Origin of the sequence: Sporichthya brevicatena, assembly GCF_039525035.1 — a bacterium.
Classification (GTDB): domain Bacteria; phylum Actinomycetota; class Actinomycetes; order Sporichthyales; family Sporichthyaceae; genus Sporichthya; species Sporichthya brevicatena.
In genome coordinates this window covers 56,553-106,397 of sequence record NZ_BAAAHE010000038.1, presented here as the reverse complement: position 1 = coordinate 106,397, position 49,845 = coordinate 56,553, and the positions used below count along the sequence as shown (strand labels likewise).

At 70.9% G+C, this 49,845-nt stretch carries 44 protein-coding genes (1 of these 44 cut by a window edge); 11 read left to right on the top strand and 33 right to left on the bottom strand.

Going from position 1 to position 49,845, the window contains the following annotated elements; translation table 11 throughout:
* Positions 1 to 31 precede the first annotated feature (31 nt).
* The 16 genes from ABD401_RS19345 to ABD401_RS19270 all read right to left on the bottom strand — a co-directional run bounded on the left by ABD401_RS19345 (position 32) and on the right by ABD401_RS19270 (position 17,969).
* The gene (locus ABD401_RS19345) at positions 32 to 961 is read right to left on the bottom strand and encodes a polyprenyl synthetase family protein (RefSeq protein WP_344607769.1); all 930 of its coding nucleotides are present in this window, start codon (positions 959 to 961) and stop codon (positions 32 to 34) included.
* Positions 962 to 1,066: 105 nt separating this feature from the next.
* Entirely contained in the window at positions 1,067 to 2,641 is a 1,575-nt protein-coding gene (gene nuoN / locus ABD401_RS19340) for an NADH-quinone oxidoreductase subunit NuoN (RefSeq protein ID WP_344607760.1), read from the bottom strand.
* The gene (locus ABD401_RS19335) at positions 2,638 to 4,227 is read right to left on the bottom strand and encodes an NADH-quinone oxidoreductase subunit M (protein WP_344607758.1); all 1,590 of its coding nucleotides are present in this window, start codon (positions 4,225 to 4,227) and stop codon (positions 2,638 to 2,640) included. The genes nuoN and ABD401_RS19335 overlap by 4 nt, the downstream gene beginning before the upstream one ends.
* Positions 4,227 to 6,155 carry an NADH-quinone oxidoreductase subunit L gene (nuoL, locus tag ABD401_RS19330; RefSeq protein WP_344607756.1) on the bottom strand — a complete coding sequence of 643 codons (1,929 nt, stop codon included), beginning with the start codon at positions 6,153 to 6,155 and terminating at the stop codon, positions 4,227 to 4,229. The genes ABD401_RS19335 and nuoL overlap by 1 nt, the downstream gene beginning before the upstream one ends.
* A 10-nt stretch (positions 6,156 to 6,165) precedes the next feature.
* Positions 6,166 to 6,465: an NADH-quinone oxidoreductase subunit NuoK gene (gene nuoK / locus ABD401_RS19325; protein WP_019875360.1), complete on the bottom strand. Its 300-nt coding sequence runs from the start codon at positions 6,463 to 6,465 to the stop codon at positions 6,166 to 6,168.
* Positions 6,462 to 7,271, bottom strand: a complete 810-nt coding sequence (locus ABD401_RS19320; RefSeq protein ID WP_344607753.1) for an NADH-quinone oxidoreductase subunit J — start codon at positions 7,269 to 7,271, stop codon at positions 6,462 to 6,464. The genes nuoK and ABD401_RS19320 overlap by 4 nt, the downstream gene beginning before the upstream one ends.
* Positions 7,268 to 7,843, bottom strand: coding sequence for an NADH-quinone oxidoreductase subunit NuoI (gene nuoI / locus ABD401_RS19315; protein ID WP_344607751.1), 576 nt, complete (start codon positions 7,841 to 7,843; stop codon positions 7,268 to 7,270). Before nuoI ends, ABD401_RS19320 begins: the two co-directional genes overlap by 4 nt.
* Positions 7,836 to 9,149 (bottom strand): NADH-quinone oxidoreductase subunit NuoH, encoded by a 1,314-nt coding sequence (gene nuoH / locus ABD401_RS19310; protein WP_344607767.1) that lies wholly within the window; start codon positions 9,147 to 9,149, stop codon positions 7,836 to 7,838. Before nuoH ends, nuoI begins: the two co-directional genes overlap by 8 nt.
* A 29-nt stretch (positions 9,150 to 9,178) precedes the next feature.
* A complete protein-coding gene (locus ABD401_RS19305; protein ID WP_344607749.1) occupies positions 9,179 to 11,620 on the bottom strand; it encodes an NADH-quinone oxidoreductase subunit G in 2,442 nt (813 codons plus the stop codon).
* Positions 11,617 to 12,915 carry an NADH-quinone oxidoreductase subunit NuoF gene (gene nuoF, locus ABD401_RS19300; protein ID WP_344607765.1) on the bottom strand — a complete coding sequence of 433 codons (1,299 nt, stop codon included), beginning with the start codon at positions 12,913 to 12,915 and terminating at the stop codon, positions 11,617 to 11,619. Before nuoF ends, ABD401_RS19305 begins: the two co-directional genes overlap by 4 nt.
* The gene (gene nuoE, locus ABD401_RS19295) at positions 12,912 to 13,541 is read right to left on the bottom strand and encodes an NADH-quinone oxidoreductase subunit NuoE (RefSeq protein WP_344607763.1); all 630 of its coding nucleotides are present in this window, start codon (positions 13,539 to 13,541) and stop codon (positions 12,912 to 12,914) included. The genes nuoF and nuoE overlap by 4 nt, the downstream gene beginning before the upstream one ends.
* Before the next feature lie 26 nt (positions 13,542 to 13,567).
* Entirely contained in the window at positions 13,568 to 14,920 is a 1,353-nt protein-coding gene (locus ABD401_RS19290; RefSeq protein ID WP_344607747.1) for an NADH-quinone oxidoreductase subunit D, read from the bottom strand.
* Complete coding sequence (locus ABD401_RS19285; RefSeq protein ID WP_344607745.1) at positions 14,920 to 15,651, bottom strand: NADH-quinone oxidoreductase subunit C; 732 nt, start codon at positions 15,649 to 15,651, stop codon at positions 14,920 to 14,922. Before ABD401_RS19285 ends, ABD401_RS19290 begins: the two co-directional genes overlap by 1 nt.
* Positions 15,648 to 16,202 (bottom strand): NuoB/complex I 20 kDa subunit family protein, encoded by a 555-nt coding sequence (locus tag ABD401_RS19280; RefSeq protein ID WP_344607743.1) that lies wholly within the window; start codon positions 16,200 to 16,202, stop codon positions 15,648 to 15,650. The genes ABD401_RS19285 and ABD401_RS19280 overlap by 4 nt, the downstream gene beginning before the upstream one ends.
* Before the next feature lie 70 nt (positions 16,203 to 16,272).
* On the bottom strand, positions 16,273 to 16,641 hold the full coding sequence (locus ABD401_RS19275; protein ID WP_344607741.1) for an NADH-quinone oxidoreductase subunit A: 369 nt from the start codon (positions 16,639 to 16,641) through the stop codon (positions 16,273 to 16,275).
* Between the two features lie 53 nt (positions 16,642 to 16,694).
* Complete coding sequence (locus ABD401_RS19270; protein ID WP_344607739.1) at positions 16,695 to 17,969, bottom strand: geranylgeranyl reductase family protein; 1,275 nt, start codon at positions 17,967 to 17,969, stop codon at positions 16,695 to 16,697.
* Between the two features lie 167 nt (positions 17,970 to 18,136).
* On the opposite strand from ABD401_RS19270, the gene ABD401_RS19265 reads away from it, so the two are divergent.
* Positions 18,137 to 18,793 carry a dihydrofolate reductase family protein gene (locus tag ABD401_RS19265; protein WP_344607737.1) on the top strand — a complete coding sequence of 219 codons (657 nt, stop codon included), beginning with the start codon at positions 18,137 to 18,139 and terminating at the stop codon, positions 18,791 to 18,793.
* Positions 18,794 to 18,876: 83 nt separating this feature from the next.
* On the opposite strand, the gene ABD401_RS19260 is transcribed toward ABD401_RS19265, so the two are convergent.
* The 3 genes from ABD401_RS19260 to ABD401_RS19250 all read right to left on the bottom strand — a co-directional run bounded on the left by ABD401_RS19260 (position 18,877) and on the right by ABD401_RS19250 (position 22,856).
* Entirely contained in the window at positions 18,877 to 20,721 is a 1,845-nt protein-coding gene (locus ABD401_RS19260; RefSeq protein ID WP_344607735.1) for a fatty acid desaturase, read from the bottom strand.
* A gap of 181 nt (positions 20,722 to 20,902) precedes the next feature.
* Positions 20,903 to 22,126: a PucR family transcriptional regulator gene (locus ABD401_RS19255; RefSeq protein ID WP_344607733.1), complete on the bottom strand. Its 1,224-nt coding sequence runs from the start codon at positions 22,124 to 22,126 to the stop codon at positions 20,903 to 20,905.
* A gap of 34 nt (positions 22,127 to 22,160) precedes the next feature.
* Positions 22,161 to 22,856: a demethylmenaquinone methyltransferase gene (locus tag ABD401_RS19250; protein WP_344607731.1), complete on the bottom strand. Its 696-nt coding sequence runs from the start codon at positions 22,854 to 22,856 to the stop codon at positions 22,161 to 22,163.
* Positions 22,857 to 22,997: 141 nt separating this feature from the next.
* Between ABD401_RS19250 and ABD401_RS19245 the strand changes: the two genes are divergently transcribed.
* From ABD401_RS19245 to ABD401_RS19230, 4 genes are read left to right on the top strand one after another with little or no spacing between them, the layout of a single operon-like run.
* Positions 22,998 to 24,245, top strand: coding sequence for an isochorismate synthase (locus ABD401_RS19245; protein WP_344607729.1), 1,248 nt, complete (start codon positions 22,998 to 23,000; stop codon positions 24,243 to 24,245).
* A complete protein-coding gene (locus ABD401_RS19240) occupies positions 24,242 to 24,898 on the top strand; it encodes a TetR/AcrR family transcriptional regulator (RefSeq protein WP_344607727.1) in 657 nt (218 codons plus the stop codon). Before ABD401_RS19245 ends, ABD401_RS19240 begins: the two co-directional genes overlap by 4 nt.
* Complete coding sequence (locus ABD401_RS19235; protein WP_344607725.1) at positions 24,895 to 25,515, top strand: TetR/AcrR family transcriptional regulator; 621 nt, start codon at positions 24,895 to 24,897, stop codon at positions 25,513 to 25,515. Before ABD401_RS19240 ends, ABD401_RS19235 begins: the two co-directional genes overlap by 4 nt.
* A 9-nt stretch (positions 25,516 to 25,524) precedes the next feature.
* Positions 25,525 to 26,841: an FAD-dependent oxidoreductase gene (locus tag ABD401_RS19230; RefSeq protein WP_344607723.1), complete on the top strand. Its 1,317-nt coding sequence runs from the start codon at positions 25,525 to 25,527 to the stop codon at positions 26,839 to 26,841.
* 167 nt (positions 26,842 to 27,008) lie between these two features.
* Here the strand turns inward: ABD401_RS19230 and ABD401_RS19225 are convergent, their stop codons facing one another.
* From ABD401_RS19225 to ABD401_RS19195, 7 genes are all read right to left on the bottom strand, one after another.
* Positions 27,009 to 27,509, bottom strand: a complete 501-nt coding sequence (locus tag ABD401_RS19225) for a hypothetical protein (RefSeq protein WP_344607721.1) — start codon at positions 27,507 to 27,509, stop codon at positions 27,009 to 27,011.
* A gap of 122 nt (positions 27,510 to 27,631) precedes the next feature.
* On the bottom strand, positions 27,632 to 29,293 hold the full coding sequence (locus ABD401_RS19220; protein ID WP_344607719.1) for a PEP-utilizing enzyme: 1,662 nt from the start codon (positions 29,291 to 29,293) through the stop codon (positions 27,632 to 27,634).
* A 10-nt stretch (positions 29,294 to 29,303) separates the two neighbouring features.
* Entirely contained in the window at positions 29,304 to 29,558 is a 255-nt protein-coding gene (locus tag ABD401_RS19215; protein WP_344607717.1) for a cytochrome C oxidase subunit IV family protein, read from the bottom strand.
* Positions 29,559 to 29,629: 71 nt separating this feature from the next.
* Positions 29,630 to 30,223: a cytochrome c oxidase subunit 3 gene (locus tag ABD401_RS19210; protein WP_344607715.1), complete on the bottom strand. Its 594-nt coding sequence runs from the start codon at positions 30,221 to 30,223 to the stop codon at positions 29,630 to 29,632.
* Positions 30,220 to 30,969: a hypothetical protein gene (locus tag ABD401_RS19205; protein WP_344607713.1), complete on the bottom strand. Its 750-nt coding sequence runs from the start codon at positions 30,967 to 30,969 to the stop codon at positions 30,220 to 30,222. Before ABD401_RS19205 ends, ABD401_RS19210 begins: the two co-directional genes overlap by 4 nt.
* 131 nt (positions 30,970 to 31,100) lie before the next feature.
* The gene (locus ABD401_RS19200; protein WP_344607711.1) at positions 31,101 to 32,630 is read right to left on the bottom strand and encodes an acyl-CoA synthetase; all 1,530 of its coding nucleotides are present in this window, start codon (positions 32,628 to 32,630) and stop codon (positions 31,101 to 31,103) included.
* 9 nt (positions 32,631 to 32,639) lie between these two features.
* Complete coding sequence (locus ABD401_RS19195) at positions 32,640 to 33,311, bottom strand: hypothetical protein (protein WP_344607709.1); 672 nt, start codon at positions 33,309 to 33,311, stop codon at positions 32,640 to 32,642.
* Between the two features lie 179 nt (positions 33,312 to 33,490).
* Between ABD401_RS19195 and ABD401_RS19190 the strand changes: the two genes are divergently transcribed.
* Positions 33,491 to 34,411 carry a hypothetical protein gene (locus ABD401_RS19190; RefSeq protein WP_344607707.1) on the top strand — a complete coding sequence of 307 codons (921 nt, stop codon included), beginning with the start codon at positions 33,491 to 33,493 and terminating at the stop codon, positions 34,409 to 34,411.
* 7 nt (positions 34,412 to 34,418) lie between these two features.
* On the top strand, positions 34,419 to 36,197 hold the full coding sequence (locus ABD401_RS19185; RefSeq protein ID WP_344607705.1) for a GMC family oxidoreductase N-terminal domain-containing protein: 1,779 nt from the start codon (positions 34,419 to 34,421) through the stop codon (positions 36,195 to 36,197).
* On the opposite strand, the gene ABD401_RS19180 is transcribed toward ABD401_RS19185, so the two are convergent.
* Complete coding sequence (locus ABD401_RS19180) at positions 36,163 to 37,278, bottom strand: hypothetical protein (RefSeq protein ID WP_344607703.1); 1,116 nt, start codon at positions 37,276 to 37,278, stop codon at positions 36,163 to 36,165. The genes ABD401_RS19185 and ABD401_RS19180 overlap by 35 nt on opposite strands.
* The gene (locus ABD401_RS19175; RefSeq protein ID WP_344607702.1) at positions 37,275 to 39,380 is read right to left on the bottom strand and encodes a galactose oxidase early set domain-containing protein; all 2,106 of its coding nucleotides are present in this window, start codon (positions 39,378 to 39,380) and stop codon (positions 37,275 to 37,277) included. The genes ABD401_RS19180 and ABD401_RS19175 overlap by 4 nt, the downstream gene beginning before the upstream one ends.
* 189 nt (positions 39,381 to 39,569) lie before the next feature.
* Between ABD401_RS19175 and ABD401_RS19170 the strand changes: the two genes are divergently transcribed.
* Positions 39,570 to 40,415, top strand: a complete 846-nt coding sequence (locus ABD401_RS19170; RefSeq protein ID WP_344607699.1) for a LuxR C-terminal-related transcriptional regulator — start codon at positions 39,570 to 39,572, stop codon at positions 40,413 to 40,415.
* 139 nt (positions 40,416 to 40,554) lie between these two features.
* Here ABD401_RS19170 and ABD401_RS19165 read toward each other — a convergent pair whose 3' ends face one another.
* The 3 genes from ABD401_RS19165 to ABD401_RS19155 all read right to left on the bottom strand — a co-directional run bounded on the left by ABD401_RS19165 (position 40,555) and on the right by ABD401_RS19155 (position 43,113).
* A complete protein-coding gene (locus tag ABD401_RS19165) occupies positions 40,555 to 41,199 on the bottom strand; it encodes a TetR/AcrR family transcriptional regulator (RefSeq protein WP_344607697.1) in 645 nt (214 codons plus the stop codon).
* A 98-nt stretch (positions 41,200 to 41,297) separates the two neighbouring features.
* The gene (locus ABD401_RS19160; RefSeq protein WP_344607695.1) at positions 41,298 to 42,143 is read right to left on the bottom strand and encodes a mycofactocin-coupled SDR family oxidoreductase; all 846 of its coding nucleotides are present in this window, start codon (positions 42,141 to 42,143) and stop codon (positions 41,298 to 41,300) included.
* A gap of 43 nt (positions 42,144 to 42,186) precedes the next feature.
* Positions 42,187 to 43,113: a TIGR03621 family F420-dependent LLM class oxidoreductase gene (locus ABD401_RS19155; RefSeq protein ID WP_344607693.1), complete on the bottom strand. Its 927-nt coding sequence runs from the start codon at positions 43,111 to 43,113 to the stop codon at positions 42,187 to 42,189.
* A 30-nt stretch (positions 43,114 to 43,143) separates the two neighbouring features.
* On the opposite strand from ABD401_RS19155, the gene ABD401_RS19150 reads away from it, so the two are divergent.
* The 3 genes from ABD401_RS19150 to ABD401_RS19140 are packed head-to-tail and all read left to right on the top strand — an operon-like array spanning position 43,144 to position 46,941.
* A complete protein-coding gene (locus ABD401_RS19150; protein WP_344607691.1) occupies positions 43,144 to 44,145 on the top strand; it encodes a DUF2889 domain-containing protein in 1,002 nt (333 codons plus the stop codon).
* On the top strand, positions 44,142 to 45,671 hold the full coding sequence (locus ABD401_RS19145; RefSeq protein WP_344607689.1) for an aldehyde dehydrogenase family protein: 1,530 nt from the start codon (positions 44,142 to 44,144) through the stop codon (positions 45,669 to 45,671). Before ABD401_RS19150 ends, ABD401_RS19145 begins: the two co-directional genes overlap by 4 nt.
* Before the next feature lie 37 nt (positions 45,672 to 45,708).
* Entirely contained in the window at positions 45,709 to 46,941 is a 1,233-nt protein-coding gene (locus ABD401_RS19140) for an acetyl-CoA hydrolase/transferase family protein (protein ID WP_344607687.1), read from the top strand.
* A 16-nt stretch (positions 46,942 to 46,957) separates the two neighbouring features.
* Here the strand turns inward: ABD401_RS19140 and ABD401_RS19135 are convergent, their stop codons facing one another.
* Both ABD401_RS19135 and ABD401_RS19130 read right to left on the bottom strand, forming a co-directional pair.
* Positions 46,958 to 48,052, bottom strand: a complete 1,095-nt coding sequence (locus tag ABD401_RS19135) for an acetate/propionate family kinase (RefSeq protein WP_344607685.1) — start codon at positions 48,050 to 48,052, stop codon at positions 46,958 to 46,960.
* A protein-coding gene (locus tag ABD401_RS19130; protein WP_344607683.1) for a phosphoketolase family protein crosses the window boundary here: on the bottom strand, positions 48,049 to 49,845 show its 3' portion. It continues 582 nt past the right edge of the window; only the last 1,797 of its 2,379 coding nucleotides appear in the window; its start codon lies off the right edge, out of view; the stop codon is at positions 48,049 to 48,051. Before ABD401_RS19130 ends, ABD401_RS19135 begins: the two co-directional genes overlap by 4 nt.

The following is a 49,845-nucleotide window of genomic DNA, read 5'->3' as shown; positions in this document are numbered from 1 at the left end:
CGGGGCGGGTGGGGGCGGGCGGGGCGGGGCGTCAGCCGGTGCGGGAGACGACGACGTCGCAGAGGTACTCGAGGAGCTCCCGGGCGGGGCCGGGGGGCAGGGGGGCGAGGGTGGCGCGGGCGTCGTCGGCCCAGCGCTGGAGGTCCTGGCGGGCGCGGTCCATCGCGGGGTTGGCGCGGAGCAACGTCAGAGCCTCGGCGTGGAGGGCGTCGTCGGTGAGGTCCGAGCGGAGGAGCTCCTGCAGCCGGGCGTCGGCGGGGTCGTCGGACGCGAGGACGTGGAGCATCGGCAGGGTCGGGACGCCCTCGCGGAGGTCGGTGCCCGGAGTCTTGCCGGACTCCTCGGACTCCGAGGTGATGTCGAGCAGGTCGTCGGAGAGCTGGAACGCGACACCGATGCGCTCGCCGAAGCGGGTGAGCTCGTCGACGATGTGCTCCGGGGCCCCCGCCAACAGCGAGCCGAACCGGGCGCAGGTGGCGATCAGGGACGCCGTCTTGTCCGCGACGACCGAGAGGTAGTGCTGCATCGGGTCGTCGTTCTCGCCCGGGCCGACGGTCTCACGGATCTGCCCGGTGCACAGGCGCTCGAAGCACCGCGCCTGGATCCGGACGCACTCGGGACCGAGGTCCGCCAGCAGGTCGGAGGCGCGGGCGAACAGGAAGTCGCCGGTGAGGATCGCGACCGTGTTCCCCCAGCGGGAGTTCGCGCTCTCGGCCCCGCGCCGCATGGACGCCTCGTCCATGACGTCGTCGTGGTACAGCGTCCCGAGGTGGGTCAGCTCGCAGACGACGGCCGACGGGACGATCCCCGCCGCGTGCGGGTCGCCGAACTGGGCGGCCAGCAGCACGACCAGGGGCCGGAACCGCTTGCCGCCCGCGTCGACGAGGTGCCGCGAGGTCTCGGTGACGAAGGGGTAGTCCCCCTTCACCGCGTCCCGGAGGGCGGCCTCGACGGCGTCCATGCCGGCACGGAGGTCCTCGACCAGGTCAGGGGCGACCCGGTCGAGATCCAGCCCCAGGCTGTTGGACACGCCGGCCTTCTTCCGCGAGCTACGGCAACGAGGAAACTAGCTGATCAGGAACGACGCGCTGTCCGCGAGGTCCAGGACCGGCTGCGGCGCCACGCCGAGGAACACCGTAACCGCCACGCCGATCCAGACCGCCAGCGCGGTCGTCGTGGAGGGCACGACGACCCGCGGACCGTCCGTCACCGGTGCGGAGAAGAACATCAGCACGATGACCCGGATGTAGAAGAACGCGGCGATCGCGGAGGACAGCACACCGACGACGACCAGCGGGGTCGCCCCGGCCGAGACCGACGCCGAGAACACCGCGAACTTGGCCGTGAAGCCGCTGGTGAGCGGGATCCCGGCGAAGGCCAGCAGCAGCAGGGCGAACAGGCCACCGACCACCGGCGAGCGCCGGCCCAGGCCGGCCCACTGCGAGAGGTGAGTCGCCTCGCCGGTCCCGTCCCGGACCAGGGAGACGATGGCGAAGGCCGCGATCGTCGAGAAGCCGTAGGCGAGCAGGTAGAACATCGTCGCCGACAGGCCCTCGGCGTTGGTCGCGACCAGGCCGACGAGGATGAAGCCGGCGTGGGCGATCGACGAGTACGCCAGCATGCGCTTGACGTCGGTCTGGACGAGCGCGACCAGCGAACCGAAGAGCATCGTGGCGATCGCGACGCCCCAGAACATCGGGTGCCAGTCCCACTTCGCACCACCGAGGCCGACGTAGAACACGCGGAGCAGGGCGCCGAACGCGGCAACCTTGGTCGCGGCGGCCATGAAGGCCGTGATCGGCGTCGGGGCGCCCTGGTAGACGTCCGGGGTCCACGCGTGGAACGGGACGGCGCCGACCTTGAACAGCAGACCGACGGCGAGCAGCGCCATACCGATCAGCAGCAGGGCGTCGTTCGACTCGCTGCCGGACACCGCGGCGTTGATCTCCGACAGGCGGACGCTGCCGGCGTAGCCGTAGAGCATCGCGATGCCGTAGAGGAAGAACGCGGAGGAGAACGCACCGAGCAGGAAGTACTTGAGCGCAGCCTCCTGCGAGAGCAGGCGACGGCGACGGGCCAGACCGCAGAGCAGGTACAGCGGCAGCGAGAGGACCTCGAGCGCGACGAACATGATCAGCAGGTCGTTGGCCGCCGGGAAGATCAGCATGCCGCCGATCGAGAACATCATCAGCGGGTAGATCTCGGTCTGCGCCCATCCGCGGCGCGTGACCTCCTTCTCCGCCGCCGAGCCCGGCACGGTCGCGGCCGACGCGGCGAACTCGCCACCGAGGCGACGCTCGGCCAGCAGCAACACCGCGATGACGCCGAGCAGCAGGATCGTGCCCTGCAGGAACAGCGTCATGCCGTCGACGGCCAACGAGCCCTCGGCGGAGACGCTCTGCGGGACGGCGCGAGCGTTCTCCTGCGCCTCGTCGGTGAGCGTGCACACCACGACGAACGCGGCGATCAGACCGGTGAGGGAGAGACCGATCTGGAGAATCCGGCGGTACGCGCGCGGCACGAACGCCTCGACGACGACCGCGAGCACACCGGCTGCGAAGACGATCAGGATCGGCGACAGCTCGTAGTACTCGATCTTCGGCGCGGGGATGAGCGGCTCCGCCGCCGCCAGGCTGATCACTTGGACTCCTCTGCGCTACCGGCCGCCGTCTGCGCGACCGAGGCCGGCGTGCCGGCCGGGTGTTCCGGAGCGGGGTCGACCCGTTCGACTTGGGCGAGCTTGCGGTCGACGGCCGGGTCGATGACGTCGAGCAGCGGCTTCGGGAAGAACCCGAGCGCGAGGATGACGACGATCACCGGGGTGACGACGACCAGCTCACGGGTCTTCAGATCCGGAGTCTCCTCGTTGCCCTCGGTGAGCTCACCGGCCATCGTCCGCTGGTAGGCGATGAGGACGTACAGCGCGGCGAGCAGGACGCCCAGGACCGCGAAGTACCCCGCGATCGGGTATCGCGTGAACGTGCCGAGCAACACCATGAACTCGCTGACGAACGGCGCGAGACCGGGCAGCGACAGGTTCGCGAGACCCGCGAACAGGAAGGTGCCGGCGAGGACCGGCGCCACCTTCTGCACACCGCCGTAGGACGAGATCAGGCGCGAGCCGCGGCGGGACATCAGGAAGCCGGCGACCAGGAGCAGGCCGGCGGTCGCGAAGCCGTGGTTGACCATGTACAGCGTCGCGCCGGTCTGGCCCTGACTGGTCATCACGAAGATGCCCAGGACGATGAAGCCGAAGTGCGAGACCGACGCGTAGGCGATCAGGCGCTTCAGGTCGACCTGGCCGATCGCGACGACCGCGCCGTACAGGATGCTGATCAGCGCGAGCACGACGATCGTCGGCGCGAACCAGCGCGCGGCCTCCGGGAACAGCGGCAGGCACAGGTGCAGCATCGCGAAGACGCCGACCTTGTCGAGGATGCCCGAGAGCAGGACGCCGTTGGACGGGGTCGCCTCGGCCATCGCGTCCGGCAACCAGGTGTGGAACGGCCACAGCGGCGCCTTGATCGCGAAGGCGACGAAGAAGCCCAGGAACATCCAGCGGGCGGTCTCGGTGCCGAAGTCGTAGCCGATCAGGTTCGGCAGGTAGTAGGCCTTCTCCCCACCCGGGCCGGCGAAGTTGATCCACACGACCGCGACCAGCATGAGCAGGCCGCCGAGCAGGTTGTAGAGCAGGAACTTGACCGCCGCGTACTGCCGCTGCGGGCCGCCGAAACGCCCGATCAGGATGTACATCGGGATCAGCATCGCCTCGAACAGGACGTAGAAGAGGAACACGTCCAGCGCGGCGAACTGACCGATGGCCATCGCCTCGAGCACGAGCATCATCGACACGTACAGCTGCGGGGTGCCGCCGCCGGGGCCGGTCTGCGCGTGCTCGCCCTCGTCCAGGTCACGCCACGAGGCGAGCAGCAGGATCGGCATGAGCGCCGCGGTGAGCAGCACCATCGTGAAGCCGATGCCGTCGACGCCGAGCGCGTAGCTGACGCCGAACTCGGGGATCCAGTCGTGGTTCTCGACCATCTGGAAGCGCGAACCGTTCGGTTCGAACTGGAAGGCCGCGACGATGACGACGCCGAGCGTCACGAGCGACGCGATCAGCGCGACGCGCCGCGCGAGCTCGCCCTGCGAACGGGGCGTCAGGCCGGCGAGAGCCGCACCCACGAGGGGTACGGCCATCGCGACCGTCATGAAGGGGAAGTCGTCCATCAGAGCCTCACCACCAGAACGCCGAGGACGACGAGGCCCGCGCCTCCGAAGATCGTCAAGGCGTAGGAGCGCACGTAGCCGGCCTGCATCCGGCGAACCCGTCCGGCCGTTCCGCCGAGCAGGGCCGCGATGCCGTTGACGACGTTGTCGAGGCCGCGGTTGTCGAGCCAGACCAGGAACCGGGTGACCCACTGGCCGGGTCGCATCAGGACGGTCTCGTTGATCGCGTCCTGGTACAGGTCCGACCGGGCCGCGTTGACGAGCACACCGCCGACCGGCTGCGTCTTGGGCACCTCGCGCACCGCGTACATCTGGTACGCGAGCGCGAACCCGAGGATCACCGCGGTCAGCGTCATGCCCGTGTAGGCGAGGACCGGCAGCGGCAGGTCGTGGTGCTCCTCGCCGACGACCGGCGCGAGCCAGGTGACGATGCCGTCGTTGATCAGCAGCAGACCACCGAGCACGGCGCCGCCGGCCAGCACGATCAGCGGCACGGTCATCAGCTTCGGCGACTCGTGCGGGTGCACGTCGTCGTCCCAGCGCTTGTCGCCGAAGAACGTCATCAGCATGACGCGGGACATGTAGAACGCGGTGATCGCGGCGCCGAGCAGCGCGCAGATCCCGAGCACGACGTTGTCCGCGAACGCGGCCTCGATGATCTTGTCCTTCGACCAGAACCCGGCGAACGGCGGGACGCCGATGATCGCCAGGAAGCCCAGGCCGAAGCACGCATAGGTGATCGGCATCGCCGCTCTGAGCGCGCCGTACCTGCGCATGTCGGTGTCGTCGTGCATCCCGTGCATGACCGACCCGGCCGAGAGGAAGAGCCCGGCCTTGAAGAAGCCGTGGGTCAGCAGGTGGAAGATCGCGAACGCGTAACCCGCCGGGCCGAGGCCCGCGGCGAGGACCATGTACCCGATCTGCGACATCGTCGAGGCGGCGAGCGCCTTCTTGATGTCGTCCTTCGCGGTACCGATGATCGCGCCCATCAGCAGCGTGACCGCGCCGACGATGGCCACCACGAGCTGGGCGGTGTCCGAGAGGTTGTAGATCGGCGCCGACCGCACGATGAGGTACACGCCGGCGGTGACCATGGTCGCGGCGTGGATCAGTGCGGAGACCGGCGTCGGACCGGCCATGGCGTCGAGCAGCCAGGCCTGCAGGGGGAACTGCGCCGACTTGCCGACCGCGCCGAGCAGCAGCATCAGGCCGATCGCGGTGACCCAGCCGTCGCTCGCGCCCGGCACCGCCTCGAAGACCTCACCGAAGGCCAGGGAGCCGAACTGGTCGAACATGAGAAACATCGCGACGAGCAGACCGATGTCACCGACGCGGTTCATGACGAAGGCCTTCTTGGCCGCCGTCGCGTAGTCCGGCACGTGCTGCCAGAACCCGATCAGCAGGTACGACGCCAGACCGACGCCCTCCCACCCGACGAACAGCATCAGGTAGGAGTCGGCGAGGACCAGCAGCAGCATCGCCGCGACGAACAGGTTCAGGTAGCCGAAGAACCGCCGGCGACGCACGTCGTGCGCCATGTACCTGACCGAGTACACGTGGATCAGGAAGCCGACGAACGTGATCAGCAGGACGAAGCAGATCGAGAGCTGGTCGACCTGGAGACCGACGCCGAGCTGAAGGGCCCCGGTGTCGATCCAGTCGTAGAGGTGCTGGTTGTAGCTGCGCTCGTTCGAGTCCTTGCCCAGCAGGGTCAGGAACTGGATGAAGCCGATGACGAACGAGCCGAACACGGTGGCGCACCCGAGCAGGTGGCCCCAGGAGTCGGTCCGCTTGCCCCCGCAGAGCAGGACCAGCGCACCGAACAGCGGCAGCGCGATCAGCACCCAGGTGAGGTTGAAGACGCCGGTCGCATCGGCGACCTGCTGCAGCTGCTGGACGTGCTCGGCGCCCTCGGACGTGTAGATCATCTCGGGCCCCTCAGTACTTCAGCAGGTTCGCGTCGTCGACGGAGGCGGAGCGGCGCGTCCGCTGCATCGTCACGATGATCGCGAGGCCGACCACGACCTCGGCCGCCGCGACGACCATCACGAACAGCGCGATGACCTGGCCCTCCAGCGTTCCGTGCTGGCGGGCGAAGGTGACGAAGGCGAGGTTCGCGGCGTTGAGCATGAGCTCGACGCACATGAACACGATGATCGCGTTACGCCGCGTCAGAACCCCGGCGGCGCCGATGGTGAACAGCAGCGCCGAGAGGTAGAGGTAGTTCGCCGGGTTCACTCCGTACCGCCTCTCCCCAGCGGCCGTGCCGTGCGGGACTCGTCCACGTCCTCACCCGCGAGGAGTTCCTCGGGCGTGACGACCTCGTTCGGGGCGCGGACGTCGCCGCGGTCGCGCAGGGTGGTCGACACCGACAGCTCCGACGGCGTGCCGTCCGGCAGCAGCGCCGGCATGTCGACCGCGTTGCTGCGGGCGTAGACACCGGGCGGCGGCAGCTGGGTGACGATGCCGCCCTCCTTGAAGCGCTGGATCGAGCGCTCCTTCTGCGTGAGCTTCTGGCCGATCTGCTCGCGGTGCGCCAGCACCATCGCGCCGAGCGCGGCGGTGATGAGCAGCGCGCCGACGACCTCGAAGGCGAAGACGTAGCGGGTGAAGATCAGCTCCGCGAGGCCCTCGACGTTCCCGCCCTGCGCGTTGTTCGCGGCCTCCAGGCCGACGAACCCGCCGACGTCGGCGTTCGCGAAGCCGGCGATCAGGAGGATGCCGAACCCGAGGCCCGCGACCATCGCGGCGATGCGCTGACCCTTCAGCGTCTCGACGAGCGAGTCGGACGAGTCGACGCCGATCAGCATCAGGACGAAGAGGAACAGCATCATGACCGCGCCGGTGTAGACGACCACCTGCGCGACCGCGAGGAACGGCGCGGCCTGGACCGCGAAGAACATCGCCAGGTTGACCATGACCACGGCCATCCAGAGGGCCGAGTGCACGGCCTTCCTGGACCCGACGATCGCCAACGCGGCGAGCACGGTGATGGGAGCGAGGACCCAGAACAGGACGGCCTCGCCCGTGGAGGTGTTGTTCACTGCGCCGAACCCTCCTCGCGCGGACGGAACAGGGAGGGATCCGCGCCGGTGACCTTGCCGGCGTAGTAGTCCTGCTCCGTCGTCCCCGGGTACATCGGGTGCGGCGCCTCGACCATGTTCTCCAGCAGCGGCGCGAGCAGCTCGGCCTTGGTGAAGATCAGGTTCTCGCGGCTGGAGTCGGCCAGCTCGAACTCGTGGGTCATGGTCAGCGCACGCGTCGGGCAGGCCTCGATGCACAGCCCGCAGAAGATGCAGCGCAGGTAGTTGATCTGGTAGACGCGGCCGTAGCGCTCCCCCGGCGAGAACCGCTCACCGGCGAGGTCGTCGTTGTCGGCGCCCTCGACGTAGATCGCGTCCGCCGGGCAGGCCCAGGCGCACAGCTCGCAGCCGACGCACTTCTCCAGCCCGTCCGGGTGCCGGTTGAGCTGGTGGCGCCCGTGGAAGCGCGGGGAGATGCGGGGTCCGCCCTCCTTGCCCTTCACCTGCTCCGGGTAGAACTCCGTCGTCTTCTTCCGGAACATCGCTCCGAAGGTGACGGCGAACCCCGCGAGGGCATCGGTCAACTTAGGCATCGAGCTCGCCCCTTCCCGGCTCGGAGCCGGTACTCGACCGCAGGCCGGCGCCGCTGGTCGTCACCGGAACCTGACCCGGCATCGGCGGCACGGGGTAGCCCCCGGCGAACGGATCGAACTCGGCCACCGGCTCGGGTTCGTCCTCCGCAGGCTTGGCCCGCACCACTTCCCAGACCCACGTCAGCAGCAGCAGTGCCGCCAGCACACCGGCCGCGACCAGAACGATGTTCTGGACGTCGTGCCCCTCGTTGCGCAGCGCCTGGATCGTCGCGATCAGCAGGATCCAGCCGATGGAGACCGGGATGAGCACCTTCCACCCCAGGGCCATGAACTGGTCGTAGCGCATCCGGGGCAGCGTGCCGCGGAGCCAGATGAACAGGAAGATGAAGCACAGCAGCTTGCCCATGAACCACAGCACCGGCCACCAGTTCTCGTTGGCACCCGGCCAGATCGGGCCACCGATCGGCCACGGCGCCTGCCAGCCACCGAGGAACAGCGTGACGGCGAGCGCGGAGACCGTCGTCAGGGCGATGTACTCACCGAGGAAGAACAGCGCGAACTTGATCGAGCTGTACTCGGTGTGGAAACCACCGACCAGCTCACCCTCCGCCTCGGGGAGGTCGAACGGCGGGCGGTTGGTCTCACCGACCATCGCGATGACGAAGACGATGAAGGACGGCAGCAGCGCGACGCCGTACCAGAGGTCGGACTGCGCGGCGACGATCTCCGACGTCGACATCGAGCCCGCGTAGAGGAAGACGCCGACGAACGAGAGCGCCATCGCGAGCTCGTAGCTGATCATCTGCGCGGTCGAGCGAAGACCACCGAGCAGCGGGTAGGTCGAGCCCGAGGACCAGCCGGCGAGGACGATGCCGTAGATCGCGGCGCTGGACGCGGCGAGGATGAACAGGACGGCGATGGGGGTGTCCGTCACCTGCAGGACGGTCTTCTCGCCGAAGATCGAGACCTCGGGACCGATCGGGATCACCGCGAAGGCGAGGAACGCACCCGTCGCCGAGATGATCGGCGCGATCACGAACACGGCCTTGTCGGCCGCCTTCGGGATGATGTCCTCCTTCAGCATCAGCTTGACGCCGTCGGCCAGCGACTGCAGCGAGCCCTGCGGACCCGTGCGGTTCGGGCCGACGCGCTGCTGCATCCAGGACACCGCGCGCCGCTCGAAGACGATGTTGAACAGCGTGATGACCATGAGGAACGCGAAGATGGCCACGCACTTGATGAGCATGATCCACCACACGTCGTGGCCGAACTGCGCAAGGTGCGAACCGTCCGCGTCAGCGAGCAGGAAGTCCTGCTGCGCGAACTGAAGCCCCGTCACAGGGAACCTCCCGCGTGAATGCGGACGACGGCGCCGGCGTCGACCCCGAGATCGCGGCGGACCGCGCTGCCCGGGGACTTCATCGGCAGCCAGACCACTCGGTCCGGCATGTCGGTGACCGTCAGCGGCAGCGTGACCGTGCCGCGGTCGGTGGTGACGACGACGAGGCCGCCGTCGGAGGCGCCGATCTCCTCCGCCGTGGCGGCGGAGAGCCGGACGACCGGCTTGCGGGCCGTGCGCGCCAGGTGCGGCTCGCCGTCCTGCATGCGACCGAGGTCGAGCAGCAGGTTCCAGCTCGCCAGCACGGCCTCGCCGCGCTGCGGCGCGGGCGCGCTCGGGGCGGGGACGTTCGACGCCGCGACCGGGCCGCTCCAGCGACCGAGGGCGGCGAGTTCGTTCCGCGCCGCCGCGCCGTCGCGCAGCCCGAGCGAGCGGTCCATCTCGTCCGCGATCGCCTCGAGCACACGCAGGTCCGTCATCGGGGACGCACCCTGCAGCGCCTGCGCGAAGGGCCGCATGCGGCCCTCCCAGTTCAGGAACGTCCCGGACTTCTCCGCGACCGGCGGGACCGGGAAGACCACGTGGGCGCGCTCGGTGACCTCGCTCGCGCGGACCTCGATGGAGACGAGGAAGTCGACGAGGCTGAACGCGATCAACGCGTTCGACGGGTCGGGCAGGTCGTCGGCGTCGACGCCGGCGACGACGAGCGAGCTGATCTGGTGCGCGGAGATCGCGGCGAGGATCCCGGCGGTGTCGCGACCGGCCAGGCTCGGCAGCGACTCGACGCCCCACGCGGCGGCGACCTGGGCGCGAGCCTCCGGGTCGGCGACCGGACGACCGCCCGGCAGCAGCGTGGGCAGCGCACCGGCCTCGACCGCACCGCGGTCACCGGCCCGGCGCGGGATCCACGCGACGCGCGCCCCGGTCGAGGACGCGAGGCGGGCGACCGCGGACAGCGCGCCCGGCGTGACCGCGAGGCGCTCGCCGGCGAGGATCACGGCGCCCGGCTGCCGGAGCAGGTCGCCGACCTCACCGCCGGAGCCGAGCGAGTCCAGCACCGCGGCCTCGGCGCCCGGCACGGTCGGCAGCAACCGGCCGCCGGCCTTCGCGAGACCGTTGGACGCGAACGGGGCGATCGAGAAGATCGGCATCCGCCGCGCCAGGTGCGCCTTGCGCAGCCGCAGGAAGATGCTCGCGGCCTCCTCCTCGGCCTCCAGGCCGACGAGCAGCACGACCGGAGCCGCCTCGATCGCGCCGAACGTCACGGCGTTCGGGGTCCCGGCGAACAGGCCCTGGCCGGCGACGTGCGTCGCGAGGAAGTCCGCCTCCTCGGCCGAGTGGCCGCGGGAGCGGAAGTCGATGTCGTTGGTGTCAAGGCAGATGCGGGCGAACTTGGCGTACGCGTAGTTGTCCTCGAGCGTGAGCCGACCACCCGTCAGAACGGCGGCGCGGCCGCGGTCGTTCTCCAGCCGCTCGGCGACGAGGGCGAGGGCCTCGCGCCAGGACGCGGGCTTGAGCTCACCGTCGTGATCGCGGATCAGCGGGGTGGTCAGGCGGTCCGGGCGGGTCGCGTAGGTGAACGCGAACCGGCCCTTGTCGCAGTTCCACTCCTCGTTGACCTCGGGGTCCTCCGCCGCGAGGCGGCGCATGACCTTGCCGCGGCGGTGGTCCGTGCGCAGCGAGCAGCCGCCGGAGCAGTGCTCGCACACGCTCGGCGTCGAGATCAGGTCGAACGGACGCGACCGGAACCGGTACGCGGCCGAGGTGAGCGCGCCGACCGGGCAGATCTGGATCGTGTTGCCCGAGAAGTAGGACTCGAACGGCGCGTTCTCGTAGATCGACACCTGCTGCAGGGCGCCACGCTCGAACATGTCGATGAACGGGTCGCCCGCGATCTGCTTGGAGAAGCGGGTGCAGCGGGCGCAGAGGACGCAGCGCTCGCGGTCGAGCAGGACCTGCGCGGAGATGTTCACCGGCTTCGGGAACGTCCGCTTCTGCTCCTGGAACCGGGAGTCGGCGCGGCCGTTCGACATCGCCTGGTTCTGCAGCGGGCACTCGCCGCCCTTGTCGCAGACCGGGCAGTCGAGCGGGTGGTTGATCAGGAGCAGCTCCATCACGCCCTGCTGCGCCTTGTCGGCGACCGGCGAGGTGAGCTGGGTCTGCACGACCATGCCGTCGGCGACGGTGGTGGTGCAGGACGCGAGCGGCTTGCGCTGGCCCTCGACCTCGACCAGGCACTGGCGGCAGGCGCCGACCGGGTCGAGCAGCGGGTGGTCGCAGAACCGCGGGATCTGGATGCCGATCTGCTCGGCGGCCCGGATGATCAGCGACCCCTTGGGGACGCGAACCTCGATGCCGTCGATCGTCAGCGTCACGAGGTCGACGGGCTTGGCGAGCTCACCGCCCGGGTTGCCGGACGGCGGAACGGTGACGGTCATGCCGGGGCTCCCGCGAACAAGGTCGACGCAACCGGGTCGAACGGACAGCCACCCTGAAGGTGAGCCAGGTACTCGTCCCGGAAGTACTCGATGGAGGAGGTGATCGGGCTGGTCGCACCGTCGCCGAGCGCGCAGAAGGAGCGGCCGAGGATGTTGTCGGAGATGTCGAGCAGCTGGTCGATCTCCTCCGGGCTCCCCTGGCCGGCCTCCCACCGCTTGAGCAGGCGGACGAGCCAGTAGGTGCCCTCACGGCACGGCGTGCACTTGCCGCAGGACTCGTGCGCGTAGAACTCGGTCCACCGCAGGACGGCGCGCACCACGCAGGTGGTCTCGTCGAAGATCTGCAGCGCCTTGGTACCGAGCATCGACCCGGCGCCGGCGACACCCTCGTAGTCCAGCGGGACGTCGAGGTGCGCGTCGGTCAGCAGCGGGGTCGACGAGCCGCCCGGCGTCCAGAACTTCAGCTTGTGCCCGGGCCGCATGCCGCCGGACAGGTCGAGCAGTTCCCGCAGCGTCACGCCGAGCGGGGCCTCGAACTGACCGGGGTTCGCGACGTGACCGGAGAGCGAGTAGAGCGTGTAGCCCTTGCTCTTCTCGGTCCCCATCGACTGGAACCAGGACGCACCGCCGAGGACGATCGACGGCACCGACGCGATCGACTCGACGTTGTTGATGACCGTCGGGCAGCCGTACAGACCCGCGACCGCGGGGAACGGCGGCCGCAGGCGCGGCTGGCCGCGACGACCCTCGAGCGAGTCGAGCAGCGCCGTCTCCTCGCCGCAGATGTAGGCGCCGGCGCCGGCATGGACGACGATCTCGAGGTCGTAACCGGAGCCGAAGATGTTCTTGCCGGCGTAGCCCTTGGCGTAGGCCTCCTGCACCGCCTTCTGCACGCGGCGGATGACGTGCAGGACCTCACCGCGGATGTAGATGAACGCGTGGGTCGCGCGGATCGCGTAGGACGCGATGATCACGCCCTCCACGAGCACGTGCGGGTTGGCCATCATCAGCGGGATGTCCTTGCACGTGCCCGGCTCGGACTCGTCCGCGTTGACGACGAGGTAGTGCGGTTTGTTGTCTCCCTGCGGGATGAAGGACCACTTCATCCCGGTGGGGAACCCGGCGCCGCCACGACCGCGGAGGCCGGAGTCCTTCACCAGGGTGATCAGGGCGTCGGGCTGGAGCTGCAGGGCGGTGCGCGCGGCCGCGTAACCGCCGCGGCGCTCGTAGCCCGCCATCGTCCAGGAGTCGGCGTCGTCCCAGTGGGCCGACAGAACCGGGGTCAGCATGCTCAGATCCCCCCGTCCGGCATGGCGGGTGCGCGGTCGCCGCGCTCCTTGGCGTACTTCAGGCCCAGCAGGGAGGCGGGACCGGCCGAGACACCTTCGTCGGCGCGGCCGTCGGGGAAGCCCGCGAGCACCCGCGAGGCCTCCTTCCACGTGCAAACGCGGTTGGCGCCGCGCGTGGGGGCGACCGGGTCGCCGCGCCGCAGCTTGTCGACGAGCTCCTTCGCGGAGGTGATCGTCTGGTTGTCGAAGAACTCCCAGTTGACCATCATCACCGGCGCGAAGTCGCAGGCCGCGTTGCACTCGATGTGCTCGAGCGTGACCTTCCCGTCCGCGGTGGTCTCGTCGTTGCCGACGCCGAGGTGCTCCTTGAGCGCGGAGAAGATGGCGTCGCCGCCCATGACCGCGCAGAGCGTGTTCGTGCAGACGCCGACGTGGTAGTCACCGATCGGGCGGCGCTTGTACATCGTGTAGAACGTCGCGACCGCGCCGACCTCGGCGACGGTGAGACCGAGCTCCTCGGCGCACATCGCGACGCCCTCGGGGCTGACGAAGCCCTCCTCGGCCTGGCACAGGTGCAGCATCGGCAGCAGGGCCGACCGGGGCTCCGGGTACCGGGCGATGATCGCGCGCATGTCCTCGCGCGTCTTCTCAGACAGACTCAACGGTCCACTCCACCCATGACGGGGTCGATCGACGCGACCGCAGCGATGACGTCGGCCACCAGGCTCCCGTTGCTCATCGCCGCGGTGGACTGCAGGTTCACGAAGCCCGGGTCGCGGAAGTGCACGCGCCAGGGCTTGGTGCCGCCGTCGGACACCATGTGGCAGGCGAGCTCACCGCGCGGGGACTCGACCGCGGTGTAGACCTGGCCGGCCGGAACGCGGAAGCCCTCGGTCACCAGCTTGAAGTGGTGAATGAGGGACTCCATGGACTCGCCCATGATCTTCTTGATGTGCTCGAGCGAGTTACCCATGCCGTCGCCGCCGAGCGCGAGCTGTGCCGGCCAGGCGATCTTCTTGTCGGCGACCATCACCGGACCCGGCTGCTTCTCCAGCCGTTCCACGCACTGGGCGATGATCTTGATCGACTCGCCCATCTCGTTGAGCCGGATGATGTAGCGGTCGTAGGCGTCGCAGTTCTCGCCGGTGACGACGTCGAAGTCGTAGGTCTCGTACCCGCAGTACGGCTGCGACTTGCGCAGGTCGTGCGGGAGGCCCGTGGCCCGGAGGATCGGGCCGGTGACGCCGAGAGCCATACAGCCCGTCAGATCGAGGTACCCGACCCCGACGGTGCGGCCCTTCCAGATCGGCTGGCCGTTGAGGAGCTTGACGTAGTCCTGGTGCCGCGAGGGCCAGACCTCGATCAGTTCCTTGATCTTGGCGATCGCGGTGTCCGGCACGTCCTGGATCACGCCACCGGGGCGGACGTAGGCCATGTTCATCCGGAGGCCGGTGATCTCCTCGAAGATGTCGAGGACCATCTCGCGCTCGCGGAAGCCGAACATCATGCCGGTGATCGCGCCGAGCTCCATGCCGCCGGTGCCGATGGCGACCAGGTGCGAGGAGATGCGGTTGAGCTCCATCATCAGCACGCGAATGACGTTGGCCCGCTCGGGAATGTCGTCCGTGATGCCGAGCAGCTTCTCGACCGCGAGGCAGTAGACCGTCTCGTTGAAGATCGGCGAGAGGTAGTCCATGCGCGTCACGAACGTGACGCCCTGGGTGAAGGTCCGGTACTCGGTGTTCTTCTCGATACCGGTGTGCAGGTACCCGATGCCGCAGCGGACGTCGGTGACGGTCTCGCCCTCCAGCTCGAGAACGAGCCGGAGCACGCCGTGCGTCGACGGGTGCTGCGGACCCATGTTGACGACGATGCGCTCCTCGGGAGCCTCGCCGAGCTCGGCGATGAGGCTGTCCCAGTCACCGCCGCTGACGTGGAAGACCTTGCCCTCGGTGGTGTCCGACGCCGAGGCGTAGGAGTCCTGGGCCTGAGTCTGCGTCTGATCACTCATCAGCTGTACGACCTCCGCTGGTCGGGCGGCGGGATGGTGGCGCCCTTGTACTCCACGGGAATGCCACCGAGCGGGTAGTCCTTGCGCTGCGGGTGACCGGGCCAGTCGTCCGGCATCATGATCCGCGTCAGCGCCGGGTGGCCGTCGAAGATGATCCCGAAGAAGTCGTAGGTCTCGCGCTCGTGCCAGTCGCAGGTCGGGTAGACCGAGTACACCGACGGGATGTGCGGGTCGGCGTCCGGCACCGACACCTCGAGGCGCATCCGCCGGTTGTGGGTGATCGAGAGCAGGTGGTAGACCGCGTGCAGCTCGCGCCCGGTCTGCTCGGGGTAGTGGACACCCGAGACGCCGGAGAACATCTCGAAGCGCAGCGCCGGGTCGTCCCGCAGGACCTGGCAGACCGCCAGGATCGCGTCGCGCCGGATGTGGAGCGTCAGCTCGCCGCGGTGCACGACGACGGCCTCGACGGCCTCCTCCCAGCTCGAGCCCGAGACCAGAAGCGCACGGCGCAGCGCGTCGGCGGCGTCGTCGAACCAGCCGCCGTAGGGGGCGGAGACCGCGCCCGGCATCGTGATCGGGCGGATCAGCCCGCCGTAGCCGGAGGTGTCGCCGGAGCCGCGCGAGCCGAACATGCCCTTGCGGACACCGATGACCTGACCGGGGCCGGACGGGGTGTTCTCGGGCTGGGTGTACGCCGGCTGTTCGACGGCCTTGCCGAAGTCGTCGGTCACCGCAGGAGGCCCTTCATCTCCGACGTCGGGAGCGCCTGCAGGGCGGCGGCCTCGAGCTCCGCGTTCTCGCGAACGGCGTGCGCGCCGAGCTTCGTCGAACCGACCTGCTCGTGCAGCTTGAGGATCGCGTCGAGCAGCATCTCCGGCCGCGGCGGGCAGCCCGGCAGGTAGATGTCGACCGGCACGATGTGGTCGACGCCCTGGACGACCGCGTAGTTGTTGAACATGCCGCCGGAGCTGGCGCACACGCCCATGGCGATGCACCACTTCGGGTTGGGCATCTGGTCCCAGACCTGGCGGACGACCGGCGCCATCTTCTGCGTCACGCGACCGGCGACGATCATCAGGTCGGCCTGCCGCGGCGAGGCGCGGAACGCCTCCATGCCGAACCGCGCGATGTCGTAACGACCTGTGCCCGTCGCCATCATCTCGATGGCGCAGCAGGCGAGGCCGAAGGTCGCCGGCCACAGCGAGCTCTTCCGCATGTACCCGGCCAGACCTTCGACCGTGCTCAGCAGAAACCCGCTGGGGAGCTTTTCTTCGATCCCCATGCGTCGACTCCTTCTCGGGCGGTGTGGTTCAACGGGACCCGCAGCAGGTCCCGGTGGCGGACGGCCGAACTCAGGTGCTCCAGTCCAGGCCGCCGCGCCTCCAGACGTAGACCAGTGGGATGAAGACCGTGACCATGAACAGCATCATTTCGACGAGGATCGCGATGCCGAACGAGTCGAAGGTGACGGCCCACGGGTACAGGAAGATGATCTCGATGTCGAAGATGATGAAGAGCATCGCGATCGTGTAGTACTTCACCGAGAACCGGCCGCCGCCGATCGGCTGCGGGGTCGGGTCGATGCCGCACTCGTAGGCGTCGAGCTTGGCGCGGTTGTAACGCCGCGGGCCGGTGAGCGCGCCCATGACGACGGAGAACGCGGCGAAGCCGAAGCCGAGCGCGGCCAGCACCGCGATCGGGATGTAGACGTTGCCGTCCATCTCGCCGTCTCCTTCCTGGACTAGTACGTGCGGGCGGTCGGTACTGCGAAAACTCAGGCGCTGGGCGCGAGCTTGGACAGGGCGTTGATGACCCGGTCCGAGGCGTCGCCACCCTTGGGGTCGGTCAGGTTGGCCAGCAGCTTCAACGTGAAGCGCATCAGCGCGGGCCGGGGCAGGCCGTGCCGGGTCGCGAACGACATGAACTGCGGGTTGCCGATCATCTTCACGAAGACACGGCCCAGCGTGTAGTAGCCGCCCCACGCGTCCTGCAGGGCCTGCGGGTACGTCTCGAGCACGCGCTCGCGCTGCGCACCGGTGCGGCCGAGGGCCTGGACGACGACCTCGGCGGCCATCGCACCGGACTCCATCGCGTAGGCGATGCCCTCGCCGTTGAACGGGTTCACCATGCCGCCGGCGTCGCCGACGAGGAGCGCACCGCGGGTGTAGTGCGGCTGCCGGTTGAAGCCCATCGGCAGCGCGGCGCCGAGGATCTGACCGGTGCGGTTCTCCTCGGAAAAGCCCCACTCCGGCGGGCAGGACGCCATCCAGGCCTTGAGCATCGCGCGGTAGTCGGTCTTGCCGAACGCGCAGGAGTTGTTCAGGACGCCGAGACCGATGTTGCAGGTGCCGTCGCCCACCGGGAAGATCCAGCCGTAGCCCGGCAGGAGCTTGCGCTCGCCGCGGGAGGTGTCCCACAGCTCGAGCCAGGACTCCAGCCAGTCCTCGTTGTGCCGGGGGCTCTTGTAGTAGGTCCGCACCGCGACGCCCATCGGGCGGTCCTCGCGCTTGTGCAGGCCGAGCTCGAGCGAGAAGCGCGACGAGTTGCCGTCGCAGACCAGCACGACCGGGGCCTTGTAGGTGACCTCGCTGCCGTCGGCCTGCTTGGCGGTGACGCCGGCGACGCGGTTGTTCTTGTCGAAGACCGGACCGGTGACGTTGGTCTGCTCCAGCAGCCGGGCGCCCGCCTTCTGGGCGTGCCGGGCGAGCGTCTCGTCGAAGTCCATCCGGGTACGGATCAGGCCGTAGTCGGGGTAGGAGCCCAGCTCCGGCCAGGGCAGCTCGAGCGTGTGACCGCCGCCGACGATCCGCAGACCCTTGTGCTTGAGCCAGCCCTCGGTGTCGGTGGGCACGCCCATCGCGAGGAGCTGCTTCACCGCGCGCGGGGTCAGACCGTCGCCGCAGACCTTCTCGCGGGGGAACTGCGTCTTCTCCAGCACGAGCGTCGACAGGCCCGACTGCGCACAGTGGAACGCCGCCGTGGCTCCGGCGGGACCGGCGCCGATGACGAGAACGTCGGCGTCTCGGTCCGTGCTTGATTGCGCGCTCATGCGACCTGTCTCCTGCCTGGCTGCCCCGGGGTGACCGCACATCGGTCACGCGCAGCGCCCGGGGTCGTACTACGCACGCTTGTGAACGTCTTCACGATTACGTGCGGTGCAGAGTCTATTGCGTCCGCAGAGTGCGCCCGACAGCGCCCGCACGGCAGGATCTCCGCATGGCTCTGGTGCGCGTTCACAATTTCTCGATCTCCCTCGACGGCTTCGGGACCGGAGAGGACCTCACGTTCGAGGCGCCCTTCGGCCACGCGGGCCACCGCCTGCACGAATGGATGATCGCGACCCGGTTCGGAGCCGCGATCGTGGGCCGGACCGACGGGACCCGGGGCGTCGACAACCTCTTCGCCGAGCGTCACAGCCCCGGGATCGGCGCCGAGATCATGGGCCGCGGCAAGTTCGGCCCGCAGACCGGGCCGTGGACCGACCTCGGCACCGCCGAGGAGTGGCGCGGCTGGTGGGGCGAGAACCCGCCGTTCCACACCCCCGTCTTCGTGCTGACGCACCACCCGCGCCCGCCGCTGGAGATGGAGGGCGGGACGACCTTCCACTTCGTCGACGCCACCCCGGCCGAGGCGCTGAAGCTCGCCCAGGAGGCCGCCGGCGACCTCGACGTCCGCATCGGCGGCGGCGCGAGCATGCTCCGCGACTTCCTCGCCGCCGACCTGGTCGACTGGATGCACCTGGTCCAGGTCCCGATCCTGCTCGGCCGCGGTCAGCGCCTCTGGGACGGCCTCGAGGGCCTGGAGGACCGCTTCGACATCGAGGCCACGCCCTCCCCCAGCGGCGTCACCCATCTCGTCCTCACCCGCCGCTGACCCGCCGCCCCGACGTGACGAAAAGAAGGGGTGACACCCCTTACTGCGCAATAAGGGGTGTCACCCTTTCTTGACATCGCGGGTCAGAGGTCGAGGACCACCCGGTCGCCCTTGGCGCGGGAGACGCAGATCGTCATCGCGCAGTTCGAGGCCTTCACCTCGGCGTTCAGGACGGCGTCGCGGTGCTCGACCTCCCCCTCGAGGACCGGGGTGACGCACGAGCCGCAGACGCCTTGCGAGCACGACCACGGGACGTCGACGTCGTGCTCGAGGAGGACGTCCAGGCACTGCCGCTCGGCCGGGACCGTGAACGTCCGACCGCTGCGGGCGAGGACGACCTCGAACGGCGTGGTGTCGGTCAGGTCGATGACGGCGGCCGTGAAGGACTCGCGGTGGACGGCGTCGATCGGGTAGTCGAGCCGGGCCGCCTCCTCGCCGACCATGTCCATGAACCCGGACGGACCGCAGACGTAGATCGCGGAGACTCCCGCCCAGCGGCCGACCGATCGCTCCAGGCTGAACTGCCGGCCCGGGACGTGCAGCTCGACGGCGTCCGCGAACGGCAGCGACGACAGCTCGGCACCGAACGGAACTGACGCCTCGTCGGATGCGCAGACGTGCAACGTGAACGGCTTCCCCTCGGCGTGCAGGTGGTGCGCGAACGACAGCATCGGGGTGATGCCGATGCCGGCTGCGACCAGGTCGTAGCGCTGAGCCTCGACGAGTTCGAAGTTGTTGCGCGGCGCGGAGACCGTGACGACCGAACCCTCCGTCAGGGTCTCGTGCACCTCGAGCGATCCGCCGCGTCCGTCGGGCAGGGCCTTGACCGCGATCCGGTACCGCGGACCGACCGGCCCGCACAGCGAGTACTGCCGCACCCGTCCGGACGGGAGGTGCAGGTCGACGTGCGCGCCGGGCGTGAACGTCGGCAGGTCACCGTCGACGCCCTCGAGCTCGAAGGTCCGCACGCCCGGGGCGACGTCCCGGGCCGCGACCACCCGGGCCGCGACCGTCGTGTCGTAGGCCCGCCGCGGGATCGCGAACGGCTCCGGGCCGCGGAACAGACCACGTTCGGGGATCCCCTGCTTGCGCAGGATCGAGTCCGAGAGGTCCCAGACCCGGTGGTACTTGTGGAACGGCACGTGGGGCAGCGCGTGGTGGATGCAGTGGTCGGTCTGCCCGAGCCAGTAGACCTTGCCGACCTTCGTCCCGCGCAGCTCGACGGTGCTCTGGAACGGCGCGACCTGCCAGGTCGACTCCTCCGGGTGCTGGATGTGCGCGAACACGTAGACCAGCACGAGGAAGCCCAGCCAGTGCGGGATCAGCCAGCAGAGGAGGAACTCCTTCCAGTACGGCGACGCCAGGAACCCGATGTGCATGCCGACGTAGATGACGAGCAGTCGGACGAACTTCAGGTTCTCCTTCAGGCTGTGCGTCGGCCACAGCTTCCGCAGCCACCAGTAGGTCCACACCCACTCCGGGCCGGCGAAGACGACCGGCAGCAACGGCTTACGGGCATGGACGAACCAGTGGTCGGGGTCGCGCTCGCGGTCCCCGACCCACCGGTGGTGCTCCATGTGCAGGACGCGGTACTCGGCGGTCGTGACGCCGGGGAGCAGGAGCGTCCCGGAGATGGTGCCGATCCAGTCGTTCACCCGCTGGTTGCCGGACGCCGCGTTGTGGACGGCGTCGTGCAGCGGGGTGAAGCAGGCGTAGAACGCCAGCTGGTTCAGCAGGATCATCGCGATCAGCGGCAGGTTGCCGGCCAGGTACGCCCAGGTGCTGCCGACGAACAGCGCCCAGGACCCGACGGTCAGCGCGAGATGCGGCCACTGCCAGGTGGGCCGGTGGGCGATGGCCTCGTAGTCGGGGTCTCGCACGACCTGCGCGAGGACCTGCCGGACGGAGGGATTGGCGGTGATCGTCATGCGAACGCTCCCGGGACGAAGCTGCTGCGCGAACTCTGCGGACAGCCTGTCGGGGTCGACGAACCCGGACAAGGTGCTCGGCCGATAGCCCACCGGACCCCGAATCGACCAGAACGGACAAGAACTGTGCCCCGGTGGGGATAAGGCCACCCCGATTATCCGTCTTGGATAAAGAGCGCCGCTACTCCCCGCTCAGCGTGCGGTCGATGATCAGCGCCGCCTCCAGGTCGTACGGGGTGTCGACCAGGCTGCGGCCGACGAGCTCGGAGGCCCGGGCCAGCCGGTAGCTGACGGTCTTGTGGTGGACGTGCAGCGCCTCCGCGGTGCGGGCGAGGTTGCGCCCGTGCGCCAGGTAGGCACGGACGGTCGCCCGCAGCCGGGAGGTCGCCTCGTCGCGCCGCGCGAGCGCACCGAGCCGGTCCGCGGCGAACCGGCGGGCCCGCTCCGGGTCCGCGCACAGCACCGCGGCGACCTCGATGTCCCGGTGCCGCACGACCCCGCCGAACGGGGACCGGGCGGTCCGCGACGTCCGCTCGGCCTCGACGGCCTGCTCGTGCGAGCGGCGGAAGCCCTCGCGGCCCTGGCCCGGCTCCCCCACCCCGACCAGGACGCCCGCCACGTCGACCCGGGTCAGGGCGTCGAGGACGTCCTCCCCCGGCGGCGCCGGCCACCCCAGCCAGGCCCACCACGAGCCGTCCCCGATCGCCCGGGTCAGCAGCGCGCAGCCCGGCGCGGCCTCGGCGAGCTGCCGGACGGCGGCGCGGGCGTCCGCGTCCGGCCGCAGCGGGACGGCGGCGAGCGCGACGTGGTGGTCGCGGACCTCGTAGCCGAGCCCGCGGCTCGCCTCGACCAGGTCGGCCGGCTCGTCGCTGCGGAGCAGGTCGAGGATGTCCCGCCCCGACGGGCGACCCCCACCGGCCAGCGAGCCGAACAGCTCCCGGCTGAGCTCGACGAGGCGCTCGCAGGCGCTGTCGATGAACGCGAACATGTTGTTCGACGAGGACGCGAGGACCCGGTTCTGCAGCACCGGGTCGGCCACCCGGGCCTCGACCTCCTCGGCCCACGCCTGCCACAGCCGGGCGTGCCCGACGCGGTATCCGCGCAGGACGGTGGTGACGTCCCCGCCCTCGGCCGCGGTCTGGCGCAGCAGCGCCACGGTGCCCACCAGCGGCTCGATCAGGTCGGCCTCGATGCCGAACGCCAGCATCGCGAGGATGCCGCCGACGTTCTGCTCGACAGCGACGCGGAGGACCTCGATCTCCTCCGGCGTGTGCTGCGGAGCGAGGGCCGGAACCTTCTCCAGGATCCGGCCGAGCACGACCTCGGAGATGCCGTTCGCCAGCGGCAGCACCTCGAGGGCGGTCTTGCGCAGGCACTCCGCGACCTGGTCGTCGTCGAATCTCATCGCGCGCCCCGGTTCCGGAGTCGTCGGTCGGAGGTCAGTCGGCCCGACGTGCCCGGTGCAGCGTCACGATGCCGCCCGAGAGGTTCCGCCACCCGACGCGTTCCCAGCCGGCCTTGCCGATCACACCGGCGAGCTCGCGCTGGTCGGGCCAGGCCCGGATCGACTCGGCGAGGTAGACGTACGCGTCCGGGTTCGTCGCCACGCGGCGGGCGATCGCCGGCAGGGCCTTCATCAGGTACTCGGTGTAGACGGTGCGGAACGGGGCCCAGGTCGGGTGCGAGAACTCGCAGACCACGAGGCGGCCGCCGGGCCGGGTGACGCGCAGCATCTCCGCGAGCGCGACGGCCGGGTCCGCGACGTTGCGCAGGCCGAAGGAGATCGTCACCGCGTCGAAGACGCCGTCCGCGAACGGCAGCCGCATCGCGTCGCCGGCGGTGAAGTTCAGCTGCGGCAGCCGCGACTTGCCGACGCGGAGCATCCCGAGGGAGAAGTCGCACGGGACGGCCAGCGCCCCGGCCTCGGTGAACGGGAGCGAGGACGTCCCGGTGCCGGCCGCGAGGTCGAGCACCTTGTCGCCGGGGCGTGCGTCGATCGCCTGCGTCACGGCCTTGCGCCAGCGCCGGTCCTGGCCGAGGGACAGGACGTCGTTGGTCAGGTCGTACCGGCGCGCGACGCCGTCGAACATCGCCGCGACCTCGGCCGGCTTCTTGTCCAGGGCCGCTCTGCTCATGCGCACGTCACGCGCCCCATCCTGCCAAGAGAGCGGGCGAGCAACCTCACTGACCTGGCGCCGTCCCCGCCCGGGGCCCCCGCGTAGGCTTTGAGCGCTGTCGACACCGTGTTCAGACACTCGCGCAGAGGGGGGCGTCCGTTGACCACCGCGACCTCTCTCGAGCCGCTGGTGGTGCGCACGGTCGAGCTCAAGACCTCCGACCCGCGGGCGACCGCGGCGCTGGTGGATCTCGTCCCGCCCGGCCGCCCGCTGGCCTGGGTGCACAACGGCGAGGGCCTGATCGGCTGGGGCGAGGCGACCCGCCTGGTGGTCTCGGGCCCCGACCGCTTCACCAAGGCCGTCGAGTGGTGGCGCACCCTGCACCTGGACGCCGTCGTCTCCGACGCGGTGCAACTGCCGGGCACCGGCCCGGTCGCCTTCGGCAGCTTCACCTTCGCCGACGGGCCGACCTCGTCGGTGCTCGTCGTTCCGCAGGTCGTGCTCGGCCGCCGCGACGGCCGCACCTGGCTGACGGTCATCGGGTCCGGTGAGCCGGAGCCGGACCGGCCCGTGCCGGCCGCGGCGGGTCCCCAGAACGTGGAGTTCACCGACGGCGCGCTGGCCGCGGACGAGTGGCGCCGCGCCGTCGCGACCGCGGTCGAGCGCATTCGCGCGGGGCAGCTGTCCAAGGTCGTCCTGGCCCGCGACCTGATCGCGCGCGCCGACGCCCCGGTCGACGTCCGCCACCTGGTGCGCCGGCTGAACCAGCGCTTCCCCGCCTGCTTCACCTTCTCCGTCGACGGCCTGGTCGGCGCGACCCCCGAACTGCTGGTGCGACGCGAGGGCGACCGCGTCATCTCCCGCGTCCTGGCCGGCACCGCGTGGGACGCCGACGCCAAGGCCCGGCTGCTCGCCTCCGCGAAGGACCAGGAGGAGCACGAGTACGCGGTGCGCTCGGCCTTCGACGCGATCGCCCCGTACTGCACCGAACTGCGCGTACCGCAGCAGCCGAGCGTGATGGAACTCGCGAACGTCTCCCACCTGGCCAGCGAGGTGACCGGGACGCTGCGCACCCGCGCCAGCCTCAACGGCACCCCGACCGACGCCCTCAGCCTGGCCGGCCTGCTGCACCCCACGGCGGCGGTGTGCGGGACCCCGACCGGGCGGGCCGGTCGCGCGATCGCCCAGCTCGAGGGCATGGACCGTGGCCGCTACGCCGGGCCGGTGGGCTGGCTGGACGCCCGCGGCGACGGCGAGTGGGGCATCGCGCTGCGGTGCGCCGAGGTCGACGGCGCGCGACTGCGGCTCTTCGCCGGGTGCGGCATCGTCGCCGGCTCCGACCCCGAGTCCGAGTTCGCCGAGGCCCAGGCCAAGTTCGTCGCCGTCCGCGAGGTGCTGGAGGGGTGAAGCCCGTCGCACCTCCGCCGCGTCGGCGCCCTCGCGCGCACACCGGGGACCAGGCGATCGAGAAGGCGATCTTCGCCGCCACCGAGAAGCTGCTCGCGACGACGCCGCTGCACGAGATCTCGGTCGCGCAGATCATCGCGGAGGCCGAGCTCTCGCGGGCGAGCTTCTACCACTACTTCTCGTCGAAGCACGACGTCGTCACGGCGCTGATGACGACGATCTTCGAGGACATGTTCGCCGAGACCCACACCGAGCTCGAGGCGGAGTGGACCGACCCGGCCGCCGCGCTGCGCGCCAGTCTGCGCCCGGCGATGGAGCTGTGGTTCGAGCACCGCGCGGTGATTCAGGCCGTGCTGGAGAACCAGCACGCGGTGCCCGATCTGGCGAAGGTCTGGTCCGCCGTCTCCGAACCCTTCCGCGCCGTCCTCGCCATGCAGGTCACCCAGCAGCGGGCGGCCGGCCGGGCTCCGGACGGCCTGCCCGCCGAGGTGCTGGCGGCCATGATGGTCTCCGCGGCCGAGCGCATCTTCTACGTCGGCTCGACCGGGACCGACCCCAAGCTCCGCACCGCGGCGCAACGCCTCGACGCCACCGTCGCGATCTGCATGGCCGCGATCTACGGCGACCCGCGGGGGCCGGTGGTCGCGTCGTGACCAAGGAAGCCTCGAACGCCCCGGTCGGCGCGAGCGCCGGCGCGTTCCGGCAGGAGATCCTCGACGTCCTCGCCCAGCTGCTGCAGTCCTCGACGCTCGACGACCTGCGCATCGCCGAGATCCTCAAGGCGGCCAAGGTCTCGCGCGGGACGTTCTACTTCTACTACGCGAGCAAGGAGGACGCCTTCGCCGCGCTGCTGGACCAGGTCTACGCGCGCGGGGTGCCCATGTTCGAGGCGTTGTTCACCGACGAGGCGACGCGGCGACCGCCGGCACTGCGCGAGGGCATCGCGGCGTGGCTGAACTTCACGCCGGCGGACGCGGCCGTGTTCCGGACCGCCATCGAGGAATGGCCGCGGCACGCCGCCATCCGTGAGGTTCATCTCGGTGCGCAGCGCCGGCTCGCCGCCGCCGTCACCACGCTGATCGAGGACACCCACCGGGACTCGGCGGCCTCCCTGGGCGTGCCCGCCGCCACGCTGGGCAGCGCGCTGGTCTGGACGCTGGAACGCGCCTGGTACGAGGCCGGGGCCGACGCCGAGAACCCCCATCTGCTGCCGGAGGTCAACGCCGCCCTGGGGGCGACCATCGAGAGTGCGATCTACGGGGCTGGCTAGGCTGCCCAGGTGACTTCGCCTGCTGCGGGTGGCCCGCTCCGTGTTGCTGTGGTCGGTGCCGGACCGGCCGGAATCTACGTCGCCGACTCCCTGACCAAGAAGGAACCGGGGACCGAGGTCGACGTCTACGACCGCCTCCCGGCGCCGTTCGGTCTGCTCCGTTACGGGGTCGCCCCGGACCATCTCAAGATGAAGAACCTCGCCGGCACGCTGCAGAAGGTCATCGAGAACCCGACGGTCCGATTCTTCGGCAACGTCGAGCTCGGACGCGACCTCACCACCACCGAGCTGCTCGCCGACTACCACGCGGTCGTCTACACCGTCGGCGCCTCGACGGACCGTCCGATGGGCATCCCCGGCGAGCACCTGCCCGGCAGCATCGCCGCCACCGACTTCGTCGCCTGGTACTGCGGGCACCCCGACGCCGAGACCCAGCCGGTTCAGCTCGACTCCCAGCACGCCGCCGTGATCGGCCTGGGGAACGTCGCCCTCGACGTCGCGCGGATCCTCATCCGCAACCCCGAGGAGCTCTCCCCCACCGACGTGCCCGACACCGTCCTCGACGCGCTGCGCGCCTCGCAGATCCGCGACGTGCACATCGTCGGCCGCCGCGGTCCCGAGCACGTGAAGTTCACGCTCAAGGAACTCCGCGAGATGGGCGAGCTCGACGGCGTCGACGTGATCGTCGACCCCGCGCACTTCGCGGACATCCCCGACGAGCTCGAGAAGAACCTGCAGAAGATGGTCGACGAGATGCGCTCGTGGTCGACCCGCGAGCGCACCGGCGCCGAGCGTCGTCTGCACCTGCACTTCTACGCGCCACCGCAGGAGGTGCTCGGCACCGACCGCGTCGAGGGCCTGCGCATCAAGGCCGGCGACGGCAGTGAGGACCTCCCCGTCGGGCTGGTCTTCCGCTCGATCGGCTACCTCGGCGTCCCCGTGCCGGGCGTCCCGTTCGACGAGGCGAACAAGGTCGTCCCGACCGCGGACCACCGCGTCGTCGGCGGCCAGGTCGAGATCGGCGAGTACGCCGCCGGCTGGGTCAAGCGCGGCGCCACCGGCGTCATCGGCACCAACCGCTCCGACGCCGACCACACCGTCGAGGTGATCCTCGGCGACCGCGACCAGCTGCTGGCGCGCGAGGTCAGCCCCGGCACCGCACTGGAGCTCGTCCGTTCCCGCGTCGCCAAGCTCGTCGAGCTGGAGAACTGGAACTCCCTCGACGCCGCCGAGAAGGCTCTCGGCGAGAAGCGCGGTAACGCCGCCCGGGTCAAGGTCCACACCTGGGCCGGGATGCTCGAAGCCGCGGGCCACACCCTCGACTGACGTGCGCACCGACCTGCACTAGAGATGACATCTCCAGTGCACACCGACCTGCACTGGAGATGTCATCTCCAGTGCAGGGGCCGGAACGCCGACACGGGGACCCCCCGTGAGGGTCCCCGTGCCGGTGCGGGCGCCGGAGGCGGGTGCGCCCAGGTTCTGCGGGGGCGTCAGCCCAGCAGGCCGCCGAGCAGGCCGTCGCGGTCGTCGTCATCGTCGTCGTGCTTCCACCCGTCGCGGTCGTTCCAGCGACGGTCCTCGAGGTCCTCGTCGCCGAGGTCGAGGTTGAGGATCTCGATGCCCTCGGTGACGGTGATCAGCTGGATGCCGCCGAGCTCCAGGACCGAGGCGCCGTCGTCCGAGTCGGAGTCGTCGTTGTGCCAGCGGAAGTCGCGGTCACGGTCGTCACGGTCATCGCGGTCCCGGTCCCAGCGGTCCCGGTCCCAGCGGTCGTCGTCCTGCCACCGCTTCAGCTCCTCGGTCCACCGGGACTCGTTCTCGTCCCAGTCGTGCCCGTCCCGGTCACCGACGCGGTCACCCGTGCCGCCGAGGATCGCGCCGAGGACGCCGCCGTTGTCGGCGGGTCGGGCAGCGGGGGCCGCGGCCGCGGTCCCGAGGACGAGGGCGGCCGAGGAGCCGAGGACGAGCGCAGCGCGGGTGAACTTCCGCATGGGGGCCTCCGGACAGGCGAGAAATGCAGGTGCCCATCGTTCCGCCGGTCCACCCAACCCCGGCTCATCCGAACGTGAGGAAATGCCCAGGAAAGTCCGATTTGTCCCTCAAGTCCCGATATTCACTCCAGCACCGTGACGGTGCCGGCGTCCCCGTCGACGCGGACGCGTTGGCCGTCGGCGATGCGGCGGCTGCCGTCCTCGGTCCCACACACGCAGGGCAGGCCGAGCTCCCGGGCGACGATCGGACCGTGGCTGAGCATGCCGCCCTGGTCGGTGACGACGGCCGCGGCGACCAGAAACAGCGAGATCCAGCCCGGGTCGGTGTTCTCGCAGACGAGGATGTCGCCGTCGTCGAACTCCGCGGTCGCGGGGTCGCGGACCACGCGGGCCCGCCCCTCCGCGACGCCGCTGCTGGCCGCGAGACCCTTCACGACCGCGCCGACCGCGGACCCCTCGGTCGAGGGCTCCTCGACCTTGGTCAGCACCGGGACGCCCTGCCAGGCCTGCGGGAGCCGCAGGTGCTCGCGCTCCTCGTGCAGCGCGCGCCGGGTCGCGACCAGGTCGGTGACCGAGAGCCCGCCGGGCAGGTCGCGCAGTCCGTCGACGAGTTCGCCGTGGGTGAGGTGGAAGACGTCCTCGGGGTCGGCGAGGACTCCCCGCTCGGTCAGCAGCGCACCCAGACGACGGCAGGCCGCCTTGGTGACGTCGAAGGTCAGCAGGTAGCCCGCCTTGCCCTGCTCGCGCAGCGCGAGGAAACGGGCCGTCAGTTTCACCAGCAGCCGGACCTGTGCGCCGACGATCCGCGACGTGCTGCCGAGCTCCGCCGCCGCCTCGGCCCGCAGCCGCGCCTGCGCGGCGCTGCGGTTGCGCGGCGCCCGCGGGTCGTCGGCGGCGATGTTGCGGTAGTCGGCGAGACGCTTCAGCACCGGCGACGGGTCCTCACGCCACGAGACGCCGGAGATCTGCCCCTCGTTGGGACCGTGATACCCGTGCCGGTCGAGGAACTCCGCGAGCGAGAGCCGCTCGTGCGCCAACTCCCACAGGTCGTTCGCGACCTCGTTCTCGTCCGACCCGACGCCGGAGAGCAGCCGCGCCTCCAGCCCGGGCAGCCCGGCCTTGGTCGTCAGTTCGGTCAGGCGGTCGGCGAGGCCGGAGCTGACGAACGCGACGATGAGGTGCTCGAGCATGAAGCGCCCGAAGCGGTGCTTGGCGTCGCCGATCAGCTCCAGACAGCCCGCTTCGTCGAGGTTGGGCACGCGCGCCAGCGACGCCAGCCGCCAGGCCCGCAGGTCGGCGAACATCGCGTCGTGCCGCTTCGGCAGCGTGGTCACGGCGCGCGGCGCCTTCGCGAGGATCGCCGGGTACCGGCGCAGGCTGTTGTCGTCGACGGTCTCCGGACGGACGTAACCGAACAGCTGCTGCTCGATCGCCGTCGCCGACGTCCCGGGCAGCAGGCCGGCGACCCGGCGGAACTGGTCGATGTTCGCGGCGGCCCGCCCGGCGAACGCGTTCCAGAACTGGTCCTCCAGTCGCGGCGAGACGCTGAGCTCGTCCGCGGTGAAGACCCCGAGCGTGTGGAACATCCGCCGCATCGCGATCTCCATCGGCTCGTGCACGAAGGAGAACGTGAAGGCGGTGAAGACACCCGGGAACGCGTCGGCGACGTTGCCCGTCGTCCAGCAGACGTCGGGCTTGCAGTCAGCGTTGTCGAGGGTGTCGACGCGACCTTCCGAGCCTCCGACGAATCGGGAGGCGGACCAGCGTGATGATGCGTCAGGCACTGTCGCTCCGTCAGACGAAGAGGTAGAGACCCATCAGAACTCCGAAGATCAGGACGCAGTAAGCCTCGAAGACCAGCCGCAGCGCGATGGGCGCGTGACGCAGCTCCATGAAGTGCAGGCCCACCAGGCGCACCTTGATCGCACCGATGCCGATCACGACGGCGGCGGCCAGTTCCTTGTTCTCGATCAGGTGCTCCCCGCCGAGGGCGAAGGAGGCGATCGTGAACACCACCAGCGCCGCCCACACCACGAACGAGGCACGCACGGCCGGGCTCCTGAGCGCGGACCCGGTCATCGATTCCACAGTCATCGGAGTTTCCGCAGTCGGGGAGGTCATCAGCGCACCAGGTAGAGAGTCGCGAACAACATGATCCAGAGCAGGTCGACCAGGTGCCAGAAGCTCGCGACACCCTCCAACGCAGCCATCCGGTGTGTACCGCTGGCCGTGGGACGCGAGAGCCGCATCGCGACCAGCAGACCACCCATGCCCAGCACCACGTGGCCGAGGTGGATGCCGGTGAACATGAAGTAGTACGTGTAGAAGTCGTTCACCGAGGCGGTGTGGTCGTCGGAGATCAGCGAGGTGTACTCGATCGCCTTCACCCCGGCGAACAGCAACCCGCACGCGATCGCCGCCAGGAAGCACAACGGCGCCCGGTGGTGTCGCACCCGCGCCAGATGCATGCCGAGCACCACGAACAACGAACTGGTCAGCAGCACGATCGTGTTCGCGACACCCCACTCCAGGTGCAGCGTCTCGGCCGAGCTGGTGAACATCTCGGTCTCGCGGCCGCGCAGCACCAGGATCGTGCCGAAGAAGATCCCGAAGACCACCATGTCCCCGAGCAGGAACACCCACAGACCCGGCTCACCGGGGACGTGCCCCTTGCTGGCCGGGCGTTCCGGCGGGGCTTCCACCTCCGCAGTCATGCGGGTACTTCCTTTCCGACGGGGGCTTCGACGACGACCTGGGCGGCCTCACGGTTGACCGCGCGCAACGTGGACCAGAACAGGACGAGGATCCAGGAGAAGAACAACACGGCCGCGAGCCAGAAGGCCAGCACACCGTTCCAGGCAAAGATCCCGGTCTTGAAGTACGTGAGCGCGGCTCCGGGCAGGAAACCGATCGCCACCCACACGTTCAGGTAGGCGACCCAGCGCGGGAAGACCGGCTCGCCGTCGCCGGAGTGCTCACCGCGGTCGGAGAAGATCGCGATCGCGATGACGACCGCCTGACACGTCACCGTGCCCAGGTTCCACACGAACAGGAACCAGCCGAGGTCGTTGAGCATCTGCGTGACGTCGGGGTTCTGACCCGGCCGGAACGCGGCGACGGCGAAGACGATCGGCGGCAGCGTGAACACCCAGACCGCGATGCCGCCGGCGACCAGCTGCGCGAGCGCCAGCCCGTCGAAACGGCCCCGCATGCGGCGCATCTGCAGCGTCAGCACCGCGAAGAACGGAATCATCAGCGCGCCGCCGAGCATCATCAGCAGCGTGCCGGTGCGGATCCGTTCGGTGTTCGACGCGAAGAAGTCGGAGATCTCGTCGGCGCTGTCGTTCGGCGACGGCGGCGGGACGAACCCCGCGAGCAGGATGCCGGTGCCGTAGACGGCGCAGAACGCGAGGGCGCAGTACGCCATCCCCCGCTGGGTCGTGGTCGAGAGTGAGTTCATGGGGGCCGCAGGTCCGTGGTCTCGGCGTCGGTGTCACCCGCCGAGCGCACGCGGGTTGCTTGTACATCGTGACTGGACAGAGTGTCTATCCTCTCGGACGGCGCACCGTCGGTCAACCCCGGACCGACGACTTACCGCTCGGGAGCGACCGTCAGCCGGCCCTTCACGAGCTTCCCGGTCGGGGTCCGGGGCAGCGAGTCGACGAAGGTGACCGTACGGGGTGCCTTGTAGTGGGCGATCCGGGACCGGACGAACTCGCGTAGCTCGGTGGCGAGCTGCTCGGACGGTTCGACACCGGCGGGCACCTCGACGAACGCGGCGACCGACTCCCCCATCTCGGGGTCCGGCACCCCGATCACCGCGACGTCGGCGACCTTCGGGTGCAGCGCGAGGGCGTTCTCGACCTCCTGGGGATAGATGTTCACCCCGCCCGAGATGATCAGGAACGCCTTGCGGTCGGTCAGGTAGAGGTAGCCGTCGTCGTCGACGTAGCCGAGGTCGCCGACCGTCCCCCAGTTCGGGTGCTCGGGGTGCTGCGCGGACCGCGTCCGCTCGTCGTCCTTGTGGTAGCGGAACGGCAGGTACTCGCGCTCGAAGTAGACGGTGCCGACCTCACCGGCCGGCAGCTCGTGCCCGTGCTCGTCGCAGATGTGCAGGACGCCGAGCACCGGCTTCCCGACCGAGCCGGGCCGTGCGAGCGCCTGCTCGCTGTCGATGATCGTGACCCCGAGCGACTCGGTGGAGCCGTAGTACTCCCAGACGATCGGGCCCCACTCGGCGATGATCGCCTCCTTGACCTCGACCGGGCACGGTGCGGCCGCGTGGACGGCGACGCGCAGACTCGAGACGTCGTACCGGGCGCGGACCTCGGGGTCGAGCTTGAGGATGCGGATCAGCATGGTCGGGACGAACTGAGCGTGCGTCACCCGGTAGCGCTCGATGGACCGCAGCGTGGCCTCGGCGTCGAAGCGCTCCATCATCACGACCGTCCCGCCGTGGGCGTGGACGGAGTGGCACCACTTCACCGGCGCCGAGTGGTAGATCGGCGCCGGCGACAGGTACACGGTGTCGGCGTCGACGCCGTAGACGTCGTGGTTGAGCTGCACCAGCGGGTCGCCGGGCTCGTGGACCTCGGTCCGCGGCAACGGCGGGCGGACGCCCTTCGGCCGGCCGGTCGTACCCGAGCTGTAGAGCATCATCATCCCGCGCGGCTGCTCGGGCAGCGGGTCGGTCGAGGCGGCGGCGAGCACCTTCGCGTAGTCGTCGTAACCCGCGACGGGACCACCGAACGCCAGTGCCACCGCAACGTCCGCGGCGGGACGCACGGCCTCGGCGAGCTCGGCCTTGCCGGCCGAGACCACCAGGGCCTTCACGTCCGCGTCGCGCAGGATGTACTCCACCTCCCCCGCCGCGAGGTGGTGGTTGATCGCGGTGAAGTACAGCCCGGAGCGCAGCGCGGCCCAGTAGACCTCGAAGGCCTCCAGGCGGTTGTCGGTCACGATCCCGACGACGTCGCCGCGCCGCAGCCCGGCGTCGCGGAGGACGTGCGCGAGGCGGAGCGACGCCTCGTCGAGCTGACGGTAGGTCAGCGTCTGGCCGGTACCCGCCAGGACAGCGGCCGGCTTGTCGGGCGTGGACGCAGCATGAACCCCGGGAAACACCCGGCGAGGTTACCCAGCCGCAGTTGCGCGGCGACGCACCACCATGACGCCGGCCGCGGCCGCTCCCAGCGCCAGCAGCCCGAAGCCCGCGAGCTCGGGCAGCCCGGTGGACCCCCCGGCCGAGCCGACAACGCCCTGTATGGGGACCCAGGCGTAGTTCCCGCCGAGCGCGGTGGCGGACGTGTCGACCTGCAGCGGGAGCTGCATCCCGCGGGTCCGGGACGGCGTGGCCGCCGCGGCCGGGACCGCCGCCGGGCGAGCGCTGCTCGGCCGCGCCGCGGCCGGGGTGCCGCGGACACTGTCGACCCCGGCGCCCAGCGACGACGCGGTCGGTCGCGCGACCCGGTCCACGACGCCGAGCTGGTCACGGACCGCACTGGTCTGGGTCTGCGTGCGGGCGTGGACGCGGGTGGCGTCGAGGCGGAGGACCGGACGGCCGGCCGGGTCGTTCAGCGACACCAGGCGCTCGGGCGCGATCGGGACCAGCCAGGCCGGGACCGCGAACTCCGCGATCACCGCGACCGGGGTCGACCCGACCTGCATGCCGACCTGGCGGTGGGCGACGGTGGGCGCCTCGCCGTCGGTCGTGGACGCGTCCGCGAGGGCGGGGTTCGCGCCCAGAACGACAACGGCGGCCGCGGTCGCGACCGCGCCGCCGGCGCTCCGAGCGTTCCACCGCACCTTCACAGCTCTCTATCAGATCACTTCCGGCTCGGATCCGGTAGTGACAAAGCGGGTAAACCTGACCCTTCGAACGATCGGACAAACCGATGCGTAACCCTCGCCAGCACGCGCGGGCGATGTTTGAATCCGAAGTCCGCGCCCGTTTCGCCCGTTTCGCCCCCGGACGGCGGTGACCGATGCAGGACCCTGAGCGCCGCCTCCTCGGCCGGCGACAGTTCCTGGTGCAGTTCGGCGTGCTCGGCGCGAGCCTGCTGGTCGCGCCGGCGACCGCCCGGGCGGAAACCCTGGCCGCGCCGCGGGCGGTGCCGCGGGCGGTGCCGCGGGCGGTGCCGCGGGTCGGGGCCCCCGCACCCCCGGCCGACCCCGGTACGGCGCTGCACGTGCTCTCCCAGGACACGTACCGGGGCCTGGCGGCCTGGGTGGTCCCGGGGACGGACCCGTACTCGGTCGCCCAGGGCGAGACCAGCCCGACGCCCGGCGGCGTGGAGGCGGGCGCCGGCGAGTTCCTCCTCTACGGCCTCGACCGCTACGTCCCCGCCTCCGACGAGATGCTGCGCCCGGTGGCGCAGGCCCTGGCGACCGGCGTCAGCAACAGCGCCCCTGCTCCCCTGCCGGCCGTGCCCCTCGACGCGTTCACCGCCGTCGACGACGAACTGCAGGCCCTCTTCGCCAGCGACCGGACGGTGCCGATCACCCTCGTCGTCGCGATGCTGCTCAACGGTCTGGCCGTCCAGGTCGATCCCGCGTCCATCGCCGGGCCGTTCCCGGCGTCCCCGTACGCGAATCTCTCCCACGCGGGCAAGACCGAGGCCTTCCGGCGGCTGGAGGAGGACAGCCCCGCGATCGCCGAGCGCATCGACGGCGACCTCGCCGAGCCGATGCGCAGCGCGTTCTCCGGCGTCCTCGGCCTCCTGGGGGCGTCGCTGCCGAACTTCGCCGCGTTCGCGGTCTACAGCGAGTTCGCCGTCTTCGACCGCGCCACCCGCACCGCCCGCGAACGGCCGCTCGGCTGGACGCTGTCGAACTTCGCGCCGGGGCGGAAGACCCCGCCGAACGGGCACGCCGAGTTCAAGGGCTACCACCGGGGGCTGCGGTGATGTCGGCATGAGGGACGTGATCGTCGTCGGCGCCGGAGCCGGCGGGCCGGTGGTGGCGACCGAGCTCGCGGCACAGGGGCTCGATGTGCTCCTGCTCGAAGGCGGTCCGCGGCACGCGAAGCCGGAGTCGGAGTGGACCGACTACGAGAACGACGCGAACAACCTGATCGACGGCTACTTCCGCGTCGGGCCGAGCGACCGGTACGGCTCCCCGCCGTGGTTCCGCGAGCTGCCGCAGCCCTCGTTCCTGTGGCAGGTCGCGGGCGTCGGCGGGACGACGCTGCACTACTACGCGAACTCGCTGCGGGCGATGCCCGGGGTGTTCGCCGGGTACTCCGGGGCCGACCGTGCGGCCTACGACACCGAGCACCCGTTCCCCTTCTCCTACCGGCACTTCCTGCCCTACTACGAGTGGGTCGAGGAGACGCTGCCCGTGGCGCCGGCGGCGATGGGCACCAAGGAGGAGGTCATCTTCCGCGGCGCGCAGAAGCTCGGCCTGCCGCTGAACCGGGGCCGCAACATCTCGCGGAACTCCTACCGTCCGCAGCCCAACGCGATCCTCCAACCGGAGGGCACCGCGGGCCGCACCAACGACGACCGCAAGTTGCTCTATCCCCAGGCGAAGGGCTGCACGATGTGCGGCTACTGCTTCCAGGGCTGCATCCAGCCGCGGCGCGCGCCGCGCAACCTCAAGGCGAAGCGGTCGACGGACAACTCCTACATCCCGATGGCGATCACCGCTGACGCCTGGTCACCCGGCGGCCGGGCGGTCGATCTGCGCGCCGACTCCTACGTCACGCAGGTCCACTCCGAGCAGCGCGGGTCCGAGACCGTGGCCACCGGCGTGACGTGGCGCGACGGGCGGACGGGCGAGCACCACCGTGAGGACGCGAAGGTCGTCGTCCTCGCGGGCGGGTGCGTCGAGACGCCGCGGCTGTGGCTGAACTCGGGCCTGCCGAACCCGAACGACTGGGTGGGACGCGGCTTCACCGACCACGCCTTCGACTGGCTCGTCGGCGTCTGCGACTTCTACACCGGCTCGTCGAAGGGCACGGGGTCCTCGGCGCGCGTCGACTTCCCCGGCCACGGCTGCCTCGAGCACGTCGGGCTGCCGCCGGCGCTGCAGGCCTTCGCGACGACGTTCAGCGACTCGGGCGTGCGCGGCGCGTACACGAACGGCCGCGGCATCACCGGCCCGTGGGACGGCCCGTCCGGGCGTCCGATCGGCAACGAGCTCAAGGAGATCCTCTCCAACGTCGACCAGCTGCTGAACTTCGTCACGCTCGTCGACGACGACGTCGAACCCGGCAACCGGACGTCGCTGTCGGCGATGGTCGCGGACGAGCACGGGGCCGCGCCGAAGGTCAGCTTCGCCAAGCGCGCCCGGAGCCGGCGGACGTTGGCGAACCGCGAGTTCATGGCGCACCGCGCCGCCGAGGTCCTGCGGGCCGCCGGGGCGAAGAAGGTGATCCGGCTCGACTGGCCGCCGCTGATCCTGCACGTGCAGTCCTCGATGCGCATGGGCCACGACCCCGCTGATTCCGTCCTCGACCCGACCGGCGAGGCGCGGTTCGTGCAGCGGCTGTTCGTCGCGGACAACTCGGCCCTGCCGAACGCGATCGGCGGACCGAACCCGACGCTGACCACGCAGGCGCTGGCCACGCGCACGGCCGAGCAGATCTTCGTGAAGTACTTCGGCGGTGACCGCTACGTGCGGACCGGGAGCCCGACGGTCTCGACCGACCGCCGCATCACGCGGCGACTCGTCGAGCTCGGCCTCGACTGACCGCGACCAGCCCGCCGGCCCCGAGCACCACCGCTCCGCAGACCAGCACGGGGACCCAGGGGACGCCGCCGCTGTCGCCGCCGCCGCCGAGCGCGGCCAGGTCGGCGTTGGCCGGGATCCAGGTGAGGGTGCCGGTGAGGGGCGCCGCAGCGCCGTCCACGGTCAGCGGGACCTCCCAGCGGCCGAGCTCGGCCGGGCGACCGGCGCGCTCGACGACCTCGGGCGGACGGTCCGCGGAGTACTGCAGCCGCGGCTCCAGCCACCGGACGCGACCGGGTTCGCCGACGCGGACCCACCCGGTCCGCCGGCCCACCGCGTCGAGCAAATCGGGGTTCTCGCCCAGGTTCGCGCTGCCGGCGTTCACGAAGGCGCCGTTCGGCCGTAGGCGCAGGAACGGCTTGCCGTCCCGGCCCGTGATCTCCACGCGGCGGTCCGCGGGCGCGACGAGCAGGATCGCCGGGACCGACCCGGGGGCGACCGTGACGCTGAGGCCGTCGGACCGCGGGTCCGGCTGCGCGAGGAACGAGCCCGTCACCGTCCGCCGCTCCAGGACGCCCTCGACGCGGACGTGCCGCTCGCCGTACCGCAGGCCGACCTGCCAGGTCGTCAGTTCCGTGCCGTCGCCGGCCGGCTCACGGCCGGGCTCGAACGGATGCATGCGGGGCTCGAACCAACCCCAGCTGCCCTCGCGGCTCAGGCGCACCCACGCCGCCGGCGCGCCCGGCTTCGCCGACGCCGGCAGACGGGGCGTCACGCCGGGTGGGTTCAGCGTGCGGTGGAAGTAGGTGCTGTTCACGTTGCCGTGCGTCCCGGCGCTGGAGATGCGCAGGAACGGCAGGCCCGCGGGGTCGAGGACGAGCAGCGGGGTGGCCGTCGGGTTGGCGACGATCAACTGCTCGCTGACCGTCGTCCGGGCCTGGACGACGACCTCCGCCGGCAGGGCCGGGGCGATCTCGCGGACGGTCGGGACCAGCGTCGGGTCCCCGCCGTGGGCGTGCGCGGGGGCCGCGCCGAGCGCGGGGGCGACCGCGAGCACCACCGCGGCCGCCGCCGCGAGGGCGCGGGATCGGACCGCCGTCACCGGGCCCGTCGGGTCAGGGTCAGCGATCGACGGCGACCGGGCCGCCGCCCGGACTCCGTCCGCACCGCCGGGCCCGGGAGCACCGCGAGGTCGGCGACGTCCTTGAGCGGACCCTGGCTCGGCCCGGGGCTGCCGAGGTCACCGGCGGCCGGCACCTCGGGGACGCCGGCCAGCAGCTCGCCGCGGACCAGGCCGGCCGCGCGCGTCTGCAGTTCCTTGACCTGAGCCTTCGTCAGCTTGGCGTCGACGAAGACCTGCCGGGACACCGACGGGATCTCGCCCTTCGCCGACTTCGTGTGGACGAACAGCATGTAGGGGCCGGCCGGCAGGTAGTTGCTGTTCGGCACCTCGACGGTCACCGAGTTCTTCGACCGGCTGACGATCTTCAGCTCGACGTTGCGCTGGTCGCCGTCCATCAGGTGTGTGACCGTGGGGTTGCGCGTGAGCCGCACGCTGGAGATCTCGCTCGGCCGGTCGACGTTCACCGTCATCGTCCGGTTCGTCGACCAGTTCGGGTTGACCTTGGTGATGACCGGCCGCTTGCCCCAGTACAGGTACGGCGGGCTGAAGATCTGGAACGTCGGGTCCGCGTAGTTGCGGGACATGCCGAGGTTCTGCTCCGCCGCGTCGGTCGGGCGCCCGTAGAGGAAGCCGGCGGGCGCGTGGCCACCGACGAGGACGCGGCCGTCGGGCAGCAGCATCGCGGTCGGGTGGTAGGTCCGGCCGTGCGACTGCGCGGCGGTGACCGTCCACTGCCCGGTCGCCGGGTCCCACAGCTCGGTCGTGCGGTTCGCGATGTCGATGCCCGGCGCCGCGAGGTGGTCGCGGTCGGCGCCGTTGACGACCCACACGTGCCCGGTCGGCAGCAGGACGCCGTCGTTGTACCAGCGGGGGCTGTGCAGGTTGCCGCTCGCGTAGGACTTGAAGCTGTTGCCCGGGCCGACCTCGGTCATCGTCGTGTACGGGACGCCGAAGTAGCCGCCCGGCCACGCGAACGGGACGCCGCCGACCGAGAGGAACTTCGCCGTGGTGTCACCGGGCTTGAGCGTCAGCATCATCGAGAAGCCGGAGCCGCGGAACCCGAGCGGCAGGCCGCCGAAGTCGTTGATCCCCAGGTCGGTCCAGGAGTTCGTCCTCGGGTCGAACACCGACGTGAGGCTCCAGGTCGCCTCGTCCCAGGCGTAGCCCATCGGGTTGACGACCTGGCCCTGGGAGTTGAAGAACGTCCGGCCGTCCGGCAGCAGGTGCATGCGCGGGTACAGCGGCAGGGACTTGTTCGCCGAGTCCGGCAGCACCGTCCACGTGCCGGTCTTCGGGTCGAAGCGCTCGACGTGGCGCTCGTTCGCCGCCGAGTCCGCGGGGCGGTCGGGGTAGTACGGCTTCATCATCTTCGCGACGCCGCTGAACGTCAGGATCGAGCCGTCGGGCTGGGTCACCATCGTCGGGTACCAGCGCGCGTACTTCATCTTCCCGACCTCGCTCCACCGATCGGTGCGCGGGTCGAACAGGCGGGTGTTCCGCAGGCCCTGCAGTTCGACGACGCCGTACTTCGTCCCCGAGATGCCCGGCTCCTCGTAGTACGCCGTGCCGCCGTTGGTGAGCAGGCGGCCGTCGGCGAGGAAGTTCAGGTCCGCGCAGAACAGGTCGCCGTCGTTGTCGGTCTTGTCGTTGTTGTGCGGCACCAGTGGCAGGTACTCGTTGTCGGGGTTGCCGTTGGCGTTGATCAGGGCGTCGTACGGGGCGGTCGGCTTCCACGTCGGGGCGCCGCTGCGCATGTCGAGCACGCGGGCGCCGCTGTTGATCGCGGTGTGGCCGAACTCGGCGACGACCGAGAGCTCCGGCTCGTCCATGCCCTCCAGGCCGCTCCAGTAGATCTGGCGGCCGTCGGCGAGCTGGGAGACCGCGTTGGCGGTGGGTTTGCAGCGCGGGCGCGGGTCGTTCGCCGAGACGCAGTCCGTGCCGTACTTGCCGGCCGGCTCCTCGAACAGGGCGGAGAACAGGCCCGTGTCGGCCGCGGTCAGGGCCGGGGCCGCCGTGCCGAGGCTCGGCGTCAGCGGGACGACGAGGACCGCGGCTCCCGCGGCCAGGATCGGCTTACGCATGGAAACCACCTCGCGCGGCGCACGCGGTCGCGGGGGCACGACCTGGCCTGCCGCGCGCCGTGGCCTCATGGTGCCGTCTGGTCGGCGTCCTTACCAGGGCAAACCCGTCCAAACCCTCCAATTGGTGGGATTGCTCAGGCCGCACGCGAGCCGATTGAGCTTGGTGGAGCGAGGCGGAAGAATGCCCGGATGCCGTCCGACGTCCCCGTTGTGGCCCTGCCTCTCGACCTCGCTCCGTACGTGACCGCGCTACGCACCGCAGCGGGCACGGACATCGCCGCGGGCGGGATCTGCGACGGCGGGCCGCAGATGACGCTGACGACGCTGGTCGGGAACCGGTCGGACCGCCTGAAGTTCCTCGACGTCCGCCGGGGCCAGGGGCTCGGTGGCAAGGCGCTCGCGCTCTCCCGCCCGATCTGGGTCGCGGACTACTGGACGGCCAAGGGCATCACGCACCACTACGACGAGCCCGTGCGCGCCGAGGGCCTGCGCGCGATGGTCGCCGTGCCGTTCTCACTCCCCGACGGCGTCCAGGGCGTGCTCTACGCGAGCAACCGCAAGGCGATGGTGATGGGCGACCGCGTGCTCGACCGGGTCGTCGACGTGACGCGGCGTCTGGAGACCGACGCCCGCGTCTCCGCCGAGGTCGAGCGCCGCCTCGCCGACCTGAATCCGGGCTCCGCGCTCCACCCCGGCCGCCGCGACCAGTGCCTGCGCGACGCCCATGCGGAACTGATGCTGCTCCGCGACGACGTCGCCGCCGCCCACCGCGACCGCGTCGACGCCCTGCTGACCCGCATCGCCCACGCGATGTCGCCCGACCCGACCGCTCCCCCGCCGGTCCGTCTGACGCGCCGTGAGCTCGACGTCCTGATCCAGGTCGCCACCGGCGCGAGCAACGCCGAGGTCGCCGAGCGCCTCGGCCTCACCGAGGCGACCACGAAGTCCTACCTTCAGACCGCGTCCCGCAAGCTCGACGCCGGCAACCGCGTCGAGTCCGTCGCCAACGCCCGGCGCCTCGGTCTGCTCCCCTGACGCCTCGCCGGCCGCAGCCGTCGCGCCGCCGCCGCTTCACCAGCTGAGGCCTCGCTCCACCGGCCGTCCCGCCTGGTGAGGCAGGGGCTCAGCTGGCGAAGGGCGCGGGGTGGCTGGTGAAGCGGGGAGGGGGACGGCCTCAGCGCTTGCGCTTCCTGGGGGCCGACTGGCCCGCGGCGGTGGCGACGCCGGCGAGGTAGAGGCGGAGGGCGCGGACCATCAGCTCCTCGCCGGTGGGGCTCGCGTCGACGGCGGAGCTGAACGCGGGGAACTGCTCGCGCTGGCCGCCGTTGGGGGCGCTGGGGCGGCCGCTGACCTCGGCCTGGGCGTCGCCGAACGCGAGGCCGAAGATCAGCTTCTCCATGCCGCGCATGACGGGCCACTGGTCCTCGACCGCGACGCCGGCCTCGGTCAGCAGCTGCGCGCCGCGTTCGTGCGAGGGCACGATGACGGTGTTGGGGAAGTAGGAGAAGACCAGCCCGGCGGCACGGGGGTGGCGCAGAATCAGCCGGTACGTGTGGACGCAGAGGTCGACGAACCACTGCTGCCAGTCCCCGTCGGCGGGGTACGGCGGGACCGGCGCCTCCTTGAGCAGCTCACGGGCCGCTTCCTGCAGGACGTCGTCGCGGTTCTCGAAGTAGTAGTAGAGCGAGGGCGTGCGCACGCCCATCCGGCGCGCCAGCTTCGACAGCGAGAAGCCGTCGTAGCCCTCCTCGTCGATGAGCTCCAGCGTCGTCTTGATCGCGAGCTCACGGGAGATCATCGGCGACGAAGGCCGTGCCACTCGTCCGTCCTCCCGTGCCGCCGACAGTGCTCCTTGCCCGGGGATGTTAGCCCGGACACGACCGGCCGCCGGATCCCGACGGCCGGCCGCGCGCGTCGTCAGGCCGGGGGCGTCCGCGGGACACCGCGGTTGATGTAGCCGGCGTCGACCACCATCGTGTGGCCGGTGACGTAACGGCCGTCGTCCGACGCGAGGTAGACGACCGCGTTGCTGATGTCGACGGGCTCGATCAGGTCGACCGGCATCGGGTTCTGGTACAGCGGGCTGGCGGCCACCTCGAGGTTGGCCATGACGAACGCGCCGTACTGCTCGTTCGCCACCATCGGCGTGTTCACACCGGTCGGGTGGATCGTGTTGACGCGGATGTTGTACTTCGCGAGCTGCGAGGCGTAGAGGCGCATCAGGCCGACGACGCCGTGCTTCGCGGCGACGTAGGCCGCCTGGCCCGGGGAGGTGTTCAGACCGATGCCGGTCAGACCCGCGCTGGAGCTCGTGATGATGATCGAGCCGCTCTGACGGGCCTTCATGTCCGGCACGGCGGCGTCCATGGTGTTCCAGACACCGGTGAGCAGGGTGTCGATGCCGTCGGTCCAGGCCTGCAGCCGCTCGCCCTCGTTGATGACCGGCATGATCCCGGCGTTGGCGACGACGATGTCGATCTGCCCGAACTCGGCGACGCCCGCGTCGTAGGCGGCCTGCACCGCGGCGCGGTCGCGCACGTCGGCGACGACGGGAAGGATCCGGCCGTCGACCTCCTCGACCAGACGGACGGTCTCGTCGAGGTCCGACTTGGTGGCCATCGGGTAGAAGACCGTCGGGATCTGCTCGCAGATGTCGAGCGCGACGATCGACGCACCCTCCTCCGCGAGGCGGATGGCGTGCGACCGGCCCTGGCCGCGGGCGGCCCCGGTGATGAAGGCGACCTTGCCGTCGAGCTTGCCCATTGCTGTTTCTCCTTTGTGGCGGGGGTGAGAGGCGGGGTGTGCGTCAGAGCAGGTTCAGGACGGGCTCGAGGCGGCGAGCCACGTCCTCGAACGCGGAGATGTACGTGATGCCCGTCCGCTCGCGGAGGACACGTAATTGGTCGGCCATGTCGGCCGGGTCGCCGACGAGGACGGTCGGGACGTCCCGGAGCCCCTCGACGGTGGTGCCGAACGCATCGGCGGTCCGCTCCAGCCGGTCGGTGTCGGCGGGATCGATCACCGCGGTCAACGTCAGGTGCAGTTCGAGGTCGGCGAAGCGGGGGCCGGCGGTCTCGCGCAGGACGTCGATGCGGTCGAGCACGGCGTCCAGGGTCATCGACCGCGCAGCGGCCCGGTCGACGCGGCCGGCCCGGATCCGCGGCGTGATCCCGACGATGTCGGCGTGCGCGGCGGCGAGCCGGAGCATGCGCGGCCCGCCGGCGCCGAGCAGCAGCGGGATCCGGTGCGTGTGCGGGACGGGAACGTTCTCCAGGCCGCGGACCCGGTAGTGCTTCCCGTCGAAGTCGAGCGGCCCGTCGCCGTAGGCGCGCAGGATCGCGAGTGCCTCCTCGACCCGGTCGACCCGCTCGGCGGCCGGGCGCCAGGGCGCGTCGATCACCTCGTGGTCCGCGGGCAGCCAGCCGGCGCCGAGGCCGAGCTCGAAGCGGCCGTCCGACATCGCAGCCAGCCACGACGCGTCGCGGGCGACGACCGTGGGATGCGTCACCTCGTTGTCCAGGACGAGGGTGCTGAGCGTCAGCGTGGACGTCACCCCGGCCGCGAGAGCCAGGGCCGGAATGGCCGGCGCGACGGGCAGCGAGAAGTGCTGCGGCACGTGCAGGACGGCGAAACCGGTCGCCTCCAGGCGGCGTGCGAAGTCCTCCCAGGCGGGCCGGGCGTGGTTGCCCAGGCTGATCACGCCGAAGCGGAAGGGTCGGGGGAAGACACTCACGCCTCCCAACCTATTGGGTTAAGGTAAATCGTGGTCGAGATTGCCCAGACTCGTCGTCTGCACCCCCGGCACGGGGTGCACGACCAGCGTGCGCAGACCCCGGACCGGGCGCCGAACTCCGTGCGCCGGACGACCTGGATCGACTCCTTCCGCTTCGACGGGCCGGCCGGGCCGACGACGATGCTCGGCTCCGGCCGCGACCTGTTCACCCCGGCGGCCGGGGAGCCGCGTGTGCTCGCCACCGCCGAGGTCGAGGTCGTCCTCGCCCCGCTGCACGGCGTGGTCGCGGAGGTCCGTAAGCCCAGCGCGTACGACGCCCTCGTCGGGGCCGCGGTGCCCGCCGGCTGGCGACGGGCGCTGCACCCGCTGATCCCGGCCCACGAGCGGAACGGGCTGACCCACCGGATCCTCGACGACTTCCCCGGCGCATTTCTCGGCGCCGGGATCCCGGTCGTCGAGGCGGGCGTGTACCCGTTCCAGCCCAAGGAACTGCTGTTCCTGCTCAACGTCTGCCGCGGCTGGTCCGCCGGCGGGACGCAGGAGGTCGACATCCACGCCGGCCGCTTCCCCAAGCCCACCGGCCCGGCGCCCACCGACATCTCCCGCCCGGACGACCCCTGGGCCTGGCACGTCACCGACACCCCGAGCGCGGACTTCACCCGACGCAGCCGACGTTTCGACGTCCGGCGCGACGGCGGCGACCTCGTGATCGACGCGCACTTCCGCGACGTGTGGCTGCCCGTGGAGGGTGAGCCTGAGGTCGTGCACGAGTACTCACTGGCGGCGCGCGCCGACGCCGAGACCTTCGAGGTCACGGCCGTGCAGGTCGACGCCCACACGCTGCCGTGGGACGACTGCAACTCCGTCACCGATTCCGGGGAACAACTGCTCGGTGCGACGCTGGGCAACCTGGAGACCCCCGTCCGGACGCGCCTGACCGGCGTCGCCGGCTGCACCCATCTGAACGACACGTTCCGCGGGCTCGACGCGGTCCCGCTCCTCGCCGCGGCTCTCGACCAGGAGGTTCGATGACCACCACCGCTCCCGCCCCGATCGAGGTGCGCTGCCCGGCCGACGGCCGGATCGTCGGCACCGTCGCCAACCAGACGCGCGACGAGGTCGGCGCCGTCGCCGCGAAACTGCGCGAGGCCCAGCCCGCGTGGGAGGCACTCGGCCCGGAGGCGCGCGGCAAGCACCTACGCGACTGGCGCGACTGGCTGCTCGACAACGAGCGGCGGCTCGGCGAGCTCGTGCAGTCCGAGACCGGCAAGAGCTGGGCGGACGCGTCGATGGAGACCGCGCTCGGCGTCGACATCATCAGCTACCTGACGAAGAACGGCCCCGAGTTCCTCGCCCCGCGCAAGGTCTCGCCGCACAGCCCCGCCGGCGCGACGAAGAAGATGCGCGTCGTCTACCGGCCGTACCCCGTCGTCGGCCTGATCACCCCGTGGAACGGCCCGATCGGCAACCCGCTGCTCGACGTCGTCGGCGCCCTGCTCGCCGGCGCGACCGTGCTGACCAAGCCGTCGGAGTACACGCCGCTGTCGTGGATCGAGGTCGTCCGCGGGTGGCGCGAGGACATCGGCGCCCCGCCGGTGCTCGAGGTCGTCACCGGCGCGGGTGAGACCGGCGCCGCGGTCGTCGACGCCGTCGACATGGTCATGTTCACCGGCTCCGCGCGCACCGGGAAGCGCATCGCGGCCCGCTGCGGCGAGCGGCTGATCCCGTGCAGCCTCGAGCTCGGCGGCAAGGACGCGATGATCGTCCTCGCCGACGCCGACCTCGACCGCGCGACCTCCGCCGCCGCGTGGGGAGGTTTTCTGAATGCGGGTCAGGCCTGCATCTCCGTCGAGCGTGTGTACGTCGAGGCGCCGATCTACGACGAGTTCGTCCGCAAGGTCACCGAGAAGGTCGCGGGGATCCGCGTCGGCATGGACGCCCCCGGCGAGTTCGCCACCGAGATCGGCGCGATCGCGACCGAGGACCAGCTTCAGATCATCGAGACCCACGTCGAGGACGCGAAGGCCAAGGGCGCGCGCATCACCACCGGCGGCAAGCGCCGGTCGTCGGGTCAGTTCTTCGAGCCGACCGTGATCGCCGACGTGAACCACTCGATGGACTGCATGCGCCACGAGACGTTCGGCCCGACGCTGCCGATCATGAAGGTCGCGAACGAGGACGAGGCGGTCCGCCTCGCGAACGACTCGCCCTATGGCCTCTCGGCCAGCGTGTTCAGCTCGAACCCCGACCGTGCCCAGCGCGTGGCCGACCAGCTCCAGGCCGGCGCGGTCAACATGAACAACGTGCTGAGCAACCTGTTCCAGCTGACCCTGCCCATGGGCGGCTGGAAGGAGTCGGGCATCGGCACCCGCCTCGGCGGCGCGAACGCGGTGCTCAAGTTCTGCCGGCCCCAGGCCCAGATCTCCGAGCGCGTCGCGCTGAAGTCCGAGGTCTACTGGTTCCCGATCTCCAAGCGCAAGGCGACGATGCAGGCGAAGGCGATGCGCATGATGGCCGCCGGCGACTGGCGCCGCCGGCTCGGGCTGCGCGGCCGGTAGTAACCTCACCCGCTCACCGGCGGGGAAGGCGGATCGCATGCGGGTCGTGTCCGAGCAGCAGCTCGTGTCCATCCTCGGTGGTCTGCCGACCGAGTGCCCGCGGGTGGTCGCCAGCGGGAACTTCGCGACGCCGCGGGCGCTGCTGGCCGTGGCCGACCGGGCTCTGCCCCGCTACCGCCTGTTCGTGCTGAACGCGCAGCCCGGCCTGCCGGACCGTGACGGCGTCGACCTCGAGACGCCGTTCGTCGGTGCGGGAATGCGGGGCAGTCCGCGGCTGCGGTACTTCCCGTCCCGGCTCTCGCTCGTCCCGCTCCTGCTCAAGCAGACCTTGGTCCCCGACATCGTCCTGCTGCACTGCTCGACGCCGCGGGACGGGACGGTCTCGATGGGCACGGAGGTGAACATCCTCCCCGCGGCCGTCGAGGCGGCCCGGGCGCGCGGCGGGATCGTCGTGGCGCAGGTGAACCCCCACATGCCGTACGTCTTCGGCGACGGCGTCCTCGCGTGCGACGAGATCGACTACGTCCTGGAGGCCGAGGAGGCGCTCGGCTCGCCCGTCCCGCGGCCGGTCGCGGACACCTCCCGGACCATCGGCGAACGGGTCGCCCACATGGTGCCCGACGGCGCGACGCTGCAGCTGGGGATCGGCGCGATCCCGGACGCGGTGCTCGGCGCGCTGTCGACGCGGCGGGGACTCGCGGTGTGGTCGGAGATGTTCAGCGACGGTGTGCTCCGTCTGCACGAGGCCGGGGCGCTGGACGAGACCCGGCCGGTGACCGCGTCCTTCGTGTTCGGCAGTCCCGAGCTCTACGCGTGGACCGAGCGCAACCCGCGCGTCGTGCTGCTGCGGTCGGAGAAGACCAACGACCCCGGCGTCATCGCCTCCCACCCTGCGCTGATCTCGGTCAACGGCGCGCTCGAGGTCGACCTCTACGGCCAGGCCAACGCCAGTCGCGTGCGCGGCGAGATCTACTCCGGGTTCGGTGGGCAGACCGACTTCGTCGTCGGTGCCCTGCACTCACCGGGCGGACGGGCCGTGATCGCGTTGCCCTCGTGGCACCCCAAGGCCGACCGCTCGACGGTCGTCCCGCAGCTGGGCTCGGTCACCTCGTTCCAGCACAGTTTCATCGTCACCGAGCAGGGCGCGGCCCCGATCTGGGGTCACGACGCGAACGAGCAGGCCCGGCACATCGTCGAGCACGCCGCGCACCCCGACGCCCGCGAGTCGCTGCGCGAGGCGGGCCGTGCGCTGGGGCTGCGTCTGTCCTGACCCGGCGCGGACCCGGTCAGCCGAGCCCCAGCGCCGCGCGGACGCCCGCGGCGATCACGAGGTCCTCACGGGCCCGGACGACGACGGTCCGCACCGCCGCCTCGTCGGCCGAGATGTCGACGTCCCCGCGGGCGTCGGCGTTCCGGCCGGGATCGAGGGCGACGCCGAGGAACGCGAGGCGCTCCGCGACGCGGGCGCGCAGGTCGACGCTGTTCTCCCCCACCCCGGCGGTGAACGCGAGGACGTCCAGCCCGCCGAGAGCGGCGGCCATCTCCGCGATGCCGCCGACGAGGCGATGGATGTAGACCTCGAGCGCGACGCGGCACCGCTCGTCGCCCGCGGCCTCGCCGGCGAAGATCTCGCGCAGGTCCGTGGTGCCCGCGAGGGCGACCAGCCCCGACCGGTGCTCCAGGGCCCCAGCGATCTCACGCTCCGTCAGGTGACCGCTCTCCTGGAGCCAGAGCAGCAGCCCCGGATCGAGCGCCCCGCACCGCGTCGCCATCACCAGGCCGTCGAGCGGGGTGAAGCCCATCGTGGTGTCGATGGAGCGCCCGTCCCGCACCGCACAGAGCGAGGCACCTGCGCCGAGGTGGCAGATCACGCTGCGGCAGTCCCCCGGCGACCGGCCCGCCACCCGCGGCGCCGACTCCGCGGCGTAGGTGAACGACAGGCCGTGGAAGCCGTAGCGGCGCAGCCCCCACTTCTCCCGCCACTCGGGCGGGATCGGGTACACCGACGCCGCGGCCGGCATCGTCGCGTGGAACGCGGTGTCGAAGCAGGCGACCATCGGGGTGGCGGGTAGCAGCTGCCGGACGATCGCGATCGCCGCCAGCGACTGCGGCTGGTGCAGCGGCGCCAGGCTGGTCAGCTCCGCCAGGCCCGCTTCGACCTGTGCGTCCACCACCGTCGGCTGGACGTACCGCTCACCGCCGTGGACCACCCGGACCCCGACGGCGTCGATCTCTCCGCCCGCCGCAAGGCCGCGCAGGACGTCGGCGTCGAGGTCGCCGATAGCCCCCAGATCCGCGGTGGCCACGACGTCGGCCCCGGCCAGCACCCGGAGTTTCAGGCTGGACGAGCCGGGATTGACGACGAGGACCCGTGCGGTCACGAGGTGGCGTCGTCGTCCGGGACCTGCCAGCTGCGCACGTCCGGGAGGTCCTCGCCGTGGTCCCGTGTCCAGGCGCGGTGGCGAATCCGCTCGTCGAGCATGCGCTGACGCAGCACGCCGGCGCTCTCCGCCAGGCGCGGCACCCGGTCGAGAACGTCGACGACGAGCTGGAACCGGTCGAGGTTGTTCAGCATCACCATGTCGAACGGCGTCGTGGTGGTGCCCTCCTCGATGTAGCCGCGGACGTGGAAGTTGTCGTGGTTGGTCTGACGGTACGTCAGCCGGTGAATCAGCCACGGGTAGCCGTGGTAGGCGAAGATGACCGGCTTGTCGGTGGTGAACAGCGCGTCGAAGTCCCGGGACGACAGCCCGTGCGGGTGGGAGTGCTCGTCCTGCAGCCGCATCAGGTCGACGACGTTGACCACCCGCACCCGCAGGTCCGGCAGGTGCCGGCCCAGCAGAGCCGCGGCCGCGACCACCTCGAGCGTCGGCACGTCACCGGCGCAGCCGAGCACGACCTCGGGGTCGTCGGCGCCCACGCTCGCCCAGTCCCACACCCCGATGCCCCGGGTGCAGTGCTCGATCGCCGACTCCATGTCGAGCCAGTCGGGCGTCGGCTGCTTGCCGGACACCACGACGTTCACGTAGTTCCGGCTGCGCAGACAGTGATCCATCACCGAGAGCAGGCAGTTCGCGTCCGGCGGCAGGTACACGCGGATGACGTCGGCCTTCTTGTTCACGACGTGGTCGATGAAGCCCGGGTCCTGGTGGGAGAAGCCGTTGTGGTCCTGCCGCCAGACGTGGCTGGAGAGCAGGTAGTTCAGCGACGCGATCGGTGCCCGCCACGGGATGTCCCGGGTCACCTTCAGCCACTTCGCGTGCTGGTTGAACATCGAGTCGACGATGTGGATGAAGGCCTCGTAGCAGTTGAACAGGCCGTGCCGGCCGGTCAGCAGGTAGCCCTCGAGCCAGCCCTGGCACAGGTGCTCCGAGAGCACCTCCATCACCCGGCCGTCGGGCGAGAGGTGGTCGTCCCCGTCGACGGTCTCCGCGAGCCAGGTGCGGTCGGTGACCTCGAAGGCCGCGGCCAGGCGGTTCGACGCGGTCTCGTCCGGGCTGGTCATCCGGAAGTTCGTCGGGTTCGCGGCCATCACGTCGCGGATCAGTCCGCCGAGCACGCGGGTCGGCTCGCTGAACGACTCCCCCGGCGCCGCGACCTTGACCGCGTAGGAACGGAAGTCCGGGATCGCCAGGTCCTTGAGGAGCACGCCGCCGTTGGCGACGGGGTTGGCGCTCATCCGCCGCGTCCCCGACGGGGCGACGGCGCGCAGCTCCGGGCGCAGGGCCCCGGTCTCGTCGAAGAGTTCCTCGGGCCGGTACGAGCGCAGCCACTGCTCCAGCTGGGCGCGGTGGTTCTCGTCGGAGCGCGTCTCGGCCAGCGGCACCTGGTGCGAGCGCCACGTGCCCTCGACCTGACGGCCGTCGACCTCACTCGGGCCGGTCCAGCCCTTCGGCGTCCGGAGAATGACCATCGGCCACCGCGGCCGGGTACGGTCGCCGCCCGTGCGGGCCCGGCGCTGGATCTCGGCGATCTCGTCGCACACCGTCTCCAGCGTCAGCGCGAGCTCGCGGTGCACCGTCGCCGGGTCGTCGCCGGCGACGACGTAGGGCCGGTAGCCGTGGCCGACGAACAACGCCTCGAGCTCTTCCTCGGGCAGCCGGGCGAGCACGGTCGGGGCGGCGATCTTGTACCCGTTCAGGTGCAGGATCGGCAGCACGGCGCCGTCGCGCGC

Bases quoted from the DNA above. Each gene is read 5' to 3' on its own strand.
- ABD401_RS19225 (WP_344607721.1), bottom strand. From the start codon at position 27,509: ATGCGGAAGTTCACCCGCGCTGCGCTCGTCCTCGGCTCCTCGGCCGCC.
- ABD401_RS19270 (WP_344607739.1), bottom strand. From the start codon at position 17,969: ATGAGCGCGCAATCAAGCACGGACCGAGACGCCGACGTTCTCGTCATC.
- ABD401_RS19175 (WP_344607702.1), bottom strand. From the start codon at position 39,380: ATGCGTAAGCCGATCCTGGCCGCGGGAGCCGCGGTCCTCGTCGTCCCG.
- ABD401_RS19280 (WP_344607743.1), bottom strand. From the start codon at position 16,202: ATGGGGATCGAAGAAAAGCTCCCCAGCGGGTTTCTGCTGAGCACGGTC.
- nuoI (WP_344607751.1), bottom strand. From the start codon at position 7,843: ATGCCTAAGTTGACCGATGCCCTCGCGGGGTTCGCCGTCACCTTCGGA.
- ABD401_RS19255 (WP_344607733.1), bottom strand. From the start codon at position 22,126: ATGAGATTCGACGACGACCAGGTCGCGGAGTGCCTGCGCAAGACCGCC.
- ABD401_RS19250 (WP_344607731.1), bottom strand. From the start codon at position 22,856: ATGAGCAGAGCGGCCCTGGACAAGAAGCCGGCCGAGGTCGCGGCGATG.
- ABD401_RS19205 (WP_344607713.1), bottom strand. From the start codon at position 30,969: ATGAACTCACTCTCGACCACGACCCAGCGGGGGATGGCGTACTGCGCC.
- ABD401_RS19140 (WP_344607687.1), top strand. From the start codon at position 45,709: ATGCGGGTCGTGTCCGAGCAGCAGCTCGTGTCCATCCTCGGTGGTCTG.
- ABD401_RS19210 (WP_344607715.1), bottom strand. From the start codon at position 30,223: ATGACTGCGGAGGTGGAAGCCCCGCCGGAACGCCCGGCCAGCAAGGGG.
- ABD401_RS19290 (WP_344607747.1), bottom strand. From the start codon at position 14,920: ATGAGTGATCAGACGCAGACTCAGGCCCAGGACTCCTACGCCTCGGCG.
- ABD401_RS19335 (WP_344607758.1), bottom strand. From the start codon at position 4,227: ATGGACGACTTCCCCTTCATGACGGTCGCGATGGCCGTACCCCTCGTG.
- ABD401_RS19190 (WP_344607707.1), top strand. From the start codon at position 33,491: ATGCAGGACCCTGAGCGCCGCCTCCTCGGCCGGCGACAGTTCCTGGTG.
- ABD401_RS19260 (WP_344607735.1), bottom strand. From the start codon at position 20,721: ATGACGATCACCGCCAATCCCTCCGTCCGGCAGGTCCTCGCGCAGGTC.
- ABD401_RS19160 (WP_344607695.1), bottom strand. From the start codon at position 42,143: ATGGGCAAGCTCGACGGCAAGGTCGCCTTCATCACCGGGGCCGCCCGC.
- ABD401_RS19305 (WP_344607749.1), bottom strand. From the start codon at position 11,620: ATGACCGTCACCGTTCCGCCGTCCGGCAACCCGGGCGGTGAGCTCGCC.
- ABD401_RS19185 (WP_344607705.1), top strand. From the start codon at position 34,419: ATGAGGGACGTGATCGTCGTCGGCGCCGGAGCCGGCGGGCCGGTGGTG.
- nuoL (WP_344607756.1), bottom strand. From the start codon at position 6,155: ATGATCTACACGTCCGAGGGCGCCGAGCACGTCCAGCAGCTGCAGCAG.
- ABD401_RS19170 (WP_344607699.1), top strand. From the start codon at position 39,570: ATGCCGTCCGACGTCCCCGTTGTGGCCCTGCCTCTCGACCTCGCTCCG.
- ABD401_RS19265 (WP_344607737.1), top strand. From the start codon at position 18,137: ATGGCTCTGGTGCGCGTTCACAATTTCTCGATCTCCCTCGACGGCTTC.
- nuoE (WP_344607763.1), bottom strand. From the start codon at position 13,541: ATGCGCGCGATCATCGCCCGGTACCCGGAGCCCCGGTCGGCCCTGCTG.
- ABD401_RS19345 (WP_344607769.1), bottom strand. From the start codon at position 961: ATGGACGCCGTCGAGGCCGCCCTCCGGGACGCGGTGAAGGGGGACTAC.
- ABD401_RS19275 (WP_344607741.1), bottom strand. From the start codon at position 16,641: ATGGACGGCAACGTCTACATCCCGATCGCGGTGCTGGCCGCGCTCGGC.
- ABD401_RS19145 (WP_344607689.1), top strand. From the start codon at position 44,142: ATGACCACCACCGCTCCCGCCCCGATCGAGGTGCGCTGCCCGGCCGAC.